Source organism: Mycolicibacterium wolinskyi str. Jessa 2025 (assembly GCF_049241375.1).
Taxonomy (GTDB): Bacteria; Actinomycetota; Actinomycetes; order Mycobacteriales; family Mycobacteriaceae; genus Mycobacterium; species Mycobacterium wolinskyi.
In genome coordinates this window covers 57,672-111,964 of sequence record NZ_CP185960.1, presented here as the reverse complement: position 1 = coordinate 111,964, position 54,293 = coordinate 57,672, and the positions used below count along the sequence as shown (strand labels likewise).

The following is a 54,293-nucleotide window of genomic DNA, read 5'->3' as shown; positions in this document are numbered from 1 at the left end:
CGCCTTCCCGCAACCCGACGTGGGAGAGCAGCCCGGCGGTGAGCGCGGCATGGATACTGGCCGGTTCCGCGGGTTCATCGCTCTCGCGAATCCCGATATCGCGGGCGATACTGCGCAACTGACCGACGAGGTCCTGCCACTCCCTGATGCGCAGGTAATGCAGGAACTCCTCGCGGCACATCCGCCGGAAAGCGCTGCCCGAAAGTTGGTTTCGTTGCTCGCGCAGGTAGTTCCAGAGGTTCAGGTAGGAGATGAAATCGGAGTGCTCGTCGGCGAACCTGGCATGTTTCTGGCGGGCCGCCTCCTCGCGATCGGTGGGCCGCTCGCGCGGGTCGGGGATCGACAGCGCGGCGGCCAACACGAGCACCTCGCGCACGCAACCTTCGGCGTCGGCCTGCAAGATCATGCGTCCGATACGCGGGTCGAGCGGCAAGCGGGACAGGCGCCGGCCCACATCGGTGAGTGCACCAGCCTCGTCGAATGCACCCAGCTCCTGCAGCAGCTGAACGCCGTCACGGATGCTGCGCGCGTCCGGCGGATCCAGGAACGGGAAGTCGGCGATGTCACCGAGCTGCAGTGCGGCCATCTGCAATATGACCGCGGCGAGATTCGTGCGCAGGATCTCCGGATCGGTATAGCGCGGGCGGGATTCGAAGTCTTCCTCGGAGTACAGCCGGATGCACACGCCCGGCGCGGTACGTCCCGACCGGCCCGCACGTTGCGCCGCCGACGCCTGCGAAATCGGTTCGATCGGCAGCCGCTGCACCTTGGTGCGGCGGCTGTAGCGCGAGATGCGGGCGGTCCCCGGGTCGACGACATATCGAATACCCGGGACCGTCAGTGAGGTTTCGGCGACGTTAGTCGCCAGCACAACCCGCCTGCCGGTGCGGCTCGGCTGGAACACGCGTTGCTGCTCGGCGGTGGGCAGCCGGGCGTACAGCGGCAATATCTCGGTGTTCCGGAGATCTTTCAGAGCCTCTGCGGTGTCGCGGATTTCACGTTCGCCGGACAGGAACACCAGCACATCGCCCGGCGGCTCGGCCTCCAGCTCGCGGACCGCGTCGACGATCGCCTCGGTCTGATCGCGTGGCTCCGTGCGGACGATTTCGTGGTCGGGATCGTCCGGGTCCTCGGTGTCGTCAACGGCAACCGGAACTTCCAGGGGCCGATACCTGATCTCGACCGGATAGGTCCGGCCGGACACCTCGACGATCGGTGCATCGTTGAAGTGGGCCGAGAACCGTTCTGGCTCAATGGTTGCCGAGGTGACGATCACCTTGAGGTCGGGGCGCCGCGGCAGCAACTCGCGTAGATAGCCGAGGAGGAAGTCGATGTTGAGGCTGCGCTCGTGGGCCTCGTCGAGGATCAGCGTGTCGTAGCGCAGCAGGCGCCGGTCGCGCTGGATCTCGGCGAGCAGGATGCCGTCGGTCATGAGCTTGACGAGCGTGGCGTCGCTGGCCTGATCGGTGAACCGGACCGTGTAGCCCACGGCCTCCCCGAGCGGCGTGCCGAGCTCGTCGGCGATGCGTTGTGCGACCGTACGGGCCGCGAGCCGGCGGGGCTGCGTGTGGCCGATCGTGCCGCGGATGCCCCGGCCGAGCTCGAGACAGATCTTGGGCAGCTGCGTCGTCTTACCGGAGCCGGTTGCGCCGGCGACGACCACGACCTGGTTCTCGGAGATGACCTTCGCCAGATCGTCGCGGCGCTCGCTGACCGGCAGGTCCGGATAGGTGATCTTCGGGACGGCCGCCTGCCGGGTGAGGACGAGAGCCTCGGCCTCGGCGATCTGCTCGGCGATCTTGTCGAGGTTGCCGTCGCGAAGATTCCTCAGCCGGCGACCGAGCCGCGACGCGTCTCGGAAGGTCAGGCCATCGAGACGCGCACGCAGCTCACGCAGCTCTTGACGGTCCGACACTGGAACCAGGATAGGCGACCGCAGCAACCCGATTTTTCGCCGAGCACGGGACCGGCAAGATGGTCACCGTGACCGAGTTCGTGATAGCTCCACCACCGCAGGCATCACTGCCCGTGAGCACCGGCCCGGAGCGGTTCCCGATCCGGCGGGTGTTCTGCGTGGGCCGCAACTACGCCGCCCACGCCCGGGAAATGGGCAAAGACCCCGACCGTGAGCCGCCGTTCTTCTTCATGAAGCCGGCCGACGCCGTGATCGACGCCGCGGGCACCGTGCCCTACCCGTCGCTGACTTCGTCGTTTCACCATGAGATCGAACTCGTCGTTGCGCTCGGAGCGGGTGGGCGCGACGTCCCGCCGGCCGATGCGCTGAACCTGGTCTGGGGTTATGGCGTCGGCGTCGACCTGACCCGTCGGGATCTGCAGGACGAGGCCAAGAAGCTCAGCCGGCCATGGGACTGGTCGAAGGGTTTCGACGCGTCGGCGCCGTGCACCCCGATCCATCCGGTCGCCGCCGTCGGCCACCCCGACAGCGGCGAGATCTGGCTGCGCGTCAACGGTGACCTCAAGCAGCAGGGTGACCTCAAGGACCTGATCTGGTCGGTGCCCGAGGTCATCAGCGCCATCTCGGCGGCCGTGGACCTCGCGCCCGGCGATCTGATCTTCAGCGGGACGCCCGCCGGTGTTGGCGCGATGCAGCCCGGCGACGTGGTGTCCGGTGGCGTCTCGGGAGTCGCGGAATTCGAGTTCACGATCGGTCAGCCGAAATAGCGTAGATGCTCGATACCGCCGTACACCGTCGCGCGTCGACGCTTCACGTCGGTGCAAGTGGTCGCGGTTTAAGGCTTACCGCGGCGATGGACGAACGGCCGTCGCCCGGACGCCGGCGAGCACGACGTCGACGATGCGTTCGGCGTCCGCGCGGGTGAATGGGCGCATTCCCCGGTTGACGATGAGATGCACTGGGCCGGAGATCATCTCGCCGAGGAACGCGCTGTCGACCGGGGGAAGTTCGCCACGGTCGACGGCGGTGTCGACGCGCTGACGCATCGCGGCCACGCGCTCGTCGAGAATTCTGGACAGGACCTGGACCGTGGCGCGTTCGCGCGCGGGCTGGATGACCTGTTCGAGCGTCCGGCCGAACGGCGTTTCGAGACCCCCGGCCAGCGCCACCAGAAAGTCGACCAGATCCCGGTGGATGTCGCCGGTATCGGCGACCGACGCGAGATCTTCGGCGTAACGCAGCAGGGCTTCGACCACCAATTCCTCGCGGTCGGGCCAGTTGCGATAAACGCTGGCCTTGTGCACGCCGGCGGCCTCGGCGACCTCCTCGTAGCGGAAGCCCGCGATGCCGTCACGCGCGACGAGCTCTGCCGTCGCGGCGAGAATCTGCGCTCTCACACGCGCATTGCGTCCGCCGGGGCGCCGCGTGGGCGGCCGGTCACCAGTCCCGTCGTCCATCACCGCTCACCTCCTGCCCGGGTGCCGATTCTCGCCAGGCGCGCCATTGCCATGCAAGGCGCCGCAAAGTACCGTACCTAAAGCGACTGACTGTCGCTTTTAATCTTCCCCCTCCGACCAGACGAGTGCGTAGTGAAAGACACCCTGGAAACCGCCATCCACACCCAAGAGCATCGCTGGAGCACGCGCCTCGTCCTCTGGGCGGCCGTGCTGACCCTGGCCAACGTCCTGGCCGATGTCGTCATCGGCTCGCCGATGATGGTGCTGCCCCAATTGCTCGACCACTTCGACACCGATCAGGCCGCGTGGCTGAATGCCAGCGCGATGCTGGCCGGAGCCATCTGGTCGCCGTTGCTCGCGAAGACTTCTGACATCTTCGGCAAACGCCGGATACTCGTCGCCACACTGCTTCTCGCGTGCGTTGGAGCGCTCGTCTGCCTTGTTGCGCCGAATGTCTGGATTTTCCTGGCGGGACGTTTTCTCCAGGGCGCCGCGTTCGCCGCCGTCTTCCTCACGGTGGCACTCACCCGCCAAATCTGCAGCCCCGCAGTGGCGATGGCGGTGGTCGGACTCCTGACGTCCGGCTCGTCGCTCGTCGGAATCCTCGAACCGTTCCTGATGAAACCGATCATCGACTCGTTCGGCTACCGGAGCGTGTTCGTCGCCGCAGCGCTGCTCGCCGCGGTTTCCGCGCTGTGCGTGCGCACCCTGATCCCCGAGTCTCCGGTCCGCGGTACCGGCCGGATCGACGTGATCGGCGCCTTCCTGCTTGGCGGCGGGCTCGGCGCGGTGCTCGCCTACATCACCCTCGGACGGGATTACGGCTGGTTGTCGAGTGCCATGCTCACACTTCTCGTGGCCGGCCTTGCCGCGCTGGCGGGTTGGACGTATCTCGCGCTGCGGGTCGACGAACCCGTCATCGACATCGGATCTCTCAGCCGACCGATTCTGTTGACGCTCTTGGCCTTGGGCCTCGCGGCGGGCGCCTTCCGGAGCATGCTCCAGCTGACGGCGATCATCGCCCAGGTGCCCGGCGACCTTGGCTTGGGATACGGCCTCGGCGATGGCGAGACGATCGCGATACTGCTCGCCACACCAAATCTCGGCATTGTCGTCGGCGGGGTGGGCGCCGGGTGGATCGCCGGGCGGACGGGCCCCGCGCTGCCGCTGCTCGGCGGCATTGTCATTGGGGCAGTGGCGACCTCGGCGATGGTGGCGGGCGTGTCAGTGCTCCCGCTCGCGATCGCGTGCGGCGCCATGTTGGGTATCGCCGCCGGCGCGATCGGCGCTTCCGGCTACAACCTGGCGGTCGGCGCCGAACCGCCCGAACGGCAGGGCACGGTCGCGGGCCTGGTGTCGGTCGTGCTCGCCCTCGGCTCGGTGGTCTTCAACGTGGCCGGCGGCGAAGTGCTCAAAGCCACGCAAATTCCCGGTATTTCTGCCGCAGGCGCTCCGGTGAGCACGGCGACCGGCGTGTATCTCTACGTCGCGGTGGCGGCGGCGTTCTTCATCCTCGCGACGGTGCCGGCGACCATGCTGGTGCGCAATCGCGTCTAGCTCCGGTCGGGCGACCAGTACTCCAGCATCTCGGCGAATGTGTCGAACGCGGGCTTGGACACGCCGTAGGCCGCCTCGAAGTGGATGCTCAGCGGGAAGCCCAAACCGGCGACGCCGTCGATCACGCGCTTGTACAGGTCGAGCATCAGCTTGCGCTTCTCGCCCGGTTCGAGTTCGGCCAGCCGGGTGACGAATTCCTGCTCGGCGGCGACGGCCTCGTTGCCCGGGTCCTGGATGAGCCAGTTGATGAGCCCGACCTTCGACTCCATCTTCGGGACGAATCCGAAGGACAGCAGGATCTCGGGGCGGTGGTCGGTGGTCTTGGCGAATTCCGTCAGAAAGCCCACGATCGCGTCGGAGTACAGCAGCTGCGTCATGCCGTACGTGGCGCCCTGGTCGCACTTGAAGTTGAACCGGCCCTGTTCGCCGTCGCGCGTGGGAATCAGGATCGCACCGCGGTTGGGTACCAAGTCCTCGTAGATCGACAGCGCGTCGGTGGGTGCGACGCCTTCGCCCTCGCCGTCCTTCATCGTCCGCGGCACGCCGACGAACGCGATGCCGTCGAAGCCCGCGCCGCTGAGGGCGGTCAGCCGCTGCCGCAGTGCCGTCTCATCCAGGAAGGACGTCACCTGGGTGCACAGCCCGCGCAGGCCGGGCATTTCGGGTTTGAGGATCGACCAGTAGTCGAGGACGTCCATCCTCGGCTTCATCTCGATCGGACGGTCGTCGTCCTCGTCGATCATCCCGGGGATCATCACGTAGCGGATCCGGCCCTCGATGCCCGCCTCGGCGGACAGTGCGAGAACCTTGTGGGCTTCGTCGACGGCGTACTGTGCGCCCCGTTCCAGGGTCGGTGGCACGAGTTCCAGCGCGATGGTGTTCAGGGGCACCTGCTTGCTCCACATCTCATGACGTACCAACACGGCGGTGCGGGCGACATTGCCCGTTGGGCCTGCGCCCACCATCCGCCGGACCAATCCACCCTACGGACCCACCCTGGCAGTGCGGTCAGCCACGTCCGGATAGCAGCCGTGGTAAACCTCCCCCATGGCTGAACGTGTCTCCTTCCCCAGCTCCACCGGCCCGATGCTGGCGGGGTCGATCGACCTGCCCGAGGGCCCGGTGCGGGGCTGGGGCGTGTTCTCGCACGGTTTCACGCTGGGCAAGAACTCGCCGGCGGCGTCGCGCATCTGCAAGCAATTGGCCAGTGACGGTATCGGGATGTTGCGGTTCGACGCGCTGGGCCTCGGGGAGTCGGAGGGCGACTGGGGCGACGGCTCGTTCACCCACAAGGTCGACGACATCATCGAGGCCTGCAAGTTCATGACCGAGCGCGGCACGCCCGCCGACATCCTGATCGGGCACTCGTTCGGCGGCGCCGCGGTCTTGGCCGCGGCCCGGCAGGCCCCCGGTGTGCGGGCCGTCGTGACCGTGGGCGCGCCGATCGACCCGGTGCACGTCGAGCACCAGTACGACGCGTGCCTTGAGCAAGTGTTCGCCGAGGGCAGCGGCGAGTGGATGGTCGGCGGGCGCACCCTGACGCTCAAACGGGCGTTCGTCGAGGATGTCCGCGCCGCGCATCTCCACGACAAGATCAAGGCCTTGAAGATGCCGCTGCTGATCCTGCACTCGCCGACCGACAACACCGTCGGCATCGAGAACGCGAGCGCGATCTTCCGCACCGCGCGCCACCCCCGCAGCTTCGTGTCGCTGGAGGGCTCCGAGCATCTGCTCACCGGGCCCGGGCAGGCGCACCGGGCCGGCCGCATCATCGGCGCCTGGGCCGACGCCTATCTCGGCGAGCGTTAGTCGCGCACCAGCGCATCGCGGCCGGCCTGGATCATCTCTTCTCTGGCGACCACCTTCACGCGTTCGCGGCCCTGCACCTCGCCCAACGACATCTCGTGTGAGTCGAGCCGTTCCCACTCCGCCCACGTCGTGTAGTCGACACCGTTGTCGGACAGGTGCGACAAAATCGCGTCGGGATCGCCCACCTCGGGCACCCGCAGGCCCGGCAGGTCGGTCAGCAGACTGTTGACGGTCTCGGCGGCGTCGGACTTGGTGTAGCCGATGAGCCCGATCGGACCGCGTTTGATCCAACCGGTGACGTAGGTGGCGTCGACAAGCCCACCGTCGATGTCGATCACGCGGCCCGCGTCGTGCGGCACCACACCGGCATGGTGGTCGAACGGCAGTTCGGCCAGGTGCGAGGACAGGTACCCCACCGCCCGGTACACCGCCTCCACCGGCCAGTCGGTGAATTCGCCTGTGCCGCGGACGTTTCCGTCACCCTTGAGCTCGGTCCGTTCGGTGCGCAGCCCCTCGACCCGGTCGGTGCCGAGCACCGCGACCGGCGCCTGGCACAAATGGATGTGGATACGGTGCGGTGCGCCCGTGGGTTCACGCTCGAGGTACTTCATCATGGTGTCCACGACGAGCTTGGTCGACTTGCTCGTGTTGATCGCCTGCTGGCTGGCCTCGTCGATCTCGAAGCCCTCGGGGTGCACGATCACGTCGACGCTCGGCGAGTGGGAGAGCTCGCGGAATTCCATGGGGCTGAACTTGATCTGAGCCGGACCGCGGCGCGCGAACACGTGCACATCGGTGGCCGCGTTGGCCGCAAGGCCCTGATAGACGTTGCCGGGGATCTCGGTGGTGAGCTGTTCGTCGGCCGGCTTGGCCAGCATCCTGGCGATGTCGAGTGCGACATTGCCCGCACCGAGCACCGCCACGTTCTTCGCGGTGAGCGGCCAGGTCCGCGGCACGTCGGGGTGACCGTCATACCAGGAGACGAAGTCGGCGGCGCCGTAGCTGCCGGGCAGTTCGATGCCGGGGATGTCGAGCGCGCGGTCTCCGCGGGCGCCCGTGGAGAAGATCACCGCGTCATAGTGGCGGCGCAGGTCTGCCAGCCGGATGTCGGTGCCATAGTGGACGTTGCCGATGAAGCGAATCTCGTCGCGGGAGAGCACCCGGCGCAGCGCCTTGATGATCTCCTTGATGCGCGGGTGGTCCGGGGCGACGCCGTAGCGGACCAGTCCGTACGGTGCGGGCAGACGGTCGAACACGTCGACGCGGGCGTGCTCGTACTCCTTGGTCAGGATGTCTGCGGCGTAGATGCCCGCCGGACCTGCACCGATAACCGCTACTCGAATATGCCTCATAACCGCCTCACGTAATTAGGTAAGGCAAGCCTAAATATGTTCGCCGATGCCGCAAGGTTTACCCGGGGAGATTCGCGTCACGCCGCCGTCATCGGATACGCGGGCCGTGCGATAACTTCGCTACATGTCTGACGCAGCCACCCAGATCGCGTTCGTACAGGCCACTTGGCACCGCAACATAGTCGACCGCGCCCGCGAGGGTTTCACCGATCAAATCCGCACCCTGGGCTTCGCCGAGGACGCGCTGGAGTTCTTCGAAGTCCCCGGGGCATTCGAAATCCCGCTCACGGCAAAGCGTCTCGCCAACACCGGACGCTACCGTGCCGTCGTCGCGTCAGCCCTCGTCGTCGACGGCGGCATTTACCGGCACGAGTTCGTGGCCACCGCGGTGATCGACGGGTTGATGCGGGTGCAACTCGACACCGACGTGCCGGTGTTCTCCGTGGTGCTGACGCCGCACCACTTCCACGAGCACGACGAGCATGTCGGCTATTTCACCGAGCACTTCGTCAAGAAGGGCGCCGAAGCCGCCAACGCCGTCGCCGCGACGCTCGATCTGCACGCGTCACTGGGTCACTGAGCCGACGGCCCGGCGCACGTGCCCGGCCATGAGGTCGTACATGCGGCGGGTGACGTCGGCGTTGTCGCTCATGATGTTGTAGCCGTGGTCGACCCCGCGGACCTCGTGGTACTCGGCCAAAGCGCCTGCGGCCTCCAGCTTCTCGGCATACCGCCGGGCCTCGTCGCGCAACCGGTCGTATTCAGCGGTGACGATCAGTGCGGGCGCGATGCCCTCGATGTCATCGGCGTTGGTTCCCCACGCGGGTGAGGCGAGGCGGTCGCGGCGCTGGGCCGGGTCGGGTATGTAGGCGGTGTCGAAGACTTCGCCCATCCACGGTTTGAGTACGGCCTTGGCGCCCAAGGCGGAATGTTTGTCCTTGGTTGCGGTCACCAGGTCCAGCGGCGGGTAGTGCAATACCTGCAGGCTGATCGCCGGGCCGCCGTTCTCCATCGCGAGCCGCGATGCGGCGGCCGACAAGCTGCCGCCGGCGCTCTGCCCACCGACACACAACCGGCTGCCGTCCCAGTCCCGCTCGGGCGCTGCCGCCCAGCAGACCACGTCGTAGATCTGCTCGACCGGGGCCGGGAACCGGCGACGGGGCGCCAGCACGTAATCGGGGTTCACCACAACGACATTGGCGTGCGCGGCAAGGTAGCGACACCACGGGTCGTCCTGTCCGGGATGGCCGACGACGAAGCCGCCGCCGTGCACGTTGACGTACACGCCGGGTTTCGTCTCACCCGGATCCGGGTGATAGATCGTGGCCGTGACGTCACCGTGACGGGTCGCGATGACGGCCGACGTTGTGCGCCCGGGGATTTCGGGAAATCGGACACCCGGCTTGGGTGCCGGGTTGACGGTGGCGGAAAACAGCCGCGCCCATGCGTCGGCGATCACTGGCTTGGAGAGGATGGACACAGGATTCGACGATACCGATCGCTCAGGCGCGCACACCGTGTTCGAACGTGCGGATGATGGTCGGCGCGACGACGTGGCGCGCCAGCTCGCCGGCGGCGGCATCCTGACATCCCTTGAGCACCAAGGCGAACAGCGTGTGCTCGATCCAGGTGGCACTGAGCTCGGAGGAGAACACGCCCTCGGCCTGGCCGCGTTTGATGAGGTCCATGAGCGGCGCATCGTCGGGATGGTCGTCAGGCGCAATGTTGCGCGGGGAACCCGAGCGTTCAGGACGGAACATTAACATGAATAGTGTTCATGATAGCCGTATGGAACGATGCATAGGTGGTCACCCGCAGCCCATTGCGTCGTCGACAGCCGGTACAGGAACGCAGCAAACGGCGCGTCGAACGGATTCGGGCCGCGGCGATGGAACTACTGGAGGCTGATGGCGCTGACGCCGTAACGACCCGCGCCATCGCCGAACGTGCCAATGTTCCGGTCGCCACGGTGTACCAGTTCTTTCCGAACCGTGACGCGATCCTGCAGGAGATCGTGCTCGACCATCTCGACCGCCGCGACGCCGACGGCGCCGCGGTTCTCGCCGCGCTCAACCCGCGCAGCCTGGGCGAGGTGATCCACGGGATCTTCGAGTTCCACTACGAGCATCTGCGGGCCCACCCGCATCTGGTCACACTGCATTACACGAGCCTCGCCCGGGGTCTGCTCGCCGATCCGCGGCTGCGCCGCGCCGAGTTCGCCGACGCCCTGCACGGCGCGCTGCTGCAGTGGGGGCTGCTGCGTCCCGGCACCGATCCGCTGGTCACCACCGTGGCCGTCGAGATGGGTGACCGCGTGCTCGAGCTCGCCTATCGGGCGGGCCCGGCCGGCGACCGCGCCGTACTCGCCGAGGGCGAACGTGCGCTGACCCAGTACCTGCAGACCTACGCCGCGACCACCTGACCGGTCGTGCGCTGCTTGGCCACGGCGAATCTCGCGACCGTGTTGACGAACGTCGCGAGGTCCTCGGCCCGGCCGACCGGCACCCCGGTGCCGATCACCCACGACCGACCGTGCCGCTCGAGCGCGAGCTCGTGCACCGGTTCACCGAAAAGCGTGCTGCGAATGCCGGGTGCGTCCGCGTCCTGCCAATCGCGCACGATGTGCACCTGCATGGGCCTGCCGTCGAGGTGGCGGATCCGCACTCCGCAGGCAGTTGTCGTGACGGCGATCGTGCCCGTCGGATAGTCCCCGCCGATGCCGACCTGGATGGCGTCGTCGAGCACCGGAACGGTCAACAGAAGCGTTCCGGCGCCGAGCTCGGCGAGGAGCTGATCGAGGTCGGCAGACAGCAGTGTGAGCGAGCGAGCGGGCATGTCACTAATGATTATCATTTTCATGTGCTCGCCGCACATGTGCCAGCTCAGCTCTCTCCGCTGCCACCCACTTCGGCAGGCAACGGCGGCGGCAGCGGTGTCGACGGAGTGGTGGTCTCCTCGGAGGCCGATGCGCCCGGCCCATGGAAGTCGACCATCGGTTCCTCGCGGATCACCCGCTCACCCGCGCTCAGGACCAGCGACTTCGCCGTGACGAGGTACTCGATGCCGGCGTTCTCGGCGAGGAACGAACCGTCGTCGGAGCGGGTTGCCGGGATGACGAGCCGCGCGCCGTCGCGCACGCGGACACCGCGGTACTCGTAGTCGCCACCCGACACCGTGCAGATCGCGACGCGCGACTGCTCGGTGCTGCCGAAGAGCACCGTCGCGTCCGCACTCTCGCAGCGCGCCGTGGAATCGATGTAGCCCTGGCCGTCGCTGGCGGGCGCGGCAACGGCCGTGGGTATCCCGGCAACCAGCAGGGCGAGACCCGTCGCCGCGGCGACGGCCGAAAGTCGCAGTGAGAACTTCGAATCCAACATCGGTTTCCACTGAACCACGGCTTTGCTGTTGACGGGGGCGTCAGCGCCGAGGCACTACCGAATCGTTAGCCGCCCGATACATACCGGGATCTACAACAGATTGCGCAGCTGCTCGATGAGCTTGACCCGGTCGGCCGGTGTCGCGCCGATCGGCACGACGTTGAGCGTCGTGACGCCGGATTCGCGGAAGGCGGCCAGCCGTTCCTTGACGAATCCCGCGCTGCCGATCAAGGAGACGTCGCGCACGAGCTCATCGGGCACGGCCTTGGCGGCGGCCTCCTTGTCGCCGGCCAGATACAGCTCCTGGATCCGGTCGGCCTGGGCGCCGTAGCCGTAACTCGTGGCCAGCGCGTGATAGAAGTTCTTGCCCTTGGCGCCCATGCCGCCGATGTAGAGCGCGAGATGCGGTTTGACGAACTCGCGCAGCGGCTCCACGTCGTCGCCGATCGCGAGCACCGGGCCGGCGTATACGTCGAGATCGCCCAATGCCGGATCTCGTTTGGCCCGGCCCGCTTTCAGCGCGTCACCCCACACGTCGTTCGCCTTCTCGGGCAGGTAGAAGATGGGCTGCCAGCCTTCGGCGATCTCGGCCGCGAGTTCGACGTTCTTGGGGCCGAGTGCCGCAAGCAGCACCGGAATGCGTTCGCGCACCGGCTTGTTGATGAGCTTGAGCGGTTTCCCGAGCCCCGTCCCCTGGTCTGCGGGCAGCGGGATCGTGTAGTGCTTGCCCTCGTATTGCAGGCGTTCGCGCCGCCACACCTGACGGCAGATGTCCACCACTTCGCGCGTCCGGGCGATCGGCGCGTCATATGGCACGCCGTGGAAGCCCTCGATGACCTGCGGGCCGGACGCCCCGAGCCCCAGGGTGAACCGGCCGTCGGAGACGTAGTCGAGGCCCGCGGCCGTCATCGCGGTCAGAGTGGGAGTGCGCGTGTAGAGCTGCAGGATTCCCGACGCCAACTGCACGCGTTCGGTGCTGGCCGCCAGATAGCCGAGTGCGCTCACGGCGTCGAACGAGTACGCCTCCGGCACGAAGACGATGTCGAGGCCGGCCCGCTCCAGGTCGGCGACCTCGGCGGCCACTTCCTTGAAACCGCCCGCATAGTTGATGCCCAAGCCGATCCGCATGCTCATCGCCCCTCGAGCGCTTCCTGCTGGATGCGCTCGAACTGCGCACCCATCGCCTCGGCCAGGGCCTGCGCACCCGACAGCGGCCGCACCATGACCATGAAGTCGTCGATCAGACCGTCGTCATCGGTGTGGATGAAGTCGCATCCGGTGATCCGCTTGCCCGCCACCGTGGTCTCGAAGACCAGTGCGTGGTCGCGGCTGTTCGCATCGCCGATCTCCCGGAGGTACTGGAAGTCCTCGAACACCCGCATGACGCCGCGCAGAATCGCTGCGGTGATGGGCTTGCCGACGTAGGGCTTGAACGCCACCGGGCTGGTGAACACGACGTCGTCGGCCAGCAACGCGGCGATCGCGGCCTCGTCGCGAGCCTCGACGGCCTGGCGGAAAGGATGCATCCGGCACCTCGCATAGTCACTTTGTTGAGTAGGTGCCGCTGACGCTAGGTCGCGCCGGGTTCGAAGTCCATATGCGATTAATCACTTTGTTGACTATTCACTTCGGTGTACGCTGCGCGCGTGGCGTTACGCGACGCGGTCCTGGCCGCCCTGTTGGAAGGTGAATCCTCCGGATACGACCTGGCCAAGAGCTTCGACGCGTCGGTGGCCAACTTCTGGACCGCGACGCCGCAACAGCTCTATCGCGAACTGGACCGCTTGGCCGCCGACGGCCTCATCCGGTCGCGCATCGTGCAGCAGGAGCGCAGGCCCAACAAGCGGATGTACTCGTTGACCGAGGCCGGCCATGATGCAATCCGCGCCTTCACCGCAAGGCCGCCCAAGCCCTCGACGATCCGCGACGAGCTGCTCATCAAGGTCAACGCCGTCGACGCGGGGGACGCCGCCGTCGTCGGGGAGTTGGTCGCCGATCAACTGCGTTGGGCCACCGAGAAACTCGCCCGCTATGAGCGCATGCGGGACCGGATGCTCGGCGGCCGCACGGAAGCCGAATACCTGCGCGACAGCGCGCGGGTGGGGCCGTACCTGACGTTGTTGCGCGGAATCTCGTTCGAGCAGGAGAACATTCGCTGGGCCGAGCACACCCTGTCGGTTCTCGAACACCGCTCGGCCGTTCGCGGCTAGGGCTCGAGGCTGCGCAGCGTCCGGCGCACGTAGTCGTCGAGCAGCGCATCGCGCGTCGGCCAGTCGTTGGTGGTTACCAGCAGCGCGTAGAACCCGAGCAGGAAGAACACCGCACTGTTCATCGCGTTGACGTCCGCGGCCACCTCGCCGCGTTCCTGAGCGAGCCCGATCTCGCGGGCGACCCCGACGATGATCGGGTGGTCCCGACCGTCCTCGGCGGGCCGGGTCTGGGAAAAGTGCAGCGCCAGAAAATCTTTGAACAACAAGTCGCCGAGCCGGCGTTCGAGGTTGATCACCAGGCGCATCGACTCACGCAGCGCCGAGGCCAGATCGTGCGGCTTGCGCAGATACTGCGCGAACTGCTTGGCGATGCGTTCCTCTTCGCGCTGTTCGAGTTCGAGCAGCACGTGCTCCTTGGTCGGGAAGTGGAAGAAGAACGTGCCATGGGCGACCCCGGCGGCGGCCACGATCGCGCCTACATCGGCATCGGCCATGCCGGCCCGTTTGAATTCTGCGATCGCTGCGCCCATGAGACGCTCCCGTGTCTGCAGGCGCTTGGTCTCCCGCGCCGACAGCCCGTCCGCCACCGCCATGTCCGTTCCTTCTCGTCGACCCGCTTCCGGCTCGACAGTATCCCGGCGACCGAATGCCGGTTACGCGGCCGCGTCGCGAAGGATTTCCTGCAGCCGTTCCAGCGGATCGCCCGTTTCGGGGTCGAGCCGGTTTTCCGACTGGTCCGGCGCTCCCCCACCCGACGTGGGCGGCGGCGCGACGGGGGCCGCGGCAGGCGGTGATTGCGGGGGCGGCGGAGGTATCGCACGGACCGCCTCGATCTTGCGGTCGAGCCGGGCGAGCGCGTCGGCGCGCACAGCCTGCCGCTGCGGGTCGGGGTCGCCGTTGCCGGCGAAGCACCCGTCCGGAGCCTGTTCGACGACGGCCTTGGCGGCGAGATAGCGGGCGGCCGCGGTCTCACTGTCGAAGACGCCTGCCGCACGGTCCCCGAGTGTTTCGCGGACGAGCACGAGATTCACCAGGACCGGACAGGATTGCGAAATGTCGGTACGGGCCAGCGCTTCCGAGAACTGCCGGTCGGCGTCCTCCAGCCGGTTCTCCAGAACCGCGCGGGCACCGTCGGCGTAGTACGCCCTGGCGGGCTCGACGACATTGAGCACCCGCAGCACGGCCACATCACCGGCCATCGCCCCGGCGTCGCGATCGGCGAAGTTCGAGACGGCGGACTGGCCCGCGACACCGACCGACACCAGCTTGAGCACCGCGATGACGAGTAGCAGCGCGACGGGTGCGGAGAACACCAACAGCTTGCGGCGCAGGGTCATGGCAGCGCCCCTACGTCGACGGGCCGGATGCGGCGAAACTCGCGCAACGTCAGGTACAGCTCGATCAGGATGAGGATCGCGGCCAGGCCGGCGAAGATCCAGTAGAGCTCCAGGCGCGCGGCCACCGTCGTCGCATCGGCCGCCCGGGTCGTGCCCTCGTCGTCCGGAAGCACCTCGGCGAGCGGCGCGGTGTCGCTGCGCAACACGTACGGCACCCCGATCTGGTCGGCGACGCCACGTAACGCGGCGACCTCGGTACGGCCGTAGTTCAGCACCGCGCCACCGTCGACTGCATTCTCCTGCAGCTCGAATCGCCGTTGTGGCGCTTCGGATCCCACCGCGCCGGCGCCGAGGTAGAACACGAGGTTCTGTGCGCGCGGGAACTGCTGCCTGGCGCTGATGAGCTGATAGCGCAGCACGGTGCCCGCCGCACCGACATTCGTGAGTTCGTCGGGCGCGGCCTCCGGCGTCATCGCGGCGAGCAGCGGCCGAAGACTCCAGGTGTCGGCGGACAGTGGCCAATCCACCGAGGGCCGTGACGTGAATCCGAGAACCGAGAACCGCGCGTCGGGGTAGCGGTCGATCAGCGCGGCGATGTCGTCGTGCGCGGCCGCCATGCGCGTTCGCCCGTCGACGTCGCGCACCGACATGTCCGCCGACCGGTCCAGTACCACAAAGACATTCGGCTCCCGGTCACCGGCAGCCCGGGCCGCCGCCTGCTCATCGCTGCCGATCGTCGGACGGGCCGCGGCCAGCAGCAACAACAGTCCGGCCGCGGTCATCCCGGCCCAGCGCCACATCACCGTGCGGGTGCGTTCGCTGTCGGGTCGCCGACGCAGCACCACGACTCGGGCGACGACCACGAGCACCGCCACCGCCGCGAGCAGCAGCGGAGGGAGTACGGGTTGTAGGGTCACCGGCGCACCACCACCACCGGCCACAGCGACAGGGCGACCACTGCCAGCATAGCCACCACGATCCCGACATCGGGTGTTTCGACGGACCGGGTGGCGTTGTCCCCACTCGACGCCGCACTCGGCGGGTGGTCTCTGATGTCGTCGAGCTGCCCATCGACCGTCGCACCGGCCTCAACGGACCGTCCACCGGTGCTACGCGCGAGCTCGTCGAGTGGTCCCCCACCAGTGTCGGTGGCGAGCACGTTGACCTGGACTCCCGCGGCGGCGGCCATCCCGCGGACGCGTTCGTCGGTGAACAACTGCGCTCCGCCCGGCCCCGGAAGCGATTGCGGGCCGACATAGATCAGCGACCGGCGCTGCGGGGTCTTCTCGTCGAACGTCGGGAAACCGGTCAGGCACAGTGCAAGAACGTCTTCGACATTCTCGGCGTAGTCGACGTAGGACACCGGCGCGACGAACGGCTCACCGTCCTGCTGTTCGACCGGCTGCGCGTACGCACCGAATTGACTTGCGGCGTACTGGTAATCGCGGGTCAGTGGAATGACCCGCCGATTTGCCGAGGTGAGCCCGATCCGCTCGGTGCCGAACGAGGTGACGCGCTGGGCGAAGTAACGCATCGTCGCCGCGACCGCGGGTTCGGATACCGGCGCGCCGACACACACCATGATGTCCTCGGGCGCAAGGGCTTCGCTGGTCTGCTTGGTCGACGGCAGGCCCATCGGGCGGGCTGTGACGAGAACGGCTGCCGCGAACGCCGTGACGAGCAACGCGATCGACACGCAGGCGGTGATCGTGCGCACACGCACGGCGCGTAGGTATTCCGGCAATCGTGTCAGGCGCCGGGTGTTGGCCAGCGGGCGCAGCCGTTGACGGTCGACGGGGTGCGGCCACAGGAGCGCGTGAACCACGCAGCCGGCCAGCGCCACGCAACCGACGATGACCACGATCCACCAGATCAGCTCCATGCGCGGATCAGCTCCTCGGCAGATTCGCTTGCCACGCCCACGTCGACCGTCGAACGATCGTTGAACTGCACGTCGGTCAACTCCGACAGAATCGGCGCGGCCGGGGCGAGCGTGCTCGCCGCGATGTCGTCGACCTGCATGTACTGCGCGCGAATTCCCGTCGTCGCGTGCAGGAACTTCCGCAACTCCCGGCTCAGCGCAGCGCCGGCAGGTCCAGCAGCCAGATCTCCTGCACGATAACGGTTTCCGATCGACCGGACGGCACGCGTGGCTCGGCGCTTGATCAGCTCCTCGCGGGCAGCTCCAAGGATCGGCAGATCACGCAGCTGCTGATCGGAGGACGTCAGAACGAACACCGCTGTGTACCAGACGATCAGCACCACGATCAGCGCCCCGGCGAGCCACCACCAGGACGACGAGTACGGAGACGGGCCGATCACGTACCGCAACAAGTCATCCGGCACGAGCGTACACCCCCGTCATCGCGGTCAGGGCCGCCCGGATCCGCTGGCTGCTGCCGATCCGGGCGTGCGGGATGCGATGCGTCGTCAGGAACTCCGAAAGCTGTTCTCGCCGCGCCTCTTCAGCACGTTGATACGCGTCGATCACGTGCCTGTCCAGTTTGTCGAGCACGAAGCTGCCGTCGGCGACATCGAACGCGCGTCCGTCGTCATCGGTGCCTGCCACCGCGGACGCGTCGGCGACCATGGTCCACAACACGTCGTGGCGCGCGGTCAGGGAGCGCAGGACGTCGGCCAGCCGATCGCTGACCTCGGGTTCGTCGGACACGACGAACACGAGCAGCGGGTGCCGGTAGTGCCGGGCCACCCACTGCAGTTGCACGAGGATGTCGCTCGGGCCGGGTTCGGTCGTCGCGTGGTGGTGGAACCGATGCAGCATGCTCTCGATGTGGGTCTCGCCGCGACGCAGCCGGATGTCGACACAGCCGCGACGGTCGCCCAGCACCATGCCGATCTCGTCGGAACGGGGAAGGGTGATGAGACCGATCGCGCCGATGATGTTCTCTGCGACATCCCTTTTCGGCTCACCCGACGGCGCCAGCGCCGACGTGTTGCGTCCCGCGTCGGCCACCACGAGGATTTTGTGGTGTTTCTCGGAGACGAACCGTTTGATCAGAGTGTGGCCCGAGCGCGCCGACGCCTTCCAGTCGATGTCGCGGACGTCGTCTCCGGGGACATAGGGACGTAGTTCGTCGAATTCGAGGCTGCGCGTGTGGATCAGCGCGTAGCGGCCGCCTTCGAGCAGGCCGCCGGCGTCGCGGCCGAAATACGCCTTGGCAGAGTCGAGATGCTTGCCCACGGTGGTCCCACCGACCTCACGGGACGGGAACCGCGCGCAGCACCGCGTCGACGACGACGTCGGGGGTGACCCTTGCGCTGGCGGCCTCGAAGCCCAGGATCAAGCGATGCCGCAAAACGCGATGGGCAAGCCGGGCGATGTCATCGGGCACGACGTGACCGCGGCCCCGCAGCACCGCCAGCGCCCGGGCGGTTCGGCAGAACGCGATCGTGGCACGCGGGCTGGCCCCGTATTCGATGAGCCGGGCGAGGTTGGCGGGCAGGTGCTTGTCGGGTTCCCGCGTGACGCCCACCAGACGGCTCGCGTATTCGATCAACGCACGGTCGAGGTGTACGGACCGGACGATGTCCTGGACGCGGCGCACATCGTCGATGCTGACGACGGGTGCGGCGCGGTGCGCCCGGTCGTACAGTCCGGCGTCCATCCGCTCGATGATCTCGACCTCGTCGTCGGTCGACGGGTAGTGCACGAGTTCCTTGAGCATGAACCGGTCGGTCTGGGCCTCCGACAGCGGATACGTGCCTTCCTGATCGACCGGGTTCTGCGTCGCCATCACCAGGAACGGTTCGGGAATCGGATATTCGACGCCCGCGATCGTGGTCTGGCGTTCCTCCATCGCCTCGAGCATCGCGCTCTGGGTCTTGGCGCTCGAGCGGTTGATCTCGTCGAGCAGCACGATGTTGGCGTGCACCGGGCCGAGCTGCGTGGCGAACGAGTTGGTGGCGGCCTCGTAGATCTGCGTGCCGATGATGTCGCTCGGCAACAGGTCGGGCGTGCACTGGATGCGGCGAAAGCTGCCGTCGATGGATTCGGCCACGACGCGCGCGGCCGTGGTCTTGGCCAATCCCGGGACGCTTTCGACCAGCAGATGGCCGCCGGCGAGCAGCGCGACGAGCATCGATTCCCGCAGATGGTTCTGCCCCACGACCTTGGCCGAGAACGCCGACGCGACCGCGCCGACGATGTGCTGGGCTTCGGCCACGTCACGCTGGTCAAACTGCAATCGCGGTGCTGTCATGGGTCCTTCCGATACGGCTCCTCCCCTGCCGTATGTACCCAGGCTTTGCCAATGTCATGCACGAGGTGGCGTTTACGCCTGCGACAACGCCTCCGACGACATCACCGGGATGTGCGGTGCACCGGGCTGCAGCCAGGTGGCGACGTTGCGCACGTAGTCCTTGAAGACCGCCAGCGGATAGGGATCCTCCTTGATCTGCGTGCCCGGCAGTTCGGTGACGAAGGACGGCGCGCCGCGATCGGTGTCCCAGTTGTAATCGGCGAAGTGGTGAAACGTCGATTCGGCGAGTGCGCGGCCCATCGGGCGACCGTCCGCGGTGACTTCGCCGTCGAGCAGCACGGCGAGATTGAAACGCCGTCCGGTCGCCTTGCTGCGTCCTTGCGCCAGGACCGACGTGAACGAACCTGTCGGTGACACCAGCCCCTCGTGCGGGTGAGCCGGAAACCACTCGATCCGCCCGCTCGCGGTCTTGTCCGTGCGCAGAAGTTCGTGCACCGGACCGTCGGTCAGCACCGGCTGGTAGTCGCCGTTCGCGCCGGAGTGATAGTTGGGCCATGAGATGTCCGGGTTGTCCGGGTCGTCGCACATCGTCGCCGGGTCGATGCTCTTGTCGTGGAACTCGTTGACGACGCCGAGCGATCCGAGGCAGTTCAGGCAACATCCCAGATCTTGGTGATCGCGAGCGGTGAGAACTCCGCCGCCGTTCTCCCGGAATCGGAGGATCGCGGCCGCCTCGGTGGCGGTCAGACCGTCGCCGACGTCGACGCACATGAGCCACAGCTGATCGAATCCCAGTTCATCGACGCGGCTGAGCACCGGGTCGTCGGCGTTGTCGACGCGGTTGCGCGCGACCACCTGATGCCCGGCCGCCGTCAACTCCTCGGCCAGCAGCGAGAACCGGCTGACATCCCAGTCGTTGGGAGTCTCCGCAATCGTGGTCTGCAGCAGTATCTTCGACATCGGGGTTACCTTTCGTGTCCGTCGAACCAAGACTGGCCGTTGTGCGGCCGGACCGGACCCTTGGAAATCCGTGGTCAACAGTCCGTAGTGGAACGACGCGGCCCCGCGGTCGGTTCACCGGGTCAGTCGGTCTGCAGGGTCAGCACACTGATGTCGGGTGGCGCGCCGACGCGCACGGGCGGACCCCAAAAACCCGCGCCGCGAGAGACGTACAACTGCGTGTCGCCGAAATTGGACAACCCGGCGAGCGACGGTTGCACGGCCTGCACCACATAGTGGAACGGCCACATCTGCCCGCCGTGCGTGTGTCCCGACAGCTGCAGGTCCACCCCGCGGTCGGCCGCCTCGGCCACCTGGACCGGCTGGTGCGCGAGCAACACCGTCGGCCGCGCCCGATCCGTACCGTCCAGCGCGCGGTCGAAGTCCGGGGGCTCGGCGATGGACTCACCGGCGACGTCATTGACCCCGACCAGATCGAACCCGGCACTCCCGCGCCGAATCAGCGTGTTCTCGTTGCGCAACGTGTGGATACCCAGCCGGTCCAACTCGCGAAGCCATGCGGTCGTGCCGTCGACGAAGTACTCGTGATTGCCCGTCACGAAGAAGGTTCCGTCACGAGAAACCATATCCCGCAACGGTTCTGCGGCCGCCCCGAGTTCCTCGACCGTGCCGTCCACGAGGTCGCCCACGATCGCGACGAGGTCCGGTGCGGTCTCGTTTATCATCTCGACGATCCGCTCGGTGTGCGCACGCCCCGCCAACGGACCGAGGTGAATATCCGACACCACGGCGATCCGAAACCCGTTGAACGCCGGATCGAGTCGGCGTAGCCGCACCGGCACACGCAGCAGATCCGGTGGCCCGAGCGCGCTGGCCATGCCTGCCCCGACCAAACCGGCCGACGCCACACCCGCGGCCACGGCGCTCGCACGGGCCAGGAACAGCCGCCGGTTGACGGCCGGCTGTGGGTCCTCGACGGCGGGTGGTTCGGGCGCACGCCGCACCCAGCCGCGCAGCGCCAGCCGAACCGGCTCCAACACGAGCAAGGTGAGGAACAGGTAGACCGCCAGGGCGAACCAGACATAGCCGGGCCACGCGAACCACGCCGACTCGGTCAGCCCGATGACCCGCGGCAGGATCAGCGTCGCGAACAACAGCACGGCGAGCGCGAGAAGGATCGTGGTGAGCAGCCACCGCGTGCGACCCGGCGACGTCGTGTTCTTGATGACGCGGACCCAGATGTAGAAGTGCATCAGCCCGAGAATCGTGGCGAGAACGACGATGAACATGCACTTCCTCTGCGGGTCGGATGTTCATCAGCTTATTTCGCCACCAAACTAGGGCTTGAGCATGATCTTGACCGCGCCGTCCTCCTTCTTCTGGAAGATCTCGTAGGCGTGCGGGGCTTTGTCGAGGCTCAGGACGTGGGTGGCGAATGTGTCGACGCCGAGCGGGTCGTCGTCGGTGAGGAGCGGCATGATGTCGTCGGCCCACTTCTTGACGTTGGCCTGGCCCATCCGCAGCTGGATCTGCTTGTCGAACAACGTCATCATCGGCATCGGGTCCGCCATGCCGCCGTAGACACCGATCAACGACACGGTGCCGCCGCGGCGCACGATGTCGATCGCCGAGTAGAGCGCATCGAGCCGGTCGACCCCCGCCTTCTGCATCATGGGTTTCGCGATCGCGTCAGGTAGCAACGCGGTCACCTTGTGCATCATCGACGCGACGGGTGAACCGTGCGCCTCCATGCCGACGGCGTCGATCACCGAGTCGGTTCCCCGCCCCTCGGTCATGTCGCGGATCACGTCGCCCAGCGGAACGCCGAGCGAGCGCAGATCGACGGTACGAATCCCGCGGGACTTCGCCCGTTCCAAGCGTTCCGGCACTAGATCGGCTGCGATGACGTCGTAGCCGAGGTGCTGGGCGATCCGGGCCGACATGTCACCGATGGCCCCCAGCCCCAGGACCGTCACCGAACCGCCCTTCGGGATCTCGGCGTACGCGACGGCCTGCCACGCCGTCGGCAAGACGTCCGACAAGTAGACGAACCGGGAGTCCGGCGGCCCTTCGGGGACCTTGATGTGGGTGAACTGGGCCTGCGGCACGCGCAGGTACTGGGCCTGTCCGCCGGGGACCTGACCGTACAGCTCGGAATAGCCGAACAGTGCGGCCCCCATGCCCTGGTCGCGCACCTGCGTCGTCTCGCACTGCGTGTAGAGCTGCTGGTCGCACATGAAGCAGTGCCCACACGAGATCTGAAACGGGATCACCACGCGGTCACCGACGGCGAGCCCGTCGACTTCGGAACCCACCTCGCGCACGATGCCCATCGGTTCGTGGCCAAGGATGTCGCCCTCGTGCATGAAGGCCCCCAGCACCTCGTACAGGTGCAGATCGGATCCGCAGATGTTGGTCGACGTCACCTCGATGATGGCGTCCGTGGGTTCCTGGATCTCGGGATCCGGCACGGTATCCACCCGCACATCGCGGCGCCCATGCCAGGTAACAGCTTTCACAGCAAGACTCCCATCGCCGATGTTGCGGTGTGGCTACCCCGGCGGCCGTTCCCCAAACACCTGGCCCGGGCATACTGCTGTCATGCGATTGAGGGGTCGATGCGATGTCTGATGACCGCGTGGCAGCATTCGAGGATCTCGTAGGTCTGCTCGACTACCCGATGTTCGTCGTCACCGCGAGGGCCGGGGACAGGTTGGGCGGCTGCCTCGTGGGTTTCGCCACGCAGTCGAGTATCAATCCGCCGATGTTCCTGGTCGGTCTGTCGCGCAAGAACCATACGTTCTCGATCGCGCAGGATGCGACACACCTGGGCGTACACCTGGTGTCACGTAACGAGATCGACCTCGCCCGCTGGTTCGGCACCCAAACCGGCGATACGGTCGACAAGTTCGAATGCTGCCGCTGGCACGAAGGTCCGGCAGGCACCCCGATCCTCGATGCCGCAGGCGCATGGTTCGTGGGAGCGATCACCGAGAGATTCGACCTCGGCGACCATGTCGGGTATCTGCTGAAACCTGTTGCCGCGCACGCGACGGGGCGCCCGCACACCTGGGTGAGCTTCACCGACGTGAAAGATCTCGAACCCGGCCACGAAGCCTGACGTGTCGGCGATCAACAGGATTCGAGTCTGGCGGCGAGCACAGCGGTCCACTCCGCGAGGTACCGGTCGTCCGGGACGTGGGACCGCGTCCGGTGTACGAGATGGCTCGTGAAGCGGACGCCGAGGATTCCGTTGACTCCCAGCGCCGCCAGCGCCTCGCAATCGCTCTGCGGCAGTTGCGGTTTCCACGCGCTGATCCACTCGGCGAGTTCGCCGTTCAGCCCGTCGATGAGCGCACTGTAGGCAGCATCAAGGCGCGCTGAGCGCCCGGCCGGGGTTCGCGCGGCGATCTGGAGCATCTCGATCTCCTCGTCGACGACGCCGAGCAGGTAACGGCCGAGGACCGTGAGCTCGGCCCGCAAGTCGTCGAGCCCGGCGAACAACGCGCGGATGTCTCGCATGGCGCGACGGCGGTCGAGCTGCCGATCGATACCCGCTTCCAGCAGGGCGTCCTTCGACTTGAAGTGGCGGTACAGGGCTCCCGATCCCGGTGCCAGGCCCGCCGCGGCCTCGATCTGCGAAACGCTCGTCGCATCGAAACCCTTGTCGCTGAACAACCGCATCGCCTCGGTGACCAGGCGTTCACGCGTCGGCGCAGGTGCAGCCATTGACCTCTCCAAAGTGATCACTTACCTTATGCAAGACTCTACTTTACGGCTGCGGATACCGACAGTGGGGAGCCCAGATGCCGCAAGACGATTCCGTGCCGCGCGGGCGGATCCGCCGGACGATGCCCTTGGCCGGGTTCACCGCCCGGGCCGTCGGAGGCCGCTTCGTCGCGGAGTTCCGCCAACGGTCCGGCGACACCGATGCCGTGACTCGCTTCCACGAGCGCACCGCCGATCGCTACACCGACCTGCTGGGACATTCCCGCGGCGTGCTGATGAAAGTCGGCCAACTGATGTCGATGGTCGACGGCGACGCGTTCGGCAGCGGCGGCTTCTCGCCATACCAGAAGGCGCTGACCCGATTACGCGCCGACGCTCCGCCGATGGACGTTGCCCTCATACGTGACGTGCTCGGCGCCGAACTCGGAGACGCGGTCGACCTGTTCGCCGAATTCGACGACGAACCCATGGCGGCCGCGTCGATCGGGCAGGTTCATCGGGCTGTCCTGCGGGACGGTCGAGACGTCGCCATCAAGATCCAGTATCCCGGTGTGGCACAAGCCATCCGCGATGACCTGGCCAACACCGAACTGCTTGCGACGGTCATGAGGTTCGCGACCGCGGCCGCCGGAGTCGCCGCGGATGTCCGAAGCCTCGCACGCGAAGCGGCAGCCCGCATCGCCGAGGAGGTCGACTATCGACACGAAGCACAAATGATCACCCGGTTCGGTGCTCTCTATCGCGGCCATCCGTTCATCCGTATCCCCGAAGTCATCCCCGAGGCATCCGGCGACCGAGTACTGACGATGACACTGCTGCCCGGAATGGATTGGGAGACAGCGCAGCACGCCGACCAGGAGCTGAAGAACCGGTGGACCGAGATCATCGCGCGGTTCGTGCACGGGAACTTCCGCCATGGGAATCTGCTGCACAACGATCCCCATCCCGGCAACTATCGCTTCGGCGCCGACGGCACTGTGGGCTTCCTGGACTTCGGATGCGTGAAGGTCTTGCCCGAGCGGCTTCGGCACCCGTGGGTCGCGATGAACCGCGCGGCGCTCGAAGGCCGGTTCGACGACTGTCGCGCGCTGATGGCCGAACTGGGCTTCTTCGCCACAGGGCGTCCCATCACGTTGGACGAACTGCGGTCGTGGTGGGACGTGTTGCTCCACGAGATGACGGACATGCCTCAACCTGTCACCTACACGTCAGCCGCCACGGCACGCTTGATGCACGCCTTGTTCTCGCCCAGCGCCGACAATCCCGTCAATCGGATGCTTGTGCCCGAGGACTTTTCGATGTTTCCCCGGGTTCAGCTCGCGTTGACCCATATCGGCGCCGGCATGAACGCGTCCCTGTATGCGAAGGCGCTCATGGATGACATGGACGGCGTCGCCGAGCCCGTCACGGAGTTGGGCAGGCGCCACCACGAGTGGGTTCGCCAACGCGGACTTCCGATGGCATTGGACAGCCACGCTCGTCGGTGACGGCGGTCATGGCTGCTCGATGCGCGCGCCCAACTGGCCGACCACCGAGAAGAGATTGGCGACTCCCCAGTGTTCGACGATGCGGCCGTCGCGTACCCGCATCGCGTCGACCGTCTCGAATTGGACTGGCCGCCCGGTCGGCGCGATACCGAGGAAGTCTCCGTGGTGGGTCCCGTGGTAGGTCTTGTAGGTCGTCACCAGATCACCGTCGACCGTCTGCCAGTGGATCTCCGGGCGGAAGTCCGGGAAGGCCTCGCGCAGGCGGCGGTACAACACCCGGACGCCGTCTTTGTCGGGTGTCGTCCCCGGTTGCGGCGTGTGATCGACGAAGTCGTCGGCGAAGAGTTCTTCGAACAACTCGAAGTTCCCTTTCCCCTGCACCTCCTCGGTGTTGCGCCGCACCACTGCCACGGCCTGTTCTTCGCGCTCGGTGTGCGTCATCGGCTCTCCTTCCGGACGGACACCGTGTCGGTGCCCGAATCATGTTCGCGCTCGCGCCAATTGGCCAACAGTCGCAGCGCTGTGTCTGAGGCCGAATCGGGCTCTGCAGTGTAGACGATCAACACCTGGTCCTCGTCACCACTCGGATTGAGGGCCTGGTATTGCACGGTGAGGTCGCCGACCACGGGGTGGTGATAGCTCTTGGTTCCGGTGGTCCGGCGCTGGACATCGTGGCGGGCCCACCAGGTGCGGAACTCGTCGGAATGTATCGACAGCTCACCGACGAGCGCCGACAGCTTGGGGTCGTCCGGGTAGCGGCCGGCGTCGTGGCGCAACATCGCGACGGTGTCCATGGCGACCTGGCGCCAGTCCGTGTAGAGCTCGCGAGCGTGCGGGTCCAGGAAGACGAAACGGGCCTGGTTGCGCTGGGGCGCGGGCAGGTGGCGGAACTCGGTGATCAGCGCACCGGCCAGTCGATTGTGCGCGAGGACATCCAACCGCCTGCCGAGGATGAACGCCGGCGAGAGCACACCGTCCAGGCGGTCCAACAGATCCAGCGTCGCGGGATGGACATGTTGAGGCCGCGAACGCCGGCGCCGCGTCTCGGGTTGCGGGCGGCCGAGTTTGTGCAGGTGCTCGCGCTCGGCGTCGTTGAGCTGCAAAGCCGTCGCGAGCGCGTCGAGAACGTCGGCCGACGCACTGCGGCTGCGCCCCTGCTCCAGACGCGTGTAGTAGTCGACGCTCACCCCGGCCAGCTGTGCGAGCTCCTCACGTCGCAGCCCCGGCACGCGCCGCCGGGCGAACTCTCCACCGAAACCCACGTCCTCAGGAGTGAGCCGGGCCCGACGAGTGCTGAGAAAGTCAGCGAGCTCGGAACGATTCCTGTCCACGACATCAGTCTTGCGGGCCTCGGCGGCCACGGCACCTCCAAGGGTGGCCCACTTTGTCCCCCGATAAGCCGGGCCGGTTTGAGCAGCCTTTTCGGTGCGGCCGGCTGGTTGATTCGACTGCAGCACCCAACTACAGCACTCAACGAAAGGAAGACGAGATGTCCGAGATCATCACCGCCTCCGCCCTTGCCGGCCGTACCGCCTTCGTGACGGGCGCATCGAGCGGAATCGGGGAAGCGACCGCCCTGCGGCTGGCCGGTCTGGGTGCCGGCGTCGTCGTCGCGGCCCGGCGCAAATCCAATCTCGACGCGTTGGTCGAGCGCATCACCGCGGCCGGCGGGAGAGCCCTCGCCGTGCCACTCGACGTCACCGACCGCGACGCCGTGACTGCCGCCGCCGAGTACGTGTCGGCTGAGCTCGGGCCGGTGGACCTGGTGTTCGCGAACGCCGGGGTTCAACTGATATCGCCGATCGACGACCTGAAGGTGGATGACTGGCAGCGCCAGATCGACCTGAACATCACCGGCGTGATGAACACGATCGGTGCCTTCATGCCGCACCTCGTCGACGCCGCCGCGGCAGGCCGGGCGGCCGATCTGATCACGACGTCCTCGATCGCGGCGACCCGGGTTCTGGAGAAGTTCTCGGTCTACTCGGGCACCAAGGCGTATCTCAGCCAGCTTACGCGACTGCTGCGAGTCGAGCTCGGCCGCAAGATGGTGCGCGTCGCCACGATCGAACCCGGCATGGTGGACACCGAATTGCCCGACCACGTCACCGATCCCGACGCGAGCCGGCTGATGGCCGATCTCATCGAGGAGATCGACGTGCTGAGCCCGGCGGATGTCGCGGAGACGGTCGCGTTCATCGCGGCGAACCCGCGCCACATCAATCTCACCGAGATCACGATTCTGCCGACGCAACAAGCGATCTGACGCATCGGCCGCTAGGCGATGCCGGCGGCTTTGTCGAGGAGCTGCAGAAGGTCGTGAGCCGCGAGTTCCACGGCCTTGTGCCGCCATTCCGAGGCTCGGTACACGCAGGCGATCAAGCCGGTCCGGTGGACGCGGCGAAAGTCGCCGTATACGAACGCATATCGAGCCTTGGTCTCGTCGTTGGCGCCCTCGGTCAAGCCCAGATGCCAGTTCGCATACGCATCCCAGTCATGGTTTTCGAGGTAGGAGTTCTGCGTGTCGGCTCGCGGCTGGACCTCGCCCCAGTCGCTGTCGAGCACGTACTGGCGGGATTCGATGAGTTCGCGGGCGAACTCGACGGCCGACTCGTTGAGGGCATACTTCGCCATCAGTCCGGCATCCGGGTCTGTTGGTAGAGGGCGAGTTTCCAGCGGCCGTCGGCGCGGTGATAGACGCTCGACATCGCGCCGACGAACGCGGGCTCGTCGCCGTCGCGGTATCCCGTCCCGGTGTAGACGAGAACGGCGTTGTCGTCGTCGACGGCGATCAACCGGGCATCGCTGATCTCATAGGTACGCCACGGCGGCGAGGCCGAGAGTGCGCCGACCACGGTGTCGCGGTCCATGACCATGCCGTTGGCGAGCACCATGACCGCGTCGGGGAGCATGATCTCGCCATAGAATTCGGCGCCGGTCGCCTTGCACAGTGAGTCCCAGCCCGCTCGCTCAAGGTCGAGGAGTTCGTCGAACAGCGGATCCCGTGCGCCCACCATGATCTGGCAATACCCGCTCACCCCGACGTCTATGCCTGGGCGCTGCTGTTAAAAGAGTGGTAAAAGTGACTATCGGGTATTGGAGGAACCGTATGAACGGGCCCAGTCGAGGAGAGGCATGACCTGTGGGCGGGCACAAGGGCAGCCGGGCGGGCTCGGTCGCCGCCGCGGTCAGCGCTGTCGCCGCGGCGGGCCTCATCGTGCCCCCGGTTGCGGCGGCCGCCCCCGACTGCCCCGACATCGAGGTCATCTTCGCGCGGGGCACCGATGAACCGGCCGGCATCGGAGTTGTCGGCCAGGCTTTCGTCGACACCCTGAAACCCATGGTGAAGGGCTCCACCGTCGGCAGCTACGCGGTGAAGTACCCGGCGTCGTGGGACTTCATGAAGGCCGCGGCGGGCGCCACCGACATGAGCAAGCGCGTGCAGAGCACCGTAGCGAAATGCCCGAGAACTCAGATCGTGCTCGGCGGCTACTCGCAGGGTGCGGCCGTGGTCGACGTCGTCGCCACCTCGCCCGTCGCGGGTCTCGGATACACTGCGCCGCTGCCGGCCGCCGTCGTACCGCACATCGCGTCCATCGTCGTCTTCGGCAATCCATCGGCGCGCATCGGTCAGCCGCTGACCCGGATGAGCCCCGTCTTCGGCTCCCGCACGGCCGACCTGTGCGCGCCGGCCGATCCCATCTGCTCACTCGGCAGGAACTGGGACGCACACATCAGCTACCCGAAGACCGGCCTGGTGAAGCTGGCCGCCCAGTGGGTGACGCGCCACATCAAGCCGCGCGTCTAAGCCTCCTGCTCGATCATCACCGGGAACAACCGGTGGGTGCCGGGCAAGCCTTTGAGCTCGGCCTCGCGGGGCGCGCCCAGCATGACGTCGTCGAGGTCGGCGACCGTGTCGGCGACCGGCTCGCTGACCAGAATCTCGCCGCCGTCCGCCTGATCGGCCACCCGGGCCGCCATCGCGACGTCGAGTCCGAACAGGTCGTCCCCGCGCCGCACCGACGTGCCCATGTGTATGCCCATCCGCACCCGAATGCCCTGCCAGCGCTCGGGTTTTTCGGCCAGCGCGTGCTGCACCGCGGTGGCGAACCGCACCGCGTTCTCCGGGTCGGCGAACGCGATCATGAAACCGTCGCCCTGCGTCTTGACGACGTGGCCGCCGTGTTGGCCGACGCAGTTCTCGACAAGCCGGTTATGCCTGTCCAGCAGCTTCACCCAGGCCCGGTCGCCCATCGCCGCGTTCGACTCCGTCGAGCCCTCGATATCGGAGAACACGATGACGACCCGGCCGTCGGCGGTCAGCCGGGCCAGGTCGGGACGTTCCACCTGCGCCCAACCCGCCAGATCTTCGATCGAGTTGCGCACGGTGGCGCCGAGCCCCTTGTTGATCAGCATGTCCGCGGTCTGGAACACCGTCTTGATCGCCAACGGCGCGACGCCGCGACGCTTGCGGCGGCGACGGTCGTCGTTCTCCAGCTGCATGCGCTCGATCTCGCGCCTGGCATTCGTCAACTGCCGCCGGCTGACGATGAACAGCACCAGGAACGTGACAAAAGCCGCGAACAACAGCACGACCATCACCAACAAGACGGACTCGGTCAAAGTCGGTGTCGGCACCCGCTGATTATTACGGCCATGGCGGTGCACGCGGTGAACGCCGCGTCGGGCAGGCTGGTGTCCACGATGCCCGCGCTCCTCGACGACCCCCACGACCTGTCCGCCCTACGGGCCAATGCGACCGACCCCGATGAACTGTTCGCGTCGTTCTCGGCCTGGGCGCAGGCCAACGGCACCACGCTGTACCCCGCGCAGGAGGAAGCGCTGATCGAGCTGGTCAGCGGCGCGAACGTGATCCTCGCGACGCCCACCGGTTCGGGCAAGTCGCTCGTGGCCACGGGTGCGCTGTATGCGGCGTTGGCCACCGGACGCCGCAGCTACTACTCCGCGCCGATCAAGGCGCTGGTGAGCGAGAAGTTCTTCGCCCTGTGCGAGGTGTTCGGGGCCGTCAATGTCGGCATGCTCACCGGCGACGCCGCAGTGAACGCCGACGCGCCGATCATCGTCTGCACCGCCGAGGTGCTGGCCAACATCTCGTTGCGGGAGGGCGAGAACGCCGATATCGGCCTCGTGGTGATGGACGAGTTCCACTTCTACGGCGACCCGGACCGCGGGTGGGCCTGGCAGGTGCCGCTGCTGGAACTGCCGAAGGCGCAGTTCCTGTTGATGTCGGCCACGCTCGGCGACGTCACGTACCTGCGCGCGGACCTCACCCGCCGCACCGGGCGGCCGACTGCGCACGTGGCGGGCGCACAACGCCCGGTTCCGCTCTTCTACAACTACGCGACGACGGCGATGCACGAGACGATCGCCGACCTGCTCGACACCAAGCAAGCGCCGATCTACGTCGTGCACTTCACCCAGGCCTCGGCATTGGAACGCGCGCAGGCGCTCATGAGCATCAACGTGTGCACCAAGGAGGAAAAGGCCGCTATCCGCGACCACATCGGCAGCTTCCGATTTTCCACGTCCTTCGGCTCGGCGCTGTCGCGGCTCGTCCGGCACGGCATCGGCGTCCACCACGCCGGCATGCTGCCCAAGTACCGGCGCCTGGTCGAACAGCTGGCCCAGGCCGGTCTGCTCAAAGTCATCTGCGGCACCGACACCCTCGGCGTCGGCATCAATGTGCCCATCCGCACGGTCGTCTTCTCGGCGCTGTCGAAGTACGACGGCACCCGCACGCGGCTGCTCAACGCCCGCGAGTTCCACCAGATCGCCGGCCGGGCCGGGCGCGCCGGTTACGACACCGCGGGCACGGTCGTCGTTCAGGCGCCCGAGCACGAGGTGGAGAATCTCAAGCAGTTCGCCAAGGTCGCCGACGATCCGAAGAAGCGCCGGAAACTGGTGCGCCGCAAGGCCCCTCCCGGCATGGTGCCGTGGAGCGAGCAGACCATGAACCGTCTGATCGAGGCCGCACCCGAGCCGCTGACCAGCAATATGCGCGTGTCGACGTCGATGATCCTCGACGTGGTCGACCGTCCCGGTGACCCGTTCGTATCGATGCGGCGCCTGCTCACCGACAATCACGAGCCGCGCAAGCGCCAGCTTCAGCACATCCGCGACGCGGTCGGCATCGCGCGGTCACTGCTGCAGGCCGGTGTGCTGGAGCGTCTCGACGAACCGGAGCCCGATGGCAGGCGTTACCGGCTCACCGTGGACCTACCCTCCGATTTCGCCCTCTACCAACCACTCTCGACGTTCGCGCTCGCCGCGGTCGACGTGCTCGACCCGTCATCGGACACCTTTGCGCTCGACGTCGTCTCGGTCATCGAGGCGACACTCGAGGACCCGCGCCAGATCTTGGCCGCACAGCTGAACAAGGCCCGCGGCGAGGCCGTCGCGCAGATGAAGGCCGACGGCATCGAGTACGACGAGCGCATCGAACTGCTGGACGAGGTCACCTATCCCAAACCGCTCGCCGAACTGCTCGAGCACACCTACGAGGTGTACCTGCAATCCAATCCATGGGCTGCCGACGCGCGGCTGTCCCCGAAGTCTGTCGTGCGTGAGATGTGGGAGCGCGCAATGACGTTCCGGGAGTTCGTCAGCGCCTACGGGCTCACCCGCTCCGAGGGAGCGGTGCTGCGGTACCTGTCCGACGCCTTCAAGGCCCTGCGATCCGGCGTGCCCGCCGCCGCGCGCACCGAGGAAGTCATCGACATCGTCGAGTGGCTCGGTGAGCTTGTCCGCCAAGTCGATTCGAGCCTGCTCGACGAATGGGAACAGCTCACGAGCCCCGATCAGCCGGTCGATATCCCCGGCGGGGAGATTCGAGCTGCCCCCACTCGCCCGCTCACCAGCAACGAGCGCGCGTTCACCGCGATGGTGCGCAATGCACTGTTCCGGCGCGTCGAACTGTTCGCCCGGAGGCGCTGGGTTGCGCTCGGCGAACTCGACGCCGACTCCGGGTGGACGGCCGAGCGGTGGGAACAGGCCGGCGACGCCTACTTCGACGAGCACTCCGACGTCGGCACCGGAGCCGACGCCCGCGGCCCTGCGCTCCTCATCATCGACCGCGAGCCCGGCCGGTGGCGGATACGCCAGATTCTCGACGACCCCGCGGGCGACCACGACTGGGGTTTCGACGTCGAAGTCGATCTCGAAGCCTCAGATGAGGAAGGCACGCCGGTTCTGCGGGTGATCGACGCGGGCCGGATGGATTGAGCCCACCGCTCAGAAGATCTGATAGGCCTCGCGGGAAAGCGAGAAACCGTGGCCTGAATCGGCATCACGGCAGGTGATGCCCGCTTCTGTGCTCTCGCACCGGATCGGGCCCGCGCTGATCGCCTGGCCGTAGGCCAACGTGTCTCCGGGGCCTTGCGCGCTGTCGCCCGCGCAGACGAAGTCCGGCCTGGTGCCGGCCGAGAATGAGATGCCCTGGCCGTAGTCGTACCGGCAGTCGGCAGGACGGGGCGGCGGGGACCAGTCGCGTTCGGTTATGTCGCACCGCACGCTGGACTCCCCCATCGCGCAGTGAATGTTGCGGCTTGGTGACGTGAAGTGGGTGAACTCGGAGTTCACCAGCGCCGGCGCCGACCCGACCCCTGCGGTGGGTGAGGACAAGCCGTATCCCGCTGTCGCCGCGAGCATCCCGACGGCGATGAACAAGCTACGCCCGATGTATGCAGTCATGGTTCCACACCACACCGTGGCAGGTGTCCGACGCAACGTTTACCACTACTTCCAGGCGAAGACCGGTTGCTCCAGGTCACCGACCGAATCGTTGCGGCCCTCCAGACACAGCCACCGCACCTGCAGCAGCACCGCGCCCGTCGGTGCGTGGATGAGGTCGTTGCCGAGCGGGATCTGCACGACCGGGCGCGTGCTTTCGGGGATGTCGATGAACCGGGGCGAATCCTCGCGCTGCAGTTGATGGAGCCCGACGCGGTAGGCCGCGACGACTTCGTCGGGTGACGGACTCAGCTCGAGGCGGCCACCGCCCCAGACCACCACCGGCGTGATGACATAGCCCGACCTGGTCGGGTAGTCGTCGAGCAGGCCCAGCACCGTCGAGTCGGGAAGACGGACACCCAACTCCTCGTCCAGTTCGCGCAGCGCGGCGTCGACGGCGGTTTCGCCCGGATCCAACCGGCCACCGGGCAGCGCCCACTGCGCGGCGTGCGAGTTGAGCCGCGACGCCCTCCGGCACAGCAGGAACGCCGCACCGCCGGACACGTCGACCATGCGGCCGTCCAGACCGGGCTCCGGCATGGGGCGGCCCGCGATCCAATCGTCGACCGGTGCGGGATCGACCCGGTCTTCGCCGAGGTCCGAATCGACCAGTACCACCGCGACCGCCGCATGCCGCTTGGTGGGATCGGTTACGACGCGGCGGTCGTGGCCGTCCAGGTGGGTACGGATGCGCGCCCGCAACGCGTCGTCATAGGTGATCGTCACCGCTCGACCATATGCGGCCGCGTTGTGTGCGCCGTCAGCGGCAATACGAGTGCGTGGCGTAGGCCAACGCGGGCTGATAGACCGCGTCCAGCGCCCGCGCGGTCACCACACTTCGCATGGCGCTGTCCACATCGGCTTCACACGCCTGTGACCCCAGCACGTCCCACTGGGCGGCCATCTCGTGGACCATGACCTGATTCAGGCGGTCGATCGTTTTCCTCGTATCGGCCAACTCCGGCGCCGTGGCGGGCGCAGCACCAGGGTCGAGCTTCCATTGCGCGAACCGGGTGTGTTCGACCGACACCGTCGCATCGATCTGATTGCGGAAGACCGCACCGACATAGGCGGGATCGATGTGATCTGACCGCGCCATCGCGGTCACGGAATCGATGACTTGCTGCTCGCGTGCGGGATCGTCGATCGGACCGCCCGTCTTGAATTTGTACGCGGCCACCTGGTCCGCGGTTTGCAGGCGTTGGGCCGCCGCGTCGACCAACGGGACCAGCGGGCTCTGAGGTTCGGTGGCGGCCGTCGGAGCGGCCGCGACGGTGAGGGCGACGAATGCGGAGACAGCAGCCACAGTTCGCATCCTGACCGGCACTTTCGGCACTCCTTCCACATCGCGGGCACAGCCCACAAACCAATCTAACGAAACGACTCACCGCAGAAGCTCACGGCCGGTCAGTTCCCGCACCGTCTGAATCTCACGGTCCCGATAGGGCCTGCCGTCGGCGTGGAAGAGGTCGTGAAACCACACTTTGGGCGGGGCGGGGTATGGCCGGTCCCAGGAGTCCCACGGTAGGTAGGTCTGCGTCTTGCCGGCCACCAGGCCCCAGCTGTACGCACCGACGTTGTGTCGCTTGGCTATCGGCAAGATGTCTTCGACCGTGCTGCCCAGGCCCCTTGCCAGGTATTCGGTGCACAGGACAGGCCGCCCGAGCGGCGCAAGTTCGGCGATCCGCCCCTCGAAGTCGGCCGGCTTGGCATGACTGTGGAAGGTGACCACGTCGGAGTTGTCCAACTGGATTCTGGCAATCGCGCTGCGGCGCTGCGGATCCCGCCACTCCCCGTGCCACACGCCGCTGGTGAGCGGCTGCACCGGGTCGACAGATCGGGCCCACCGGAACACCTGGGGCAACAGATCTGCGACCAGTTCCTGCTTGTTCTTGAGTTCGACGGCACGGAAGACGCGCGCGGGGTTGTCGGGTTCGTTCCACAGGTCCCAACCCAGAATCCGGTCGTCGTTGCGGAACTGGCTCATCACACCGACGACGTAGTCACGTAGTCCGGTGTGGCTGCGACGGTCGAGATGCTCGGCGCCCGGGCTCTGCACCCACCCGGAGTTGTGCACACCCGGTCTCGGCCGGCGTTGTCGGCCGGGCTTGGGCAATGGGTCCCAGCAGGAATCGAACAGCACGAGTAGTGGTTTGATACCTCGACTGGCGGCGATGGCGACGAACTGCGCGAGCCGGTCTTGAAAGCCCGAGCGGTCCTGCGCCCACAGCTGATCGTGGAGGAAAACCCGGACGGTGTTGAAGCCCATGAGCCTGGCGAGGCGCAACTCGCCGTCGATGCGTTGCGGGTCATACGTGGCGGATTGAAACATCTCGAGCTGATTGACGGCGTTGGCGGCGATGTAGTTGGAGCCGACCAGCCAGCCCTGCGCCCGATACCAGCGATTGGCCCGCTCGGCCGGCCATCGACCCGGCTCGGCACCCGCGCGGGGCGCCTCGATCAGAGCCGCTGCCGCGGTCGCAGCCAGCGGCAGCTTGAGTGCGGTGCGCCGCGCCACGCTCCAGCCGCAACGCCGACGAGGCTCGTTCGTCTTGCGAAACAAATTGCCGTCCTTTGCGATTCGGGTTCAGTTCACCTTTGCGGTGTACCCGACTCGCACTCGCCCGCAACAACTGTTGCCGGTAACTATCATCCGACGGCTGACGGGGAAGGTTCGGCCGAACCGCCCTGCGGCTCGCGGGCCGTCATCAACCGCGCGATTTCCTGCCGGTCGGCCGCTGACGGCAGACCCATGTCCGGCGTGTAGCCGTAGACCTCGTACAACGGAGTCGAACCGGTTCGGCCGTCGAGGATTTCGACCGAGTCGGCGCCGATCAGGCCCGGATGTTCGACACCGCACGCCTCGGCCACCTTGACCAGGTCGCGGCGCAGCGTCTTGATGTAATTCGCGACGCGCACGGCCTTCTCGTCCGGCACCAGGCCACGGGCCAGCCACGCGTTCTGGGTCGCGACTCCGGTGGGACACGTGTCGGTATGACACTTCTGCGCCTGAATGCAGCCCACCGCGAGCATCGCCTCGCGAGCGACGTTGATCATGTCGCAACCGAGCGCGAATCCCACCACCGCATTGTCGGGGAGGCCGAGCTTGCCGCCGCCGATGAAAGTGACCTGCTCGTGCAGACCCCGCTCGGCGAACGTGCGGTACACACGCGCGAAGCCGAGCTGGAACGGCAGCGAGACGGTGTCGGTGAAGATCAACGGTGCGGCGCCGGTTCCGCCCTCACCGCCGTCGATGGTCACGAAGTCCACCCCGCGGTTCGTGTCCCGCATGAGATCGGTGAGCTCGTACCAGAATTCGAGATCACCGACTGCCGATTTGATACCGACCGGCAAACCCGTTTCGGCGGCCAGTAGTTCTACCCAGTCGAGCAGGCTGTCGGTGTCGGAGAACTCGGCGTGCCGTGACGGGCTCACGCAGTCGCGCCCGGCGGGGACACCGCGGGCTGCGGCAATCTCACTCGACACCTTGGCTGCAGGCAACAGCCCGCCGAGGCTGGGCTTGGCCCCCTGGCTGAGCTTGATCTCCAGCGCCCGCACCGGTGCATCCGCCACGACCTCTTTGAGCCGGTCCAGATCGAACCGCCCGTCGGCGTCACGGCACCCGAAGTAGGCGGTGCCGATCTGGAAGATCAACTCACCGCCGTGTCGGTGGTAGCGCGATATGCCCCCTTCGCCGGTGTTGTGCAGGCAGTCGGCCGCCGCGGCGCCACGGTTGAGGGCCTCGACCGCGTTACCCGACAGCGACCCGAAACTCATCGCCGAGATGTTCACCACCGACTTCGGGCGGAATGCCTTCGGCCGGCCCCTGGCGGCGCCGATCACCTTGGCGCACGGCAGGTTCACCTCGTGCCCGGCCTTCGGCGCCGACGGCGGAACCGCACGCCCGAACGTCCGGTGTTTGATGATCGGATATCCGGCCGTGTACTCGATGTCGTTGTCGGTGCCGAAGCCGAAATAGTTGTTCTCCAACTTCGCCGAGGCGTACACCCACCGCCGCTGGTCGCGAGTGAAGGGCCGCTCCTCGTTGTTGGCCGCGACGATGTACTGCCGTAGCTCGGGTCCGACGGCTTCGATCAGGTAGCGGCCATGTCCGACGAGAGGAAAGTTACGCAGTATCGCGTGTTTACGTTGGAAGGCGTCGCGTACGGCGAGCGCGGCCGCCGCCGACGCAGCCGCGGCCGCAACCGCACGGAAAGGGCTGATCATGCCGTGAGAGTTTCCGTGCGACCGCACGGCGAAACCCTGCCGAAGCGGTTCGCGCGGGGCGCCTACACACTGCTTGGAGTTCGGTTGATTCGAGCCACCTGGACCCGTAATGCTTACTGTGGGCACCTCCGGTATACGGTCCTGCCATGACTTCTGTGGCGTTGATAACCGGTGGCGCAGGTGGCATGGGTGTGGCCACGGCGAAGATCGTCGGACGAGATCATCCGGTCGTCCTCTGCGACGTGCGGCAGGACCGGCTTGACTCCGCCGTCGCCACCCTCGCCGACCTCGGGATCTCCGCGACGGCCGTCAACTGCGACGTGACCGAACGGCAGGCGGTCGACCGGCTCTTCGGCACGGCCGCCAAGCTCGGGCCGGTCACCGCGGTGATCCACGCCGCCGGCGTGAGTCCCAGCATGGGCGATGCCGCCTACGTCATGCGGACCAACGCGCTCGGCACGCTCAACGTCAACGAAGCGTTCTACGAGAACGCCGGCGAAGGGTCGGCGATCGTCAACGTGGCGTCGATGGCCTCGTACATGCTGCCGGACGAGATCGTTCCGGCCGAGCACTTCCCGCTGGCGCTTGACGATCCCGACGCCTTCGCGAAGGCCCTGCTCGCAACCTGCGACATGGCACCCGAAGAGGCTCGGTCTGGCTTCGCCTACGCGCTCAGCAAGACCTTCGTTCGCTGGTACAGCAGTTCACAGGCCGAGCGGTTCAACGGCCGGGGCCTGCGCATCGTGTCGGTCTCTCCTGGCTCTGTCGACACCGAGATGGGCAGGCTCGAAGAGCAGGCGGGCGCCGGTGCGATGGTGGCCGACGCTGCGGTCCCGCGTTGGGGCAAGCCCGAGGAGATGGCCGAACTGTTCGCGTTCTGCGTCAGCGCCAAGGCCGGGTATCTGACCGGCACCGACATCCTCAACGACGGTGGCGTGGTGGCCTCGATGCGCGAGCGCGCCAGGGCTGCCGCCGCGAAGGGGTAGCAGGTTCTCGGTATCGGATCGTTATGACGGTTTATCTCAATCGTCACATGGGTAACTTCAGTAACAGCGGGGTGCCCCCGCGATCTGACACCGAAGAAAGAGCCGAATGGAACAACACCATGAACACAGTCCTGTACTTCAGCGCCAACGGCGCCGTATATGAGACCCGGGCCTACACCACCGCCGACATCGACAAGCTCGTCGAGGATCAAGGCCTCCAGTGCTTGACGAGCGCCGACCGTCAGTTCGACTTCTGGTTCAGCCCGGCCACCCGTGGGTGCCAACACCGGGCCAACCGGCGCGCCACCGAGTTACTCCTGGCGACAACCACTTTCACGGCGAAGTCGGTGCCGCTGCTGCGGGGCTGCGTCGTCGTCGCCACCCATGACGCCGACGGAGACCTCGACGGCCTGAGTTGGCAACAGCTCGATCTCCTCGTGCGCAAGAGCCAGTCCCTGACCAAGCACGACGCGCGCGTCCTCGACCGGCGGATCGCCCGTGACGCCCGTCGCGACCGGCGACACACCGCGACTCGCCAGGGCGCTGTTCGCCTGAAGTTCGCCCCGCAGTTGCATTGACCTTTCGCGCCGCCGGGTATCGGGTGGCTGTGAGCAATGCCGAGCACCAATGTCGTCGGCCCCGCGCTCGGCAGCACCTTCGGGGTGCTGTCGGCGCTGCTGCTGGTGGCGACGCTCGCGCTGTTCATGGCCGCCGACGCGAGCAACTACACCCGCAGGCTCGCGATCCTCGAACGCAGCCGGCCGCAACTGGTCGAGGCGCTGCGCACCTTCAGCCGCGGCACTCGCGAGTACCTCGTCGTGTCAACGGTTTTCGGACTCATCGTGGCGGTGCTCGACACCGCCGCGCTGTGGATCATCGGCATCCCGCTGCCGATCCTGTGGGGCCTGCTGGCGTTCATCACGAACTACATCCCCAACATCGGGTTCGTCCTCGGGGTCGTCCCGCCGGCACTGCTCGGCCTGCTCGAGGGCGGGCCACTGACGATGCTCGTCGTCATCGTCGTCTACAGCGTCATCAACTTCGTCGTGCAGACCGTCATCCAACCCAAGATCGTGGGCGACACCGCGGGACTGTCGGTCACGCTGGCGATGGCCTCGCTGATCTTCTGGGGCTGGGTTCTCGGGGTGCTCGGCGCATTGCTCGCGATCCCGCTGACCCTGTTGGCCAAAGCGGTTCTCGTCGACACCGACCCGTCGGCGCGGTGGGTGAAGGTGCTGCTCAGCAGCAAGGTCGACGACGAGCCCGAGCGGGACGCCGAGCTCGTCGCCAAGTGACTCACTTCGGCGATTCGTGTGCGAGTGCCCGATAGCCCTTCGCCCCGGCGCGGTCGACGGCCGCGCGCACCAAACCGAATATGAGGCCTTGCATGGCTGCCGCGGTCAGGGCCTTGGCTCCCGACCGTTCGAGATCCTTGGGATCCGGTGGCTCCAGATTGGGTTCGTCGATGCGCTTCCAGATCTGATTGAACACTGCGCTTGCCAGTAGCCCGCCCGCCACACTCGTCGCGATGGAAAGCGGACGGTACAACAGCTTCGAGCTTCGGCTCACGGGTCCTCCTAGCGTCTGACTTGCCCAGGTACATACCCGAATGCGGCGGGATGTAACGGTGCCGCCAGGTTTCATCCGCGGAGCTCCTGGGCACTGCTGTGGAGTAGCAGAACGCCTGCAGAAGGGTCTACTCATGACCACACAACCGAAACCCATGAGCGAAGCGTCCATACCTCAGCTCGTCGGCCAGCTACAGGAACAGACATCACGACTCGTCCGTGATGAGTTGCGGTTGGCCCAGAAGGAGTTCCAGGAATCCGCCCGCCACGCCGGCATCGGCGCCGGATTGATCAGTGCCGCCGGACTGCTTGCGGTACTCGGTCTGATGACGGTGATCGCCGCGGCCGTCGCGGCATTGTCGCTCGTCCTGCCGGTCTGGGCCGCCGCGGTGATCGTCGCCGTCGTCCTGTTCCTCTGCGCCGGAGTGGCGGCGTTGGTGAGCCGCAAGCAGGTCCAGCAGGTCCCGCCGCCGGCTGCCGAGTCCGTCGACAGCGTCAAGCACGACCTCGCGGAGATCAAGGAGGCACGTCATGCCCGCTGACCGACTTCCCCAGGAGCCCGGGCCCGACGCCGGCATCGACGAAATACAGTCGGACATCGAGCAGACCCGCAACGAGCTCGGCGAAACGATCGGCGCGCTCACCGACAAGCTCGATGTCAAGAGCCGCGCCCAGGACAAGGCCGCCGAAACCAAGGAGGCCGTCGTCGAGCGGGCGCACGTGGCCACCGAAGCGGTGAAGTCCCAGCCGGCGGTTCCGGTGGCGACGGTGGTCGCCGTCCTCGCCGCGATCGGGTTCATGTGGTGGTGGCGGCGGCGCTGACCGTGACCCGCCCGGTGAGGAGACCGACTTGGCTGGGTTAGCCGATTGGTTTCTCACCGCCGAGGAGCGCGGCAATCCGGATACCTCGGTGCCGAACTGGTGTACCGGCAACCTGGTCGAACCACTCGTCCACGGAGCCGTCTACTTCGAGCGGCTCGCCGCCGAAGTCGAGCAACTGGGGCGCGGTGACCATCTGTTCTTCACCGACTGGCGCGGCGATCCCGACGAGCGGGTATGCGAGGGCGGGCCCACGATATCCGAACTGTTCTGCCATGCCGCCGAACGTGGCGTCGTCGTCAAAGGCTTGATGTGGCGGTCACATCTGGACAACTTCTCCTACAGCGAGGAGGAGAACCAGCATCTCGGCGACGCGATCGAGTCGGCGGGCGGGGAGGTGCTGCTCGACCAGCGGGTGCGTTTCGGCGGATCCCACCACCAGAAGCTGGTGGTGCTGCGTCGTCCCGGCGCTCCCGAACGCGACGTCGCGTTCGCGGGCGGTATCGACCTGTGCCACTCGCGCCGTGACGACGCCGAGCATCATGGCGACCCCCAAGCCGTGCGGATGGCCAAGCAGTACGGTGACCGCCCGCCTTGGCACGACCTGCAATTGCAGATCCGCGGACCCGCCGTCGGGGCGCTGGACTACACATTCCGCGAACGCTGGACCGACCCGGCGCCGCTGGACATGCTCTCGCCGATCGCCTGGATCGCCGACAAGTTGCGCCACGCCGATCTCGATGTCGGCAAGCTGCCGCCCCAGCCGCCCGACCCGCCGCCGTGTGGTCCGCAGGCCGTGCAGGTTTTGCGGACCTATCCCGACGCCCACTTCGAGTACGCGTTCGCGCCGCGCGGTGAGCGCAGTGTCGCGCGCGGTTACACCAAGGCGGTGCAGCGGGCCAGGCGGCTGATCTACCTCGAAGATCAGTACCTGTGGTCCAAGCAGGTGTCGCGCCTGTTCGCCGAGGCGCTCGCGGCGAACCCAGATCTGCACCTGATCGCGGTCGTGCCGCGACACCCGGACGTGGACGGCCGGCTCGCGCTGCCGCCCAATCAGGTCGGTCGCCACCAGGCGATCGAGACCTGCCGCGAGGCCGACCCCCGGCGGGTACACATCTTCGATGTCGAAAACCACTCTGGCACACCGGTTTACATGCATGCCAAGGCCTGCGTCATCGACGACGTCTGGGCGTGTGTCGGTAGCGACAACTTCAACCGGCGGTCCTGGACACACGACAGCGAGCTGTCGTGTGCGGTACTCGACGACACCCGCGACGAGCGCGAACCCCGCGATCCGGCGGGCCGCGGCGACGGCGCCCGCGTGTTCGCCCGAGACCTTCGTCTTCGACTGCTGCGCGAACATCTCGACCGGGCACCCGACGGCAGCGACGACGACGGCCTCGTCGACCCGGCGGCGGTGGTGGCGACCGTCGCCGCGGCCGCGCAGGCACTGCAGGACTGGCACGACGGCGGCCAGGTCGGGCCTCGGCCGCCCGGGCGATTGCGGCCCCACCAACCCGAACGGCTCGGCCGGTTCACGCGTGCCTGGGCCATCCCGATGTACCGGGCCGCCTACGATCCCGACGGCCGCTCCTACCGCGACCGCCTGCGGGGCCGGTGGTAACTCGGCACGTTAAAAGTAACATCACATATGTTGAATATGTGATGTTTCGCGTGATACGGTCGGCCGCACTATGACGTGGGTTACAGGAGGTGGCCGTGCCAGCACAGTTGCGCCGCACCAGCAATCACTCACATCGGCGTTCGGAGATCGTTGAGTTCGTCCGGGCCCGCGGGTGGGCCCGTATCGACGAACTGGCCGATCAGTTCAGCGTGAGCACCATGACGATTCACCGCGATCTCGACCACCTCCACGCCCAGGGCATGCTGCGCAAGGTGCGGTCGGGAGCCGAAGCTCCGCCGAGCGAGGCCTTCGAACGCAACATCGACTTGCGCAAGGCGCTCAACCTCGGCGAGAAACGCGCGGTCGCGACCACCGGATTCGACTGGGCGGCAAGCCAAGTCGAGATGCAGGCCGTCGCGATGGACGACAGCACCACCGCACTGCACGTCCTGCCCCGGCTGTCGGAGCGCTTGCCGCTGACCGTGGTGACCAACTTCCTGCCCGCGATCAACGAGCTGTCGACCGACCCCCGGGTCCGGCTCAACGCCATCGGTGGCGACTACGTTCCCGAGTTCTCGTCATTCGTCGGCGCGCAGGCGGTGCGAGCGCTGCGGGACATGCATTACGACGTGCTGTTCATGTCGGTGACAGCCGTCTCGCGCGGCATGTGCTTTCACCCGTCCAGTGCCGCAGCCGAACTCAAGCGCGCGTTCATGGAAAGCGCCGAGCTCCGGGTGCTGCTCATCGATCACACCAAGCTGGCTCGTCGAGCCATCCATCGCATCTGCGCGCTCGAAGACTTCGATGCCGTCGTCATCGATGCCGGTGTCGGCGCCGACGACATGGAGCAGTTGGAAGCCACCGGCGCGAACATCATTGTCGCGCAACCGGATCCGACGCTCACGGCGGAGCTGGAACTCAGCGGGGCAACGCCGCGATGAGGTCACCGCTCGTGATCGCGGTCGATTGCTCGACGACCGCGGCAAAGGCCATCATCGTCGACGCCAAGGGTGACCTGGTGGGAACCGGTGCACAGGCGCTGGAGACCCGGACTCCCGCGCCGCACTGGTTCGAGCAGGAAGCGCCGGACTGGTGGACGGCCACCGACGAAGCCGTTCGGCAGGCCCTCAGCGAGATCGACGACCGCGGTGCCGTCGCGGCCATCTGTGTCACGCACCAGCGCGAGACGTTCGTCTGCCTCGACGTCGACGAGAAACCGATCAGGCCGGCGATCCTGTGGATGGACGGGCGCGCGGATGCCGAAACCCGAAGGTACGGAACGCAACGCGTCGAGTTGCTGTCGGGCAAGCCCGCTGACATCACGCCCGGCCTGTACAAGCTGTTGTGGCTGCGCGATCACGAGCCCGACACGATGGCCCGCTGTCATCGCATCGCCGACGTGCACACCTATCTCACGCACGCCATGACCGGGCAGTGGGTGTCGAGCACCGCATCGGTTGACCCGCTGGCGTTGATCGACCAGGCCACTGGTGACTACAGCGGCGAGCTCCTCGACCTCGTCGGGCTGAACCGCGGCCAGTTGCCCGACCTGGTGCCCACGGGCACCTCGCTCGGGCCGTTGCGGCCCGAGATCGCCGAATCGTGGGGGCTCAACGGCGATGTCGTGGTGGTCGCGGGTACCGGAGACGGCCAGGCCGCCGGTCTGGGCCTCGGTGTGACCGATCCCGGAGTCGCGTATCTGGTGCTCGGCACCGCGGTCGTGATCGGTGCCGAGATGACGTCGTACCTGCCGTCGCGCGCCTACCGGTCGATGATCTCGGCGATGCCCGGCCAGACCACCGCGGAGACCTTCAGCTCGTCGGGCACCTATCTGCCGACGTGGTTTCGCACCGAGTTCGGCGATCCGGACCTGGGCGGCGCACCCGACCCGCGGCTCGAGCGCGACGCCGCCGCACTGCCGGTGGGCAGCGAGGGTCTGCTGACCCTCCCGTACTGGAACGGCGCGCAGACTCCCCACTGGGACAGCCAGGCTTCCGGCATAACCATCGGCTGGCGTGGCTGCCATACCAAGGCCCACATGTACCGGTCCCTGCTCGAAGGCATCGCCTTCGAACTCCGCATGCAACTCGACGGGCTCGAAGAGGCCCGGGGTGAACGCGTCGAGGTGCTGCGCGCGATGGGCGGCGGCGCGCGCAGCGTGTTGTGGACCCAGATCCTGGCCGACGTGTTCGAAAGGCCGCTGGAAGTCTGCGCCTCCGGGGAGGTGAGCGCACTCGGCGCCGCCGCGGTCGCATTGACGGCGATCGGCGAATTCAGCTCCATCCCCGAGGCCGCGGCCGCGGTCGCGCGCACCGATGCCGTGATCGAGCCGCGCACCGACGCCGCGGCCCGCTACGCCGAGTTACGCGCCCTGTACCAACGCATCTTCACCGAAACCCGGGACATGCTGCACACCCTGCACGACCTGGGCCAGCACCACGAAACACTAGGAGATCAACAATGAGAGCGGCCATGTTCTATGGGCCAGGAGACTTGCGACTGGAAGACGTCGCGGCCACCGAACCCGGGCCCGGCGAGGTGCTGGTGGATGTGAAAGCCGCAGCGACGTGCGGCACCGACCTGAAGTCGTACCGGCGCGGCCACCCCAAGCTCTTCCCGACGCTGCCGTCCCGGTTCGGTCATGAATTCGCAGGCGTCGTCTCGGCCGTCGGCGACGGCGTCGACAAGTTCGCCGTCGGCGACCGCGTCGTCGCGGCCAACACCGCGCCGTGCGGGCACTGCTGGGCGTGCACGCGCGGACGCCAAAGCCTCTGCGAGAACCTGGAATTCCTCAACGGGGCGTTCGCGGAACAGGTGATCATCCCGGCCGCGATCGTCGAACGCAACACCTATCTGTTGCCCGACGATCTCGACTTCGCCTCCGCGGCACCGCTGGAGCCGTTGGCCACCGTCGTCCACGGTATGGACGAAACCGGCATTCAGCTCGGGGACACCGTCGTCGTTCACGGGGCCGGACCGATCGGCCTGATGTTCGTGCGGCTCGCGACGCTGCGCGGCGCCAACGTGATCTCGGTCGACCAGTCACCATGGCGGCTGCAGCAGGCCAGCCAGGCGGGTGCGGTGGATACCGTTGACCTGTCCGAGGTTTCGGATTTCGAAGACCGGGTCGCGATGATCAAGGCGCGTACACCCCATGGGCGGGGCGCCGACGTCGCCATTGAGGCGGTCGGGCTGCCGCAGGTGTGGGAACAGACCGTGCGGACCCTGCGGCCCGGCGCGACGGCGGTGCTGTTCGGCGGTACACCGAAAGGTGCGCCGTTCTCCGTCGACTCCTCCGCCATGCATTACGAGGAATACACGCTCACGGGCGTCTTCCACCACACCCCCAACTACGTGCGGACCGCGGTGGAGTTGTTGGCGAGCAAGAAAGTCGACGGGTCGATGCTGGTGACCGAGCGCAGGCCGCTGGAAGCACTGCTGCCGAGTCTGGAGGACATGGCCGCGGGCCGCGGTTCGAAGTACGTGTTGGAGCCATGAGCGCGCCGACTCAGCTCGCCGCCGAGCGTCAGCAGGTCGTCGAGGCCTGCCAGTTCCTGAGCCGCTCCGGGCTCGTGGTCGGGACCGCGGGCAACGTGTCGATACGGGTCGGCGACCTCGTGGTGATCTCGCCGAGCGGCGTTGACTACGAGGCAATGTCGGCGCGCGACGTCGGGATCCACGACCTCGACGGCAACGCCGTCGACGCCGTGCTGGCACCGTCCAGCGAGCTCGCGCTGCACCTCGCGGTGTACCACACGACCGAGCACACCGCGGTCGTGCACACCCACGGGCCGGCCTCCACCGCGTTGTCGACCGTCGTCGACGAGGTGCCCGCGTCGCACTACTATTCGGCGCTGTTCGGCGGTGCCGTCCGGGTCGCGCCGTACGCCACGTTCGGTACACAGGCGTTGGCCGACAACGTGACCACCGCACTGCGCGATCGCACCGCCGCCCTGATGGGCAACCACGGTGCCGTCCTCGTCGGTCGAGCGCTCCCGAAGGTGCTGAACCTCGTGCCCTACCTCGAGTACATCTGTGACGTACAACTGCGGGCGATGGCCAGCGGTGCACCCGTCCGCGTGCTCGATGACGACGAGATCGCCGAAGTCGGCCGTCGGCTCGCCGGTTACGGTCAACAGGCGACGCGAGGCTGACGAAATGGCTACGCGCAGAGCCTGATTGCGACCATCTCGTCGGTCTCGACGCGTTGCTACTGCGCCGGTAGCAACACCACGACCTCGGGCACCGGCTGCAGGTGTTCCTGGAGAATGCGCAGCGATTCCGCGGCATCACACTTGCCCAGCGCCGCGACCAGCGCCCGATGCTGTGCGTTGATCGTGTCGAGCCGCTGCGGGCCGACGTGCAGCATGCGGACGGCCAACCGCTGCTGGCGGGACCGCAGCGAGTCGTACAGCTCGGTGAGGACGGAGTTCCCGGCCGCCCGCACCAACGTCAGGTGAAACTCCCGGTCGAGGTGGGCCACGGTGAACCAGTCCCGTTCCCGCCCAGCCTGTTCCATCGGTTCGAGGAAGTTCGCCATGTCTTCTGCGGCAGAGCCGTTGCGTGCGCACGTCGTGTTGATCGCGTTGCCCTCGATCAACAGTCGGGCCTGATAGACCTCTTCGAGTTCGCGCGCCGTCACCATGCGCACCTGTGCGCCCTTGCGGGGGTTCAGCGTGACGAATTTCTCGGCGGCGAGCCGGTGAAGCGCTTCACGCACCGGAGTTCGCGACACGCCCATCGTGCGGGACACCCACTGCTCGTCCAGGAACATGCCGCCCTGGAGGGTGCCGCGGATGATCTCGTCCCGCAGCCACTCGTACACGCGGTCGCGCGCCGGTCCGGTTGCGGTGGGCTCATCTGGCCGACCGACCAGCGCCGATGGCGACATACAGATCCTTTCCTCGGCCATGAGGCTACCTGCGTGCCGAAACGCAGCATATCTGCGGTGGACACTCCAAGAATGCGTCGTGTATACATGACGCATTACAGATCTGTGTGGGCCATCACACCGTCGTCGTGGTGCACCGCCGCCCCCGCTCTGCCCATCTCGTCGAACAAGGAGTCACTCATATGCCGAGCACCGTCCCCGCCGATCGTCGTAATGCCATCTGGTTGTCGGATCCGAGCGTCGCGGCCGCCGAGATCGCGCGCGGCATCGGCTACGGAGCCGTGGTCCTCGACATCGAGCACGGTGCGTTCGACCTCGCCGATCTCGAGAGATTCATTCCGTTCCTGCGCCACCTCGGTATGGAGGTTCTCGCGAAAGTGCTTGGCCCCGAACGCGGTCCGATTCAGCAGGCACTCGACTTCGGCGCCACCACGGTCGTCATCCCCCACATCGAGAACGCAGCCCACGCCAAGGCGGTGACGGCGTTCGCCAAGTTCCCCCCGCTCGGTGACCGGAGCTTCGCCGGCGGTCGCACGTCGAACTACGGGGGCTTCACCGACGATTGGGTTCGTGAGCAGGACACCACCACGCGCTGCTATCCGATGATCGAGGACGCAGGCGCCATCGAGGACATCGCCGAGATCCTCGCGTTGGACACCGTCGACGGTGTTTTCGTCGGCCCGTCCGATCTGTCGCTGCGGCGGGACCGCGGTGCATACTCACGCGAGGACGGCGACTTCGCCGACCTCGCGGTCATCGCCGCTGCCGCCGCCGAAGCCGGAAAGCCCTGGGTGCTGCCCGCATGGAGCAAAGAGGAAAAGGAGTTCGCCGTCGCCCACGGCGCCGATCAGATGGCCCTCATGATGCAACACGGCGCGTTGGCGGCCGGATTCACCGCACCGTTCGAGCAGGTCGCTGCCATCCGGGCCGGCCGATGACCGCGCAAATCCCCGGGGCGGTCTCGCCGGACGAGGCCGCAAGCCGACCGTCGTCAGGTATCGGCCGCGCCCGCTGGTCGATCGCAGGCGTCCTGGGTGTCGGCATGTTCGTCAACTACATCGACCGGGTCAACCTGTCGATCGCGGCCCCCGAAATCATGCGGGACTTCGACATCAGCGCCTCCCAGATGGGCATGGTGTCGTCGGCATTCCTGTGGACATATGCCATGTTGCAGATGCCGATCGGGTCGTTCATCGACAAGATCGGCGTCAAATGGGTGAACCGGGCCGCGGCATTCTTGTGGACGGTCGCGTCGTTCGCGTCGGCGGCTGCCGGCGGTCTCGGCCTGCTCCTCGCAGCACGCCTCGTCCTCGGTATCGGTGAAGCACCGACCGTCCCGGCCGGCTGGAAGGCCATCGGCCAGTGGTTCCCCCGACAGGAACGAGGAACCGCCACAGCGATATTCGACGGGTGCGCGAAGCTGTCCAATGTGATCGGGATCCCGGTCATGGCCTTTCTGGTCACTGCGTTCAGCTGGCACGCGGCCTTCATCTTCACCGGCGTCCTGTCGCTGCTGTACCTGTTGGTCTGGTGGTTCCTGTACCTGACGCCGAAGCAGGCGCTTGCCAAGGGGCGGCTGACACAGGCCGAGTTCGATTTCATCCGGGAGGGCGGCGCCGAAGACGAGGACGCCCAGACCTCCGGCTCACTCAACGGCCTCGGCTATCTGCTGCGCCGCCGCAAGACCTGGGGACTGGCGCTCGGCTACGCGTCCTACACCTACGCCTACTACGTGCTGTTGACCTGGCTTCCCGCGTACCTGGAAAAGCAGTTCGGGGTGAACCTGCTCAAAGGCGGCCTCTACACGATGGTTCCGTGGCTCGTCGCAGTCGTGGCGCAGTTTTTGATCGCGGGCATCCTGATGGACCGTTGGTTGGCCCGCACCGGTGACGTCACCAAGGTTCGGCGCACGGTGCTGGTCGTGAGCCTGCTCGCATCGCTGTCGGTCACGGGTGCCGCGTACGCCGACTCGATCGCGGTCGCCATCGTGTTCCTGTCGATCGGCGCGGCCGGCCTGGCCGTATCCGTCCCCGCGGGCGCGAGCATCGTCGCGCTCATCTCTCCCCAGGGCTACACCGGCTCGCTCGGCGGCATCGTCAACTTCATCGCGAACCTCCTCGGTATCGCGGCTCCGATCGTCACCGGCATGGTGGTCGACGCGACCGGCTCCTTCTCGGGCGCCTTCATCGCGACCGGTGCCGTGCTGCTCGGCGGAATCTTCTGCTACACAGCGGTGCTCGGCAAGATCGAGAGAATGCCCGCACCGAACTCCCCGGAAAGGAAATGACAGTGGTCGACATCGCCGTAGCCCAGTTCGCGCCAGGTACCGACAAAGCGGAGAACCTCCGGAGCATCGCCAAGTTCACCGCCGAAGCCGCCGCGAGCAACGCACGCGTACTCGCTTTCCCCGAGTACTCGATGTTCACCGTGCCCGTCATGGACAACCGGTTCGTCGAATCCGCCGAAGGTCTCGACGGTCCCTTCGTGACGGGTCTGCGAGAGATCGCCGTCCAGCACGGCATGCACCTGGTGGCCGGCATCAATGAAGCGATCGCAGGCGAGAACCGCATCTTCAACACGCTGGTTGCCGTCTCGCCCGCGGGCGAGATCGAGGCTCGCTACCGCAAGCTGCACCTCTACGACGCCTTCGGGTACAAGGAATCCGACATGGTGAAGCCGGGTTCGGTCGAAAGACCCGAGACCTTCGTCGTCGACGGCATCACGTTCGGTATGCAAACGTGCTACGACCTGCGTTTCCCTGAGGTCACCCGGCGCATCGTCGACGCAGGTGCCGACGTGTTGCTGCTGCCCGCGGAATGGGTTCCCGGACCGCTCAAGGAAGACCACTGGACGACGCTCGTCCGCGCCAGGGCGATCGAGAACACGATCTATGTCGCCGCGGCCGACCAGAGTGCACCGGCGGGTTCGGGCGCCAGCGCGATCATCGACCCGATGGGCCTGGTGCTGGCGAGTTTGGGTGAGCGCGTCGGCACCGTGACCGCGAAGGTCGATCCAGAGCGCATCACCGAGGTCAGGGCGAAGAACCCCGCCCTTTCCCTGCGTCGCTTCACAATTGCGCCCAACGGGTAGCCGCTGCGGCCCGCCACCTGAGTAGGCGCCGATCCCGTCAACCACCGCGCCCGCGCGGCGAAACCGGCATATAACGGTGGTGATGTGGAAGTTCAGACGCCGTGGATCGACACCGGTGCCGTGCCCGTACTGCGGCTCGCCCGTCGATGCCGACGGCACGTGTGGTCGCTGCGGGCCCTCGAAGACGTCCCCCGGTCTGTCGGGATGGCGTCCGGATCCCACAGCGCGCCACGAGGGCCGCTATTACGTCGCCGGACGGCCCACCAACCGCGTGCGCAACGGCAAAGCCGAGTCGACCGATCCGGTCGGCGGACAGCTCCTCCCGGACTACGTCGAATTGCCCGCCCGGTCCGGCCTGCGCTACACGTGGCTCGGAACGGGCGTGGCGACCGCGGTCCTCGTCTTCGTCGCGGCCGTGGTGTGGGTGCTGCTGCGAGCGGATCACGGATCCCCGCTTCCGCCTGAAGCCCGTTACCTGTCGTCGCTCAAGGACGCCGGGCTGACAGACCAGTTCAACTCCGACGCCAACGCCGTCGCGCACGGCAGGCAGGTATGCCGTCAACTCGAGGACGGTGGGCCGCAACAAGGCCTGCATGCCGACAAGATCGCCGTCGACGCGTTCTGCCCCAACTTCGCCCATGGCTTCCACATCCTCGAAACCGCGTCCATTCCGGGCACTTTCGTACTCATCGACACCGCGGGCACGGACGCGATCGCCTCCGACGGATCATCCTGCGAGGGCGCGAACGGGTACGCCGACGTCGGCCCGACCACCCCGGTGATCGTCAAGAGCGGCAAAGGCGAGATCCTCACCACCACATCCCTCGGGGAGGGCAAGGGCGGCAACGCCAACTGCACGTTCTCATTCAAATTCCCGATCACCGAAGGCCAGGACCGCTACGTCGTCTGCATCGGACGTCGAGGCGAGTTCATCTACACCTTCGAACAACTCAGATCGCGCGGCGTTCAGGTCAGCCTGGGCGGTTGACGTCGCACGAGAGCGCGGCGGCCACCCGTGACTGGGTGCGCTTACCCAACACGCGGGTCATCGCCGCGCCCGCCGCTACGACAGCATGCATATCGACCCCCGTTGCGATGCCCAGGCCGGTCAGCATCCACAGCAGGTCCTCGGTGGCTAGATTGCCGGTAGCCGATCCGGCGAACGGGCAACCGCCGATGCCACCGGCAGACGCGTCGTACGTCGTGATTCCCGCGCGCAGCCCGGCGTGGACGTTCGCCAGGGCCTGCCCGTAGGTGTCGTGAAAGTGCAGTGCCAGCGTGTCGGCCGGAATACCGAGGGAGAGGTGGGCGTCGATGATGCGGCCGACGTGGCCGGTAGTGCCGACGCCGATCGTGTCACCCAACGACACTTGGTAGCAGCCGGCGTCGATCAGGGACCCGGAAACCTCGGCGACCGCACCGGGTGCGACGTGTCCCTCCCACGGGTCGCCGAAGCACATCGACACGTATCCGCGGACCGTCAGGCCGTTTTCGAGCGCCGCGGTTGTGACTTGCAGCGCTGCATCGATCGCCGCGGACCGGGTCATGTTGAGATTGCGTTGTGCGAAAGTCTCTGTCGCGCTGACGAATACCGCGACCGAGCGAGCACCGGCGTCGAGCGCCCGGTCGAGCCCGCGCTGGTTCGGCACCAGCACGGGGTACGGGGCGAGGTCTGGCCCGAGGCCCGCGAGCACCGCCTCGGCGTCGGCAAGCTGGGGCACCCACCTGGGTGAGACGAAGCTCGTCGCCTCGACGATCTGCAGTCCTGCGGATCTGAGACGCCCGATGAACTTGATCTTCTCGGCCGTCGGCACAACGGCTTGCTCGGCCTGGAGTCCGTCGCGCGCGCCGACCTCATAGACGGTGACTCGCCCCGGCAGACCGGTCTCCGGATGGATTGTGGGCAACCCGGGTGGCGGGTTGGCCGGCGCAGTGGTCATGCCATCACCCGAGCAGCACCGGCACGGACAGCACCGACACGTAGTAGGCCATGCATTGGACGCCGACGTGCATGCCGATCACCTTGTTCATGATGCCGCCGACAAGACCGACTGTGAGCATCACGATGACGCCGTACAACCCACCCTCATACATCGCGACGACGAGGACCAGACCGGCGAATGCTCCGATGACGGCCTCGTGGCTGAGCCGACGTGCTACGAAAAGTGCTGCCCGACGGGCGTAGCGGACGGTCAGCGGGTAGGCGATGAGCCCAGCGAGGATCACCCCGACGAGGCTGAAGATCAGGAACTGCGGTGCGGTGAGCATCGTGTGCAGGTTGTTGATCTCCTGCCCCTCGCCGCCGACCGTGAAGACCGGTGGGGCGTTGAACAGTGGCGCGGCGGCCCCCGCCGCGATCGGGCTCAACGGAAGACCGACCGCCACGAGCGGGATCAGCGTCTCGGCAAGGTAAGTCGAATCGGTGACGCCGTTGCGGACGGAGATGACTCGCGTCAGGCGCTGGTAGGCGTGTTTGACCCGCGAACCCACGATGTCGCCCACGAGGATCGCCATCGCGAGAGGGCTCACGACGAAGGTCAGGCTAGTCGCCGTCGCCGCGACAGCAGTATCCCGGGTCTCCTTGCGGTTGAGCACCGTGAGCGGGTTCGGCATCCGGCGGGGACCTGACTCGGCCGCCTCCGGAGCGAGCCAGAACGTCGGACGTCGGTCCCGGACAAGCGATTTCCTTGTCAGCGGTGAGGAGAGACCGACGAGATCGATGATCATGGGGCCGATGGCCAACCCGACGAAGAAGCTGATGGCCAGGGTCTTACCGGTCTGCTCGGCGACAAAGGTGTTGAGGCCGGTGATCATCGCGGTGAGCGGCACGAGCGCAAGCACGGACGCCCAGCGGCCCCGGGACAGATAGGCGATGACGATGGCGATGACCGGGAACAGGTACGGCACGATCTGCTTGAGGTCGCCGGCCACTTTCGCCAGCAGGCTAGCGGCCAGGACGGCGACGGGCACCGCGATGAGCGCGGCAACCAGCGCCGCCGAGATCATCTTGCGCAGCGCGATGTGTGGAACGCCCAGACGGCGAAGGTAATTCGCCTCTTCCATCAGTGCGATGGCCATGGTGTCGCCGGGGATGCCGAGCAACGTCGTCGGGACGGCGTGCGTCATGTGCTTTGCCGCGGCTCCGGCGATGAAGAAAGCGAGGACCCCCGCAGGCGGCACTCCGAGTAACACGACGGCCAGGGTCAACGGCGCCAGTGTGGCGGTCTCATCGGTACCCGACACCAGCCCGAGGAACGAGAAGATGACAGCGCCGGCCAGGCCGGCGAGAAGCGCGGCGGTCAAGCCGTCGAGCACCTGGAGAGTCACGCCGTCCGTCCCGTCTCCGCCCGGCCGGCGTTCTCGGCGAGCCGACGCTCGGCCTCCGCGAAGACGTCGTAGAGCCCGAGTCGGCGCATCTCCTCCTGCTCGACCTCGCTCAAGGACGCGAGGGTTCCGAGACCCAGCGGCAGCTGCGCGAGTTCCATCGCTGCGGCGATCTGTTCCTCGGGGTCGAGTTGACGCTCGGTGACGATGCGCTTCGGCTTGAAGAGCCGTGCCGAGATCATGGCCGCGACCAAACAGGCCGCCAGACCGGCGAGCATCGCGTAGGTGCGTGCAAGGTCCTGATTGTCCATCGTGGCGGTGAACAGCGCCCGCGCGCCCAGGAACGACGGCACGGCCAACAACACGCTGAGGGCGACGGCGATCTTGACGTGGCGCTCGTCGACCGTGTCTCCCCAGACCTCGACAAGGTGCAGATCGTCGGTCCGTTCGGTTGCACGCCGAGTGGATGCTCGTGTCATTCTGTTCTCAGATCGCTCAGGCGCCGGCGATGTCGACGAAAAGTGTTCGGGTTCTGGAGTATTCACGCAGTGCTTCAACGCCCTTCTCGCGGCCGTAGCCGCTGTCGCGGGTGCCGCCGAACGGCA

The 54,293-nt window shown here is 66.9% G+C and carries 61 protein-coding genes and 1 pseudogene (2 of these 62 cut by a window edge); 25 read left to right on the top strand and 37 right to left on the bottom strand.

The features are described from left to right. Window positions 1-1,915: the 5' end (the start) of an ATP-dependent RNA helicase HrpA gene (gene hrpA, locus ACOI2T_RS00595; protein ID WP_409504055.1), read on the bottom strand. It extends 1,970 nt beyond the left edge of the window; 1,915 of the gene's 3,885 nt are visible here — the first part of the coding sequence; the start codon lies at window positions 1,913-1,915; its stop codon lies beyond the left edge, outside the window. Window positions 1,916-1,983: 68 nt separating this feature from the next. On the opposite strand from hrpA, the gene ACOI2T_RS00590 reads away from it, so the two are divergent. Then, window positions 1,984-2,682 carry a fumarylacetoacetate hydrolase family protein gene (locus ACOI2T_RS00590; RefSeq protein WP_409504054.1) on the top strand — a complete coding sequence of 233 codons (699 nt, stop codon included), beginning with the start codon at window positions 1,984-1,986 and terminating at the stop codon, window positions 2,680-2,682. A gap of 75 nt (window positions 2,683-2,757) precedes the next feature. Here the strand turns inward: ACOI2T_RS00590 and ACOI2T_RS00585 are convergent, their stop codons facing one another. Then, entirely contained in the window at window positions 2,758-3,372 is a 615-nt protein-coding gene (locus ACOI2T_RS00585; protein ID WP_409504053.1) for a TetR/AcrR family transcriptional regulator, read from the bottom strand. Window positions 3,373-3,504: 132 nt separating this feature from the next. Here ACOI2T_RS00585 and ACOI2T_RS00580 point away from each other — a divergent pair, with 132 nt between their 5' ends. After that, complete coding sequence (locus ACOI2T_RS00580; protein ID WP_409504052.1) at window positions 3,505-4,929, top strand: MFS transporter; 1,425 nt, start codon at window positions 3,505-3,507, stop codon at window positions 4,927-4,929. Here the strand turns inward: ACOI2T_RS00580 and ACOI2T_RS00575 are convergent. Then, window positions 4,926-5,834: a mycobacterial-type methylenetetrahydrofolate reductase gene (locus tag ACOI2T_RS00575; protein WP_110775083.1), complete on the bottom strand. Its 909-nt coding sequence runs from the start codon at window positions 5,832-5,834 to the stop codon at window positions 4,926-4,928. The two genes, ACOI2T_RS00580 and ACOI2T_RS00575, sit on opposite strands and share 4 nt — an antisense overlap. Window positions 5,835-5,976: 142 nt before the next feature. Between ACOI2T_RS00575 and ACOI2T_RS00570 the strand changes: the two genes are divergently transcribed. Further along, complete coding sequence (locus ACOI2T_RS00570; protein ID WP_409504051.1) at window positions 5,977-6,738, top strand: alpha/beta hydrolase family protein; 762 nt, start codon at window positions 5,977-5,979, stop codon at window positions 6,736-6,738. Here ACOI2T_RS00570 and ACOI2T_RS00565 read toward each other — a convergent pair. Beyond that, a complete protein-coding gene (locus ACOI2T_RS00565) occupies window positions 6,735-8,090 on the bottom strand; it encodes an FAD-dependent oxidoreductase (RefSeq protein WP_409504050.1) in 1,356 nt (451 codons plus the stop codon). The genes ACOI2T_RS00570 and ACOI2T_RS00565 overlap by 4 nt on opposite strands. Before the next feature lie 124 nt (window positions 8,091-8,214). On the opposite strand from ACOI2T_RS00565, the gene ACOI2T_RS00560 reads away from it, so the two are divergent. After that, window positions 8,215-8,670 (top strand): 6,7-dimethyl-8-ribityllumazine synthase, encoded by a 456-nt coding sequence (locus ACOI2T_RS00560; RefSeq protein ID WP_067853695.1) that lies wholly within the window; start codon window positions 8,215-8,217, stop codon window positions 8,668-8,670. Here the strand turns inward: ACOI2T_RS00560 and ACOI2T_RS00555 are convergent. Beyond that, window positions 8,656-9,546, bottom strand: a complete 891-nt coding sequence (locus ACOI2T_RS00555; protein WP_409504225.1) for an alpha/beta hydrolase — start codon at window positions 9,544-9,546, stop codon at window positions 8,656-8,658. The two genes, ACOI2T_RS00560 and ACOI2T_RS00555, sit on opposite strands and share 15 nt — an antisense overlap. Window positions 9,547-9,592: 46 nt before the next feature. Continuing rightward, a complete protein-coding gene (locus ACOI2T_RS00550) occupies window positions 9,593-9,850 on the bottom strand; it encodes a hypothetical protein (protein ID WP_409504049.1) in 258 nt (85 codons plus the stop codon). Window positions 9,851-9,894: 44 nt separating this feature from the next. Here ACOI2T_RS00550 and ACOI2T_RS00545 point away from each other — a divergent pair, with 44 nt between their 5' ends. Then, on the top strand, window positions 9,895-10,512 hold the full coding sequence (locus ACOI2T_RS00545) for a TetR/AcrR family transcriptional regulator (RefSeq protein WP_409504048.1): 618 nt from the start codon (window positions 9,895-9,897) through the stop codon (window positions 10,510-10,512). On the opposite strand, the gene ACOI2T_RS00540 is transcribed toward ACOI2T_RS00545, so the two are convergent. From ACOI2T_RS00540 to ACOI2T_RS00525, 4 genes are all read right to left on the bottom strand, one after another. Then, window positions 10,494-10,925, bottom strand: a complete 432-nt coding sequence (locus ACOI2T_RS00540) for a hypothetical protein (protein ID WP_085144710.1) — start codon at window positions 10,923-10,925, stop codon at window positions 10,494-10,496. The two genes, ACOI2T_RS00545 and ACOI2T_RS00540, sit on opposite strands and share 19 nt — an antisense overlap. 47 nt (window positions 10,926-10,972) lie before the next feature. Continuing rightward, entirely contained in the window at window positions 10,973-11,467 is a 495-nt protein-coding gene (locus ACOI2T_RS00535) for a hypothetical protein (RefSeq protein WP_067853909.1), read from the bottom strand. Window positions 11,468-11,557: 90 nt separating this feature from the next. After that, the gene (locus ACOI2T_RS00530; protein ID WP_085144818.1) at window positions 11,558-12,595 is read right to left on the bottom strand and encodes an LLM class F420-dependent oxidoreductase; all 1,038 of its coding nucleotides are present in this window, start codon (window positions 12,593-12,595) and stop codon (window positions 11,558-11,560) included. A 2-nt stretch (window positions 12,596-12,597) separates the two neighbouring features. Beyond that, complete coding sequence (locus ACOI2T_RS00525) at window positions 12,598-12,993, bottom strand: nuclear transport factor 2 family protein (RefSeq protein ID WP_085144711.1); 396 nt, start codon at window positions 12,991-12,993, stop codon at window positions 12,598-12,600. Window positions 12,994-13,113: 120 nt separating this feature from the next. On the opposite strand from ACOI2T_RS00525, the gene ACOI2T_RS00520 reads away from it, so the two are divergent. After that, window positions 13,114-13,677 (top strand): PadR family transcriptional regulator, encoded by a 564-nt coding sequence (locus ACOI2T_RS00520; RefSeq protein WP_085144712.1) that lies wholly within the window; start codon window positions 13,114-13,116, stop codon window positions 13,675-13,677. On the opposite strand, the gene ACOI2T_RS00515 is transcribed toward ACOI2T_RS00520, so the two are convergent. The 10 genes from ACOI2T_RS00515 to ACOI2T_RS00470 all read right to left on the bottom strand — a co-directional run bounded on the left by ACOI2T_RS00515 (window position 13,674) and on the right by ACOI2T_RS00470 (window position 22,713). Beyond that, the gene (locus ACOI2T_RS00515; RefSeq protein ID WP_067853678.1) at window positions 13,674-14,270 is read right to left on the bottom strand and encodes a TetR family transcriptional regulator; all 597 of its coding nucleotides are present in this window, start codon (window positions 14,268-14,270) and stop codon (window positions 13,674-13,676) included. The two genes, ACOI2T_RS00520 and ACOI2T_RS00515, sit on opposite strands and share 4 nt — an antisense overlap. Window positions 14,271-14,330: 60 nt before the next feature. Continuing rightward, entirely contained in the window at window positions 14,331-15,014 is a 684-nt protein-coding gene (locus tag ACOI2T_RS00510) for a hypothetical protein (RefSeq protein ID WP_409504047.1), read from the bottom strand. After that, window positions 15,011-15,931 (bottom strand): vWA domain-containing protein, encoded by a 921-nt coding sequence (locus ACOI2T_RS00505; protein WP_409504046.1) that lies wholly within the window; start codon window positions 15,929-15,931, stop codon window positions 15,011-15,013. The genes ACOI2T_RS00510 and ACOI2T_RS00505 overlap by 4 nt, the downstream gene beginning before the upstream one ends. Next, window positions 15,928-16,896 (bottom strand): hypothetical protein, encoded by a 969-nt coding sequence (locus ACOI2T_RS00500; RefSeq protein ID WP_409504045.1) that lies wholly within the window; start codon window positions 16,894-16,896, stop codon window positions 15,928-15,930. The genes ACOI2T_RS00505 and ACOI2T_RS00500 overlap by 4 nt, the downstream gene beginning before the upstream one ends. Beyond that, window positions 16,887-17,360 (bottom strand): hypothetical protein, encoded by a 474-nt coding sequence (locus ACOI2T_RS00495; protein ID WP_409504044.1) that lies wholly within the window; start codon window positions 17,358-17,360, stop codon window positions 16,887-16,889. Before ACOI2T_RS00495 ends, ACOI2T_RS00500 begins: the two co-directional genes overlap by 10 nt. Further along, complete coding sequence (locus tag ACOI2T_RS00490) at window positions 17,350-18,216, bottom strand: DUF58 domain-containing protein (protein WP_409504043.1); 867 nt, start codon at window positions 18,214-18,216, stop codon at window positions 17,350-17,352. Before ACOI2T_RS00490 ends, ACOI2T_RS00495 begins: the two co-directional genes overlap by 11 nt. 16 nt (window positions 18,217-18,232) lie before the next feature. Beyond that, on the bottom strand, window positions 18,233-19,234 hold the full coding sequence (locus ACOI2T_RS00485) for an AAA family ATPase (protein ID WP_085144716.1): 1,002 nt from the start codon (window positions 19,232-19,234) through the stop codon (window positions 18,233-18,235). A 72-nt stretch (window positions 19,235-19,306) separates the two neighbouring features. Beyond that, window positions 19,307-20,194, bottom strand: coding sequence for a hypothetical protein (locus ACOI2T_RS00480; RefSeq protein ID WP_409504042.1), 888 nt, complete (start codon window positions 20,192-20,194; stop codon window positions 19,307-19,309). Between the two features lie 122 nt (window positions 20,195-20,316). Then, a complete protein-coding gene (locus tag ACOI2T_RS00475; RefSeq protein WP_409504041.1) occupies window positions 20,317-21,483 on the bottom strand; it encodes a metallophosphoesterase in 1,167 nt (388 codons plus the stop codon). A gap of 48 nt (window positions 21,484-21,531) precedes the next feature. Then, window positions 21,532-22,713, bottom strand: a complete 1,182-nt coding sequence (locus ACOI2T_RS00470; protein ID WP_409504040.1) for a zinc-dependent alcohol dehydrogenase — start codon at window positions 22,711-22,713, stop codon at window positions 21,532-21,534. A gap of 104 nt (window positions 22,714-22,817) precedes the next feature. Here ACOI2T_RS00470 and ACOI2T_RS00465 point away from each other — a divergent pair, with 104 nt between their 5' ends. Next, the gene (locus ACOI2T_RS00465) at window positions 22,818-23,315 is read left to right on the top strand and encodes a flavin reductase family protein (protein ID WP_409504039.1); all 498 of its coding nucleotides are present in this window, start codon (window positions 22,818-22,820) and stop codon (window positions 23,313-23,315) included. A gap of 11 nt (window positions 23,316-23,326) precedes the next feature. Here ACOI2T_RS00465 and ACOI2T_RS00460 read toward each other — a convergent pair whose 3' ends face one another. Next, window positions 23,327-23,923 carry a TetR/AcrR family transcriptional regulator gene (locus tag ACOI2T_RS00460; protein WP_067853647.1) on the bottom strand — a complete coding sequence of 199 codons (597 nt, stop codon included), beginning with the start codon at window positions 23,921-23,923 and terminating at the stop codon, window positions 23,327-23,329. Between the two features lie 77 nt (window positions 23,924-24,000). On the opposite strand from ACOI2T_RS00460, the gene ACOI2T_RS00455 reads away from it, so the two are divergent. After that, window positions 24,001-25,410 carry an ABC1 kinase family protein gene (locus ACOI2T_RS00455; RefSeq protein ID WP_409504038.1) on the top strand — a complete coding sequence of 470 codons (1,410 nt, stop codon included), beginning with the start codon at window positions 24,001-24,003 and terminating at the stop codon, window positions 25,408-25,410. Window positions 25,411-25,416: 6 nt separating this feature from the next. Here the strand turns inward: ACOI2T_RS00455 and ACOI2T_RS00450 are convergent, their stop codons facing one another. Continuing rightward, a complete protein-coding gene (locus ACOI2T_RS00450) occupies window positions 25,417-25,851 on the bottom strand; it encodes an ester cyclase (RefSeq protein WP_067853644.1) in 435 nt (144 codons plus the stop codon). After that, window positions 25,848-26,741, bottom strand: coding sequence for a helix-turn-helix transcriptional regulator (locus ACOI2T_RS00445; RefSeq protein ID WP_409504037.1), 894 nt, complete (start codon window positions 26,739-26,741; stop codon window positions 25,848-25,850). The genes ACOI2T_RS00450 and ACOI2T_RS00445 overlap by 4 nt, the downstream gene beginning before the upstream one ends. A gap of 158 nt (window positions 26,742-26,899) precedes the next feature. On the opposite strand from ACOI2T_RS00445, the gene ACOI2T_RS00440 reads away from it, so the two are divergent. Continuing rightward, window positions 26,900-27,676 carry an SDR family oxidoreductase gene (locus ACOI2T_RS00440; protein ID WP_409504036.1) on the top strand — a complete coding sequence of 259 codons (777 nt, stop codon included), beginning with the start codon at window positions 26,900-26,902 and terminating at the stop codon, window positions 27,674-27,676. Window positions 27,677-27,687: 11 nt separating this feature from the next. On the opposite strand, the gene ACOI2T_RS00435 is transcribed toward ACOI2T_RS00440, so the two are convergent. Both ACOI2T_RS00435 and ACOI2T_RS00430 read right to left on the bottom strand, forming a co-directional pair. Next, on the bottom strand, window positions 27,688-28,044 hold the full coding sequence (locus tag ACOI2T_RS00435) for a hypothetical protein (RefSeq protein ID WP_409504035.1): 357 nt from the start codon (window positions 28,042-28,044) through the stop codon (window positions 27,688-27,690). After that, window positions 28,044-28,427, bottom strand: a complete 384-nt coding sequence (locus ACOI2T_RS00430; RefSeq protein WP_409504034.1) for a nuclear transport factor 2 family protein — start codon at window positions 28,425-28,427, stop codon at window positions 28,044-28,046. The genes ACOI2T_RS00435 and ACOI2T_RS00430 overlap by 1 nt, the downstream gene beginning before the upstream one ends. A gap of 125 nt (window positions 28,428-28,552) precedes the next feature. Between ACOI2T_RS00430 and ACOI2T_RS00425 the strand changes: the two genes are divergently transcribed. Then, window positions 28,553-29,218 (top strand): cutinase family protein, encoded by a 666-nt coding sequence (locus ACOI2T_RS00425; protein WP_409504033.1) that lies wholly within the window; start codon window positions 28,553-28,555, stop codon window positions 29,216-29,218. Here ACOI2T_RS00425 and ACOI2T_RS00420 read toward each other — a convergent pair. After that, entirely contained in the window at window positions 29,215-30,009 is a 795-nt protein-coding gene (locus tag ACOI2T_RS00420) for an adenylate/guanylate cyclase domain-containing protein (protein WP_409504224.1), read from the bottom strand. The two genes, ACOI2T_RS00425 and ACOI2T_RS00420, sit on opposite strands and share 4 nt — an antisense overlap. A 57-nt stretch (window positions 30,010-30,066) precedes the next feature. Between ACOI2T_RS00420 and ACOI2T_RS00415 the strand changes: the two genes are divergently transcribed. Continuing rightward, window positions 30,067-32,652, top strand: coding sequence for a DEAD/DEAH box helicase (locus ACOI2T_RS00415; protein WP_409504032.1), 2,586 nt, complete (start codon window positions 30,067-30,069; stop codon window positions 32,650-32,652). A gap of 9 nt (window positions 32,653-32,661) precedes the next feature. Here the strand turns inward: ACOI2T_RS00415 and ACOI2T_RS00410 are convergent, their stop codons facing one another. From ACOI2T_RS00410 to ACOI2T_RS00390, 5 genes are all read right to left on the bottom strand, one after another. Then, a complete protein-coding gene (locus ACOI2T_RS00410) occupies window positions 32,662-33,120 on the bottom strand; it encodes a DUF6636 domain-containing protein (protein ID WP_409504031.1) in 459 nt (152 codons plus the stop codon). A 45-nt stretch (window positions 33,121-33,165) separates the two neighbouring features. After that, entirely contained in the window at window positions 33,166-33,885 is a 720-nt protein-coding gene (locus tag ACOI2T_RS00405) for an NUDIX hydrolase (RefSeq protein WP_409504030.1), read from the bottom strand. A 34-nt stretch (window positions 33,886-33,919) separates the two neighbouring features. Beyond that, entirely contained in the window at window positions 33,920-34,474 is a 555-nt protein-coding gene (locus ACOI2T_RS00400; RefSeq protein WP_409504223.1) for a chorismate mutase, read from the bottom strand. Between the two features lie 69 nt (window positions 34,475-34,543). Further along, window positions 34,544-35,677 carry a glycoside hydrolase 5 family protein gene (locus ACOI2T_RS00395; protein ID WP_409504222.1) on the bottom strand — a complete coding sequence of 378 codons (1,134 nt, stop codon included), beginning with the start codon at window positions 35,675-35,677 and terminating at the stop codon, window positions 34,544-34,546. 131 nt (window positions 35,678-35,808) lie between these two features. Beyond that, the gene (locus ACOI2T_RS00390) at window positions 35,809-37,386 is read right to left on the bottom strand and encodes an FMN-binding glutamate synthase family protein (protein ID WP_409504029.1); all 1,578 of its coding nucleotides are present in this window, start codon (window positions 37,384-37,386) and stop codon (window positions 35,809-35,811) included. A 146-nt stretch (window positions 37,387-37,532) separates the two neighbouring features. On the opposite strand from ACOI2T_RS00390, the gene ACOI2T_RS00385 reads away from it, so the two are divergent. The 3 genes and pseudogenes from ACOI2T_RS00385 to ACOI2T_RS00375 all read left to right on the top strand — a co-directional run. After that, window positions 37,533-38,372 carry an SDR family oxidoreductase gene (locus tag ACOI2T_RS00385; protein WP_409504028.1) on the top strand — a complete coding sequence of 280 codons (840 nt, stop codon included), beginning with the start codon at window positions 37,533-37,535 and terminating at the stop codon, window positions 38,370-38,372. A 119-nt stretch (window positions 38,373-38,491) separates the two neighbouring features. Further along, entirely contained in the window at window positions 38,492-38,950 is a 459-nt protein-coding gene (locus tag ACOI2T_RS00380; protein ID WP_409504027.1) for a hypothetical protein, read from the top strand. 66 nt (window positions 38,951-39,016) lie between these two features. Continuing rightward, window positions 39,017-39,667: pseudogene (locus ACOI2T_RS00375) on the top strand (AI-2E family transporter); the annotation flags it as partial. 1 nt (window position 39,668) lies between these two features. On the opposite strand, the gene ACOI2T_RS00370 reads toward ACOI2T_RS00375, so the two are convergent. Continuing rightward, window positions 39,669-39,941 (bottom strand): DUF4235 domain-containing protein, encoded by a 273-nt coding sequence (locus tag ACOI2T_RS00370; protein WP_067853607.1) that lies wholly within the window; start codon window positions 39,939-39,941, stop codon window positions 39,669-39,671. A 133-nt stretch (window positions 39,942-40,074) separates the two neighbouring features. Between ACOI2T_RS00370 and ACOI2T_RS00365 the strand changes: the two genes are divergently transcribed. The 7 genes from ACOI2T_RS00365 (at window position 40,075) to ACOI2T_RS00335 (ending at window position 46,537) form a co-directional block, all read left to right on the top strand. Next, complete coding sequence (locus ACOI2T_RS00365; RefSeq protein ID WP_067853604.1) at window positions 40,075-40,482, top strand: phage holin family protein; 408 nt, start codon at window positions 40,075-40,077, stop codon at window positions 40,480-40,482. After that, on the top strand, window positions 40,472-40,762 hold the full coding sequence (locus tag ACOI2T_RS00360; protein ID WP_409504026.1) for a DUF3618 domain-containing protein: 291 nt from the start codon (window positions 40,472-40,474) through the stop codon (window positions 40,760-40,762). The genes ACOI2T_RS00365 and ACOI2T_RS00360 overlap by 11 nt, the downstream gene beginning before the upstream one ends. A gap of 28 nt (window positions 40,763-40,790) precedes the next feature. Then, window positions 40,791-42,383: a phospholipase D family protein gene (locus ACOI2T_RS00355; protein WP_409504025.1), complete on the top strand. Its 1,593-nt coding sequence runs from the start codon at window positions 40,791-40,793 to the stop codon at window positions 42,381-42,383. A 95-nt stretch (window positions 42,384-42,478) separates the two neighbouring features. Continuing rightward, complete coding sequence (locus tag ACOI2T_RS00350) at window positions 42,479-43,324, top strand: DeoR/GlpR family DNA-binding transcription regulator (RefSeq protein WP_409504024.1); 846 nt, start codon at window positions 42,479-42,481, stop codon at window positions 43,322-43,324. After that, window positions 43,321-44,847 carry a xylulokinase gene (locus tag ACOI2T_RS00345; RefSeq protein ID WP_409504023.1) on the top strand — a complete coding sequence of 509 codons (1,527 nt, stop codon included), beginning with the start codon at window positions 43,321-43,323 and terminating at the stop codon, window positions 44,845-44,847. Before ACOI2T_RS00350 ends, ACOI2T_RS00345 begins: the two co-directional genes overlap by 4 nt. Next, window positions 44,844-45,881: a zinc-dependent alcohol dehydrogenase gene (locus tag ACOI2T_RS00340; RefSeq protein ID WP_409504022.1), complete on the top strand. Its 1,038-nt coding sequence runs from the start codon at window positions 44,844-44,846 to the stop codon at window positions 45,879-45,881. The genes ACOI2T_RS00345 and ACOI2T_RS00340 overlap by 4 nt, the downstream gene beginning before the upstream one ends. Beyond that, window positions 45,878-46,537 (top strand): class II aldolase/adducin family protein, encoded by a 660-nt coding sequence (locus tag ACOI2T_RS00335; protein WP_409504021.1) that lies wholly within the window; start codon window positions 45,878-45,880, stop codon window positions 46,535-46,537. The genes ACOI2T_RS00340 and ACOI2T_RS00335 overlap by 4 nt, the downstream gene beginning before the upstream one ends. A gap of 56 nt (window positions 46,538-46,593) precedes the next feature. On the opposite strand, the gene ACOI2T_RS00330 is transcribed toward ACOI2T_RS00335, so the two are convergent. Continuing rightward, entirely contained in the window at window positions 46,594-47,274 is a 681-nt protein-coding gene (locus ACOI2T_RS00330; RefSeq protein WP_409504020.1) for a GntR family transcriptional regulator, read from the bottom strand. A gap of 182 nt (window positions 47,275-47,456) precedes the next feature. On the opposite strand from ACOI2T_RS00330, the gene ACOI2T_RS00325 reads away from it, so the two are divergent. The 4 genes from ACOI2T_RS00325 to ACOI2T_RS00310 all read left to right on the top strand — a co-directional run bounded on the left by ACOI2T_RS00325 (window position 47,457) and on the right by ACOI2T_RS00310 (window position 51,352). Next, window positions 47,457-48,212, top strand: coding sequence for an HpcH/HpaI aldolase family protein (locus ACOI2T_RS00325; protein WP_067853580.1), 756 nt, complete (start codon window positions 47,457-47,459; stop codon window positions 48,210-48,212). Further along, window positions 48,209-49,561, top strand: a complete 1,353-nt coding sequence (locus ACOI2T_RS00320) for an MFS transporter (protein ID WP_067853577.1) — start codon at window positions 48,209-48,211, stop codon at window positions 49,559-49,561. The genes ACOI2T_RS00325 and ACOI2T_RS00320 overlap by 4 nt, the downstream gene beginning before the upstream one ends. Before the next feature lie 2 nt (window positions 49,562-49,563). Next, on the top strand, window positions 49,564-50,364 hold the full coding sequence (locus ACOI2T_RS00315; RefSeq protein WP_409504221.1) for a carbon-nitrogen hydrolase family protein: 801 nt from the start codon (window positions 49,564-49,566) through the stop codon (window positions 50,362-50,364). An 82-nt stretch (window positions 50,365-50,446) separates the two neighbouring features. Beyond that, window positions 50,447-51,352, top strand: coding sequence for a DUF732 domain-containing protein (locus tag ACOI2T_RS00310; RefSeq protein ID WP_409504019.1), 906 nt, complete (start codon window positions 50,447-50,449; stop codon window positions 51,350-51,352). Here the strand turns inward: ACOI2T_RS00310 and ACOI2T_RS00305 are convergent. The 4 genes in view from ACOI2T_RS00305 to ACOI2T_RS00290 are tightly spaced (at most 16 nt apart) and all read right to left on the bottom strand, a layout consistent with a single transcriptional unit that may run on beyond the window. Continuing rightward, window positions 51,336-52,304 (bottom strand): hydroxymethylglutaryl-CoA lyase, encoded by a 969-nt coding sequence (locus tag ACOI2T_RS00305; protein WP_409504018.1) that lies wholly within the window; start codon window positions 52,302-52,304, stop codon window positions 51,336-51,338. The two genes, ACOI2T_RS00310 and ACOI2T_RS00305, sit on opposite strands and share 17 nt — an antisense overlap. Window positions 52,305-52,308: 4 nt before the next feature. Beyond that, on the bottom strand, window positions 52,309-53,691 hold the full coding sequence (locus ACOI2T_RS00300) for a tripartite tricarboxylate transporter permease (RefSeq protein WP_085144742.1): 1,383 nt from the start codon (window positions 53,689-53,691) through the stop codon (window positions 52,309-52,311). Continuing rightward, complete coding sequence (locus ACOI2T_RS00295; RefSeq protein ID WP_409504017.1) at window positions 53,688-54,167, bottom strand: hypothetical protein; 480 nt, start codon at window positions 54,165-54,167, stop codon at window positions 53,688-53,690. The genes ACOI2T_RS00300 and ACOI2T_RS00295 overlap by 4 nt, the downstream gene beginning before the upstream one ends. 16 nt (window positions 54,168-54,183) lie before the next feature. Beyond that, window positions 54,184-54,293: the end of an aldehyde dehydrogenase family protein gene (locus ACOI2T_RS00290; protein ID WP_409504016.1), read on the bottom strand. 1,378 nt of this gene lie beyond the right edge of the window; the window shows 110 of its 1,488 coding nt (coding positions 1,379-1,488); its start codon lies off the right edge, out of view; it ends in the stop codon at window positions 54,184-54,186.

What these genes read in the sequence shown, in the direction of transcription:
- ACOI2T_RS00530 (WP_085144818.1), bottom strand. Translation starts at nt 12,595, where the DNA reads ATGCGGATCGGCTTGGGCATCAACTATGCGGGCGGTTTCAAGGAAGTG.
- ACOI2T_RS00480 (WP_409504042.1), bottom strand. Translation starts at nt 20,194, where the DNA reads ATGTCGAAGATACTGCTGCAGACCACGATTGCGGAGACTCCCAACGAC.
- ACOI2T_RS00575 (WP_110775083.1), bottom strand. Translation starts at nt 5,834, where the DNA reads ATGTGGAGCAAGCAGGTGCCCCTGAACACCATCGCGCTGGAACTCGTG.
- ACOI2T_RS00535 (WP_067853909.1), bottom strand. Translation starts at nt 11,467, where the DNA reads ATGTTGGATTCGAAGTTCTCACTGCGACTTTCGGCCGTCGCCGCGGCG.
- ACOI2T_RS00550 (WP_409504049.1), bottom strand. Translation starts at nt 9,850, where the DNA reads ATGTTCCGTCCTGAACGCTCGGGTTCCCCGCGCAACATTGCGCCTGAC.
- ACOI2T_RS00420 (WP_409504224.1), bottom strand. Translation starts at nt 30,009, where the DNA reads ATGGTCGTGCTGTTGTTCGCGGCTTTTGTCACGTTCCTGGTGCTGTTC.
- ACOI2T_RS00460 (WP_067853647.1), bottom strand. Translation starts at nt 23,923, where the DNA reads ATGGCTGCACCTGCGCCGACGCGTGAACGCCTGGTCACCGAGGCGATG.
- ACOI2T_RS00415 (WP_409504032.1), top strand. Translation starts at nt 30,067, where the DNA reads ATGGCGGTGCACGCGGTGAACGCCGCGTCGGGCAGGCTGGTGTCCACG.
- ACOI2T_RS00410 (WP_409504031.1), bottom strand. Translation starts at nt 33,120, where the DNA reads ATGACTGCATACATCGGGCGTAGCTTGTTCATCGCCGTCGGGATGCTC.
- ACOI2T_RS00330 (WP_409504020.1), bottom strand. Translation starts at nt 47,274, where the DNA reads ATGTCGCCATCGGCGCTGGTCGGTCGGCCAGATGAGCCCACCGCAACC.
- ACOI2T_RS00365 (WP_067853604.1), top strand. Translation starts at nt 40,075, where the DNA reads ATGACCACACAACCGAAACCCATGAGCGAAGCGTCCATACCTCAGCTC.
- ACOI2T_RS00435 (WP_409504035.1), bottom strand. Translation starts at nt 28,044, where the DNA reads ATGGCGAAGTATGCCCTCAACGAGTCGGCCGTCGAGTTCGCCCGCGAA.
- ACOI2T_RS00400 (WP_409504223.1), bottom strand. Translation starts at nt 34,474, where the DNA reads ATGCGAACTGTGGCTGCTGTCTCCGCATTCGTCGCCCTCACCGTCGCG.
- ACOI2T_RS00560 (WP_067853695.1), top strand. Translation starts at nt 8,215, where the DNA reads ATGTCTGACGCAGCCACCCAGATCGCGTTCGTACAGGCCACTTGGCAC.
- ACOI2T_RS00360 (WP_409504026.1), top strand. Translation starts at nt 40,472, where the DNA reads ATGCCCGCTGACCGACTTCCCCAGGAGCCCGGGCCCGACGCCGGCATC.
- ACOI2T_RS00295 (WP_409504017.1), bottom strand. Translation starts at nt 54,167, where the DNA reads ATGACACGAGCATCCACTCGGCGTGCAACCGAACGGACCGACGATCTG.
- ACOI2T_RS00500 (WP_409504045.1), bottom strand. Translation starts at nt 16,896, where the DNA reads ATGGAGCTGATCTGGTGGATCGTGGTCATCGTCGGTTGCGTGGCGCTG.
- ACOI2T_RS00310 (WP_409504019.1), top strand. Translation starts at nt 50,447, where the DNA reads ATGTGGAAGTTCAGACGCCGTGGATCGACACCGGTGCCGTGCCCGTAC.
- ACOI2T_RS00305 (WP_409504018.1), bottom strand. Translation starts at nt 52,304, where the DNA reads ATGACCACTGCGCCGGCCAACCCGCCACCCGGGTTGCCCACAATCCAT.
- ACOI2T_RS00585 (WP_409504053.1), bottom strand. Translation starts at nt 3,372, where the DNA reads ATGGACGACGGGACTGGTGACCGGCCGCCCACGCGGCGCCCCGGCGGA.
- ACOI2T_RS00465 (WP_409504039.1), top strand. Translation starts at nt 22,818, where the DNA reads ATGTCTGATGACCGCGTGGCAGCATTCGAGGATCTCGTAGGTCTGCTC.
- ACOI2T_RS00515 (WP_067853678.1), bottom strand. Translation starts at nt 14,270, where the DNA reads ATGGCGGTGGCGGACGGGCTGTCGGCGCGGGAGACCAAGCGCCTGCAG.
- ACOI2T_RS00450 (WP_067853644.1), bottom strand. Translation starts at nt 25,851, where the DNA reads ATGACGCACACCGAGCGCGAAGAACAGGCCGTGGCAGTGGTGCGGCGC.
- ACOI2T_RS00510 (WP_409504047.1), bottom strand. Translation starts at nt 15,014, where the DNA reads ATGACCCTGCGCCGCAAGCTGTTGGTGTTCTCCGCACCCGTCGCGCTG.
- ACOI2T_RS00325 (WP_067853580.1), top strand. Translation starts at nt 47,457, where the DNA reads ATGCCGAGCACCGTCCCCGCCGATCGTCGTAATGCCATCTGGTTGTCG.
- ACOI2T_RS00340 (WP_409504022.1), top strand. Translation starts at nt 44,844, where the DNA reads ATGAGAGCGGCCATGTTCTATGGGCCAGGAGACTTGCGACTGGAAGAC.
- ACOI2T_RS00570 (WP_409504051.1), top strand. Translation starts at nt 5,977, where the DNA reads ATGGCTGAACGTGTCTCCTTCCCCAGCTCCACCGGCCCGATGCTGGCG.
- ACOI2T_RS00345 (WP_409504023.1), top strand. Translation starts at nt 43,321, where the DNA reads ATGAGGTCACCGCTCGTGATCGCGGTCGATTGCTCGACGACCGCGGCA.
- ACOI2T_RS00320 (WP_067853577.1), top strand. Translation starts at nt 48,209, where the DNA reads ATGACCGCGCAAATCCCCGGGGCGGTCTCGCCGGACGAGGCCGCAAGC.
- ACOI2T_RS00440 (WP_409504036.1), top strand. Translation starts at nt 26,900, where the DNA reads ATGTCCGAGATCATCACCGCCTCCGCCCTTGCCGGCCGTACCGCCTTC.
- ACOI2T_RS00335 (WP_409504021.1), top strand. Translation starts at nt 45,878, where the DNA reads ATGAGCGCGCCGACTCAGCTCGCCGCCGAGCGTCAGCAGGTCGTCGAG.
- ACOI2T_RS00390 (WP_409504029.1), bottom strand. Translation starts at nt 37,386, where the DNA reads ATGATCAGCCCTTTCCGTGCGGTTGCGGCCGCGGCTGCGTCGGCGGCG.
- ACOI2T_RS00430 (WP_409504034.1), bottom strand. Translation starts at nt 28,427, where the DNA reads ATGGTGGGCGCACGGGATCCGCTGTTCGACGAACTCCTCGACCTTGAG.
- ACOI2T_RS00455 (WP_409504038.1), top strand. Translation starts at nt 24,001, where the DNA reads ATGCCGCAAGACGATTCCGTGCCGCGCGGGCGGATCCGCCGGACGATG.
- ACOI2T_RS00540 (WP_085144710.1), bottom strand. Translation starts at nt 10,925, where the DNA reads ATGCCCGCTCGCTCGCTCACACTGCTGTCTGCCGACCTCGATCAGCTC.
- ACOI2T_RS00385 (WP_409504028.1), top strand. Translation starts at nt 37,533, where the DNA reads ATGACTTCTGTGGCGTTGATAACCGGTGGCGCAGGTGGCATGGGTGTG.
- ACOI2T_RS00380 (WP_409504027.1), top strand. Translation starts at nt 38,492, where the DNA reads ATGAACACAGTCCTGTACTTCAGCGCCAACGGCGCCGTATATGAGACC.
- ACOI2T_RS00485 (WP_085144716.1), bottom strand. Translation starts at nt 19,234, where the DNA reads ATGACAGCACCGCGATTGCAGTTTGACCAGCGTGACGTGGCCGAAGCC.
- ACOI2T_RS00475 (WP_409504041.1), bottom strand. Translation starts at nt 21,483, where the DNA reads ATGTTCATCGTCGTTCTCGCCACGATTCTCGGGCTGATGCACTTCTAC.
- ACOI2T_RS00525 (WP_085144711.1), bottom strand. Translation starts at nt 12,993, where the DNA reads ATGCATCCTTTCCGCCAGGCCGTCGAGGCTCGCGACGAGGCCGCGATC.
- ACOI2T_RS00565 (WP_409504050.1), bottom strand. Translation starts at nt 8,090, where the DNA reads ATGAGGCATATTCGAGTAGCGGTTATCGGTGCAGGTCCGGCGGGCATC.